This window comes from Actinomadura sp. 9N215 (assembly GCF_044326345.1).
Taxonomy (GTDB): domain Bacteria; phylum Actinomycetota; class Actinomycetes; order Streptosporangiales; family Streptosporangiaceae; genus Spirillospora.
In genome coordinates this window covers 1-44,144 of the sequence record NZ_JBIRBA010000046.1, presented here as the reverse complement: position 1 = coordinate 44,144, position 44,144 = coordinate 1, and the positions used below count along the sequence as shown (strand labels likewise).

Sequence of the window (44,144 nt, the reverse complement as noted above, 5' to 3'; positions counted from 1 at the left end):
CCCTTCCGGCTTGCGTCCCAGTACGTCCGGCGGCTCAGTACGTCCGGCGGATGTGGAAGCCCCAGCCGCCCTGCTGGAGGGTCTCCTCCCAGACGAAGTCCTGCGACTTCATGCGGCACCAGGCGGGGACGTCGGTGCGGGCGGCGGCGTCGTCGGCGAGGACGGCGACGATCTGCCCGACCGGCACCTCCCGGATCCGCTCGGCCAGCATGATGATCGGGATGGGGCACTTGCGGCCCAGCGCGTCGATGACCAGCACGGGCGGCGGCGCGGACGGCTCGGCGGCGGGGGGCGGCGCGGCGTCGGCGGGCGCCCCGCTCTTGGCGCGGCCTCGGAACCTCATGGGCGCGACCGCCTCCCTGTGTCGACATGGTTCAGCGTCGTCCGGCGGAGGCGGTCGACGGCGCCGGGCAGCACGGCCAGGAACCGGTCGACGTCCGCCGAACCAACGCCACGCGGCAGCGATACCCGCACGTTCCCGTGGGTAATCACGCCCATCGCCTCCAGCACATGACTGGGACGCAGCGTATCCGCCGTACACGAACTTCCGGACGAAACGGCGAAACCCAGCCGGTCGAGTTCGGTCAGCAGCGCCTCGCCCTCCACGTACAGGCAGGAGAACGTCACCAGGTGCGGCAGCCGCCGGACGGGGTCGCCGACGACCTCGACGTCCGGGACGGCCCGCGGCACCTCCGCGCGGATGCGGTCGACGAGAGCGGAGACGCGCGCCGCGTCCGCCGCCGTCTCCGCGCGGTACGCCTCCAGCGCCGCCGCGGCCGCCACGATGCTCGGGACGTTCTCGAACCCGGGGACCCGTCGCTGCTCGCGCTCGTCGTCCGGCAGCGGTGACCGCCACCGGGTGCCCTTCCGGACGGCGAACACCCCGACGCCCGCGGGCCCGCCCCACTTGTGGGCGCTGCCCGCGAGGAACGACCAGCCGCCGGGGACGTCCACCCGCCCGAGGGACTGCGCCGCGTCGACGAACAAGGGGACGCGGGCGGCACGGCACGCCTCCGCCGCCTCGGCGACGGGCTGGATAGTCCCGACCTCATGGTTGGCCGACTGCAGGCACGCGAGCGCGGTGTCCGGACGCAGCGCCGCGGCGAACTCGCCGGGATCGACGCGGCCCGTCCGGTCGACGCCGACGACGGTCACCTCGCCGCCGTCGCGTTCGTGCGCCTCGGCGGCGTGCAGGACGCTGGAGTGCTCGACCGCGCTCACCACCAGGTGGCGTCCGACCCGATGGCGCGCCCGGAGCCCGCCGAGGACGGCCAGATGCACCGCCTGCGTGCCCGACGACGTGAACGACACCTCGTCCGCGCGGGCCCCCAGGACGCCCGCCACCCCCGCGCGGGCCCGGTCGAGGAGCCTGCGGGCGCCGCGCGCCGGTCCGTACAGCCGCGCCGGATCGGCCCACCCGGCGTCGAGCGCCTCAAGCAGCGCCGACCGGGCCGCGGGATGCGGCGGCTCGGTGGACGCCGCGTCGAAGTAGGCGGTCCCGGCGCGGGCGGTGTCGCGGGCGGTGCCGGACGTGCCCGGCGCGCGCGGCCCGCCTGACGTGCCCGGCGCGCTCGGCGTGCTCGGTTCGGCCACGCGGAAACACTAACCCGGCACCCGATCGGGGGTTCGCGTGACCCTCGCGCTAGTGTGTCCATCGCACGTGTGACAACTGATCTCTCCGCCCGGCCGACCGGGCTTTCATCCGTGGGGAAGGCATTCCGTGAGTCCGACCCGCTCTAGGGAGCGGCGTACGCCTGTGCGCGGTCGCCGCGCATTGAGAAGCGCCGGCGCGCTGGGCCTGCTGGCGCTGTCAGCCACCGCGTGCAGCGGCAGCCGCCTGGGCATGCCCGAGCCGATCAGCGAGCAGGGCGAGCGCATGCTGCACCTGTGGCAGGGCTCCTGGATCGCGGCGTTCGCGGTCGGGGCCGCCGTCTGGGGCCTGATCATCTGGGCGATCCTGTTCCACCGCAAGCGCTCCGACGACCTGCCGCCCCAGGTCCGCTACAACCTGCCGATCGAGATCCTCTACACGGCGGTCCCGTTCGTCGTCATCGCGGTCCTGTTCTACTTCACCGCACGGGACGAGAACTACGTCGAGAAGACCACCGGCAACCCCGCCGTGGTCGTCGACGTGACCGCGTTCCAGTGGAGCTGGCAGTTCGACTACAAGGAGAAGGACGCCGCGGGCAAGGAGCGGCTCGTCGCGCACGTCGTCGGACAGCCCGTCGCGCCGAACGGGCCCGCGCCCAACAAGCCGGTGATGACGATCCCCACGGGCCAGAAAGTCCGCGTCCGCCTGCACTCCAACGACGTCATCCACTCGTTCTGGGTCCCGGCGCTGATCTACAAGAAGGACGTCATGCCCGGCTACGACAACGAGTTCGAGTTCACGGCGAACAAGACCGGCGTGTACGAGGGCCGCTGCGCCGAGCTCTGCGGTGTCGACCACAGCCGGATGCTGTTCCAGCTCAAGGTCGTGACGCCCGGCGAGTACACCAAGTACATCGCCGATTCCAAGGCCGCGCTGGCCGCGGGAGGTGCCAGGTGACCGCGACCACTCACGCGCCCACCGCGCCGCCCGCCGCCCCCCGGACGACCAAGGGGCGCATCCTCGCCTCCTGGATGTCGTCCACCGACCACAAGGTGATCGGCTACCTCTACCTGATCACGTCGTTCGTCATGTTCCTGTTCGGCGGCGTCCTCGCGCTGGTGATGCGCGCCGAGCTGTTCGAGCCGGGCATGCAGGTCGTCAGCAACGAGCAGTTCAACCAGCTGTTCACCATGCACGGCACGATCATGCTGCTGATGTTCGCGACGCCGCTGTTCGCGGGCTTCACCAACGTCATCATGCCGCTGCAGATCGGCGCGCCCGACGTGGCGTTCCCGCGGATGAACATGCTGGCGTACTGGCTGTTCCTGTTCGGCAGCCTCATCGTCATCGCGGGCTTCCTGACCCCGGGCGGCGCGGCCAGCTTCGGCTGGTTCGCCTACGCCCCGCTGTCGGACGCGGTCCGCTCGCCGGGCATCGGCGGCGACATGTGGGTGATGGGCCTGGCGATGTCCGGGTTCGGCACCATCATGGGCGCCGTCAACTTCATCACCACGATCCTGTGCATGCGCGCGCCCGGCATGACGATGTTCCGGATGCCGATCTTCACGTGGAACGTCCTGCTGACGTCCATCCTCGTGCTGGTCGCGTTCCCGGTCCTCGCCGCGGCGCTGCTGGCGCTGGAGGCCGACCGCAAGCTCGGCGCGCACATCTTCGACGCCGCGCACGGCGGCGCCCTGCTGTGGCAACACCTGTTCTGGTTCTTCGGGCATCCGGAGGTCTACATCATCGCGTTGCCCTTCTTCGGCATCGTGACGGAGATCCTCCCGGTGTTCAGCCGCAAGCCCGTCTTCGGCTACATCGGACTGGTGTTCGCGACCATCAGCATCACGGGCCTTTCCGTCACCGTGTGGGCGCACCACATGTTCGTCACCGGCCAGGTGCTGCTGCCGTTCTTCTCCTTCATGTCGTTCCTCATCGCCGTGCCCACGGGGGTGAAGTTCTTCAACTGGGTCGGGACGATCTGGCGAGGACAACTGACGTTCGAGTCGCCGATGCTGTGGTCGCTCGGCTTCCTCGTCACGTTCCTGTTCGGCGGGCTCACCGGCGTGATCCTGGCGTCGCCGCCGATGGACTTCCAGCTGTCCGACTCCTATTTCGTCGTGGCGCACTTCCACTACGTCGTGTTCGGCACCGTGGTGTTCGCGATGTTCGCGGGCTTCTACTTCTGGTGGCCGAAGTGGACAGGCAAGATGCTGAACGACACCCTCGGCAAGATCCACTTCTGGCTGCTGTTCATCGGCTTCCACGGCACATTCCTCGTCCAGCACTGGCTGGGCGCCGCGGGCATGCCGCGCCGGTACGCCGACTACGCGGACGAGTTCCAGGGCCTCAACGAGATCTCCAGCATCTTCTCGCTGGTCCTCGGGGCGTCCATGCTGCCGTTCTTCTACAACGTGTACATCACGTGGAAGCGGGGCAAGCGCGTCGAGGTCGACGACCCGTGGGGCTACGGCGCGTCGCTGGAGTGGGCGACGTCGTGCCCGCCGCCGCGGCACAACTTCAACTCGATTCCGAAGATCCGTTCCGAGCGGCCGGCGTTCGACCTGCACCATCCGCATGTGGGCGCCAAGGGCGAGCTCGCCGGGACGAAGGGAGAGTAGCCGATGCGCGTCCAGGCGTTCATGTTCTACGGGTCCGCGCTGTTCTTCCTGGCGACCGACATCGTGTACTGGCTCTGGTCCGGTGACTGGACGGGCACGACGGCGCTGGGCCTCGCGGTCGGGCTCGCCGGGCTCATCGGGTTCTACGTGCACTTCACCGTCCGGCGGCTGGAGGCCGCGAACGGCGGTCCGCTGTACGAGGACGACCCCGAGGGGAACATCGCAGACGCGGCCGGTGAGCTGGGCTTCTTCAGCCCGCACAGCTGGTGGCCGCTGTTCCTCGGGCTGTCGGCCGCGGCCGTGGCGCTCGGCGTCGTGTTCGGCTGGTGGCTGGTCATCCTCGGCGTGGCCGCCACGCTGCTGTCCACGATCGGTCTGGTCTTCGAGTACTACCGGGGTCATTTCGCCCACTGATCAGTAAAAGAACCCCATGAGGGGCCGGTGTCCGCTTTTTTGCGGGTACCGGCCCTTTCACATACTGGGCGCCGTTCCAGCGACGTGGCTGGGGAGGCGGACCGATCGCCCAGTAGGACGACCGGGGGGACCACATGGGGGTGGGTGGCTCAGGACCGGGAGACCGGGGCCGCCGGGCGGCGGCAGTGCTCATCGGCGCCGGCATGGTCGCGGGCGCCGCGGCCTGCTCGGGCGGCGAGGCGGACGGCAAGGACGCCACGAGGCTCACGGTGTCGCCGGCGGGCGGCGGGGGACAGCTCAGGCCGGACAGCCCCATCGCCGTCCAGGCGTACCGGGGCACCATCGAGAACGTGACCGTGTCGGCCGGCGGCGGGCTGGTCGAGGGCGACCTGAACGCCGACAGGACGCGGTGGAGGTCGCGCTGGACGCTCGAACCGGGCCGGACGTACACGGTCGGCGCGACGGCGATCGGCGAGGACGGCAGGACCAGGACGGTCAGCAGCCGCTTCGCCACCGCCAAGGTCACGAAGACGAACGACGTGACGGTCGAGGGGCCGTACGCCAAGGAGACGGTCGGCGTCGGCATGCCCATCGTCATGCAGTTCGAGCGCGGCGTGCAGGACAGGAAGGCGGTCGAGCAGGCGCTGGAGGTGCGGGCGGACAAGACCGTCGAGGGCGCCTGGCATTGGTTCAGCGATAAGGAGGTCGTGTTCCGGACCAGGCAGTACTGGCCCGCCCACACCAAGGTGTCGTTCCAGGCCCACCTCAGCGGTGTGCGCACCGGCGGCGACGTGTACGGCGGCAAAAACTACGCCGTCGACTTCAAGGTCGGCGACTCGCACATCTCCACGGCGGGCGAGGACAGCCACAAGATGGTGGTGAAGGTCAACGGCAAGAAGGTCCGCACCATCCCGACCAGCATGGGCAGGGGCGGGGCCCGCATGTTCACCACCACCAACGGCGTCCACCTGACGATGGAGAAGCAGGACCCCACGGTCATGACGTCGGCGTGGATGGGCGTCAGCCCCGGCGGCCCAGGCGGCTACAGCCTCACCGTGTACAAGTCCGTGCGCATCTCCGAGAGCGGCGAGTGGGTCCACAGCGCGCCGTGGTCGGTCGGCAGCCAGGGCAGCTCCAACGTCAGCCATGGCTGCATCAACATCAGTCCGTCCAACGCTAAGTGGTTCTACGGGCTGGCGCAGCGCGGCGACGTGGTGACGGTGACCGGGTCCGACCGGGAGCTGGAGCCGGACAACGGCTGGGGCTACTGGCAGCTCAAGTGGAACGACTGGGTGAAGGGCAGCGCGCTGAAGCGGTCGGTGACGACGGCGCCGCGCGTGGACGCCGCGACGCTCTCCGCGCAGCGGGGCGCGCAACGGCCGGACAAGCAGCGCGCAGGGGGTGACTGACCCGCCGCCCGGCCAGCGGCTAGCGGAGCGGCGGGGGCTCCGGGACGTGGTGCATGCGCGCCCAGGTGCGGGCCATGGCGATCCGGTCGGGGCCCGACGGGTGCGTGAGCCACAGCAGGTACTCCATGCCGTCGGGGTTCAGGTCGGAGATGTTGCGCACCGACAGCTCGTGCTGCATCGACACGAACGTCGCCGGGTCGCGGGTGAGGTTCAGCGCGTGCGCGTCCGCCCGGGCCTCGATGCGCCTGCTGACGAGGTTCTGGACCGGGGCGCCGACCTGCGTCCCGGCCGCGACCAGCGCGAGGACGAGCGCGATCGACCGGGGGTCGGCGGCTCCGCCGGAGCGGCCACGTCCGGGCGGGCCGGTGGAAGCGCGCGGGCCGGTGGGGGCGGGCGGGCCGGTGGGTGCGACGCCCGCGCGGCTCAGGAGGCGCGGAGAGGTCATCAGGAGGTAGAGGAGGCACATCGCCCCGGCGATGCCGAGCGCGCCCACGAGCGTTCCGTACAGGACGTCGTCGCGCTTGGCGTGCCCGAGCTCGTGCGCGACGATCGACTCGACCCGGGCGGGCGGCGACTTCAGCAGCGTGTCGTACAGGACGATCCGGCGCGTGGACCCGAAACCGGACACGTAGGCGTTCAGCGACGTCGTCCTGCGGGACGCGTCCGCGACGAGGACGTCCTCCACGGGCACGCCGTCCCGCTCGGCCATCGCGAGCAGGTCGGTGCGCAACCGCCCTTCAGGCAGTGAGTGGAACTTGTTGAACACGGGCTCGACGGCGATCGGGTAGATGAACGACACCAGTACGACCAGGAGGAAGCCTCCGGCGGCGGCGCCCGTCCACCAGTAGCGCGGGAAGCGGCGCACGACCGAGTACAGGAGCAGCAGGGCGATCGTGTAGATGACCCACGTGACGCCGAGGGACTTGAGCTGGTCGACGAGCCACGAGGGCCAGCTCTGCGTCGACAGCCCGTACCGGCGCAGAACCGACTCGCTCCAGACGTCGAACGGCAGCCCCGCGACGCGCAGCACCGTCGTCAGCGCCATGGTTGCGACGATGATTCGCCAAAGACGAAGCCGAAGGCGCTCCGGGGGGTGTGGGGGGTCGTCCCCCCTCGGTGGGTGCGGGCGGCGGTGGGTGCGGGTGGTGACCCAGCCGATGAAGCGGGCGCCGAGCGGAGTGAAGCCCAGCGCGAATATGACGACCAGGCCGACGACGAGGCCCGTGTAGGCGGGCGGGTTGACGGCCGAGTCGAACGCCTTGGACCGCGCGATCTCGGACGGGGAGAAGTCGAGCGCCGGATCGGGCTCCACGCGTCCGCCGGGGACGTGGCCGGGCAGCGGGTTCCACGGCGTGGTCATGGCGAGGACGACCGCGACGGCGCCGAAGAGCCCGGCGGCGGTGACGGACGCAGCGATCCGCGGCCGTCCCCCCGCCTTGCTTCGCTCGGTCACGTGAGTTCCTTCTTCAGGTAGTCGCGCCAAAGGGCGGTGAAGCGGTCCCGGGGGAGGCGCAGCACGTCGCGCAGCGCGGTCTCCTCCGGGACGCGCCCGGCGGTCCGGTAGAGCCGCACGAGCGTCGCCTCACCGTACCGGTCGGCGATCATCCGGCAGGCGAGCCAGGCCTCCTGGTAGGCCTGGGAGAGGCGCGGCGAGCCGCCCGCGAACGCGTTCGCGGCGGGCAGCGCGGACGGGATCCGGCCCGCCGCCACCTCGCGGCGCAGCTCGCCCGCCGCCGCCCGCACGCCGATCTTCGCCCCGCGGTAGCCGACGTAGTCGGCGAAGCCCTCGATGAGCCACAGCGGCGTGGTGCGGTCGCGGGCGCCGCCTGTGGCGACGTGCGTCAGCTCGTGGGCGAGGACGACGTCGCGGCCGAGCTCGTTGAGGCGGCCGAAGGTGCCGGGGGAGATGATGACGCGGTCCTCGCCCCGCCCTCCGCCGGCGGACGGGGCGGCGGTCGCGAGCGCGGCGATCTCGCCGAGGCTCTGCCCGGGCCCGGCGAGCGCGGACGCGAGGGCCGCGTCGGCGGGCACGAGCGCGACGGCCCGCCGCGCCCAGCCGCCGCCGACGACGCCGGTGACGACGGGGACGGCGGCGTCCAGGCGCCGTGCGATCTCTTCGAGTCCCGTGGTGTCGCCGATGACGAGGCTCGCGCGGCCCTTGAACACGGTCAGGGGGCCGCCGTCCCAGATCTCGGCGTCGTCCTTGAAGCCGTGCGGCGAGCCGTCGCCGACGATCGTCCAGGCGCCGGAGCGTGGGGCGAGGGCCAGGTACTGGGTGCGGGCCACGTCGCCCCGGTCGAAACCGCGCAGCTTGTAACGCGCTCTGACGCGGACGACCGCGACGCCCTTCTCGCCGTCCAGGGTCTGGGTGGTGACGACCTGTTCGCGCCAGCCGTCCATTGGGATCCTGCGGAGGTTGTCGTAGAGGCGGGACTGGGCGTCCTGGAACGCGGGGGGCGCGGCGCCGACCGTCGCGAGGAAGGCCGTACGGTCGCCGCTGCGCACGGCGCGCGCGCGGTTGCCGAGGACGGTGGCGGCGTCGCGGGGACCGAACCCGTCGATCCCTTCGGCCGCGCCTGCGCGGGGCGTCCCGTCGTCGCCGGACTGCGCGCCGAGGATGCCCGCGCCCGCGCCTCCCGCGAGCAGTGCCGCGGCCCCGCCCGCGCCGAGGGCGAGCGCCCTGCGCCGCGTGACGAGGCCGTCCTTCATGTGCGCGATCCTATGCAGCACGAGGTGGAGGCTGTGGCGCCTGTGGCAGAGGCCGTGCGGCCTGTGGCGGAGCCGATGCCGTCATCCCTTGTAGGCGGGGTAGCCGTAGCCGACGACGTCGTCGGTCGAACGCTCCTTGAGTTTGACCGCGTTGCCGGTGTTGCCCTCGACGGTCTCGATCGTGTCGTCGTCGACCTTCCTGACCACCATGCCGACGTGCCGGATGTCGCCGCTGGACTTGCCGCCTCCCCAGGCGTAGAAGACGATCGCGCCCGGCCTGGGCTCGGCGCCCCAGCGGCCGTTGGCCTGGAACCACCGGGCGTGGGCGACGGTCCAGGCGTCGCTGCCGATCTGGTCGCTGAAGCCGATCCGCTCGCCGATCCAGGAGATGAACATGTCGCACCAGTTCGCGTCGCTGTAGGCGATGAGGGAGCCGCCGTCGCGCTGGAGCGTCTGCTGGGCGCGGGAGGTGCTCATGTACCACTTCTGGAACTTGGTCCCGCCGCCGCCGTCCTCCGTGATGCCCACCTGCGACCGGGCGAGCTCGATGGCCTGCGCGGCGGTGGGCCGAGACTTCGCGGACGGCTTCTTGGGCGAGCCGCCGCTTTTGCCCTTGGAGCCTTGGCCGGAGCCTTTGCTGGAGGCTTTGCCGTCCTTGCGTTTGGCCTCGTCCTTCTGTCGGTCCTTGGACGTCGTCTTGCGCGCGTCCTTCCCGCCGGTCGTCGGCAGGTCTGCGGACGCGCTCGTGGCGGACGGGGACCCGAACGGCAGGACCGACGCCTGCGCGGTGGCCGCGGCGGTGCCGAGGACGGCGGCTCCGACGACGATGCCGCCGGTCGTCCGCCAGGTGATGGACCGGGTGCTCGGTTTGCGGTGCTTGCCGGGGGTCTTCTTGCGGTGGGTGCCTGGCACGGGGGGATCTCCAAGACTTCCAAGCCGCCTACCGGGGTCTCAGCTGAAGGGTTCGGGCGTGGAAGCGGCCCTACGGCGCGCCCGCGGGCATGCCGGATCACCCCGAGAGGCGGAGCGCAGGGGGAAGGGGGGCGTGGCCGCACGAGGGCGGCCACGCCCAGGTAACGCTGCGGGTCTCACTCCTTCGTTCTTCCAGACGCCTACCGGGTTAGCTGACGGGTTCGGGCGAGGAAGTGGCCCTACGGCGGGCTCTCACCGGGTCGTCCGGGAGAGGCGCACCGATTCACCCCGGGTGCCGGATGCCCGTCCAGGGACGGTCCCTGGACGCCGGCGGTTATGGGTCCCCGGTTCCGCTCGTCGGCGGACTCGGCGCTGCCGCTGCGATCCTGGGGGCGATATGGGGCCCGTGCGCGGGACCTGTCTCCCGCGTGCGAAAGAGCGGCGCCTGATGTTGTGCGGACGGCGGCCCGTCGCCGGGGACCGTCCTGCGGCCTGACCCTCGGGACCGCCGTGGCAGCGCTCTCAGCGCCATGCACGCTGCGGGCGTGCGCACGTTGGGCGGGGTCGGGCGCGGTCTGCGTACAGACCGTCGCGGCGCCGGACGGCGCCGCGGGCGACGCGTGGAGCGCGCCGCCGGGGGGAGGCGGCACGTGGATCGTGCCGCCGGCACGCGGCCGAAGAACGTGCCGCGTGGGTCGTGGCGCCTGGTGGGCGCCGCGGGGTCGTGGCGCCTGGGGGGCGCCGCGAGTCAGGACAAGGTACCAAAGCCCCAACAGAAGGCAAACCCCCACAAAATCAACAACGGACCAGGTCAAGGCCTGGTCCGTTGGTGAAGGCGGTCCGTCCGGCCGCCTGTGAGGCGGCGGACGGGCAGGGCGTCAGGGACGCCCGGCGCCGTAGTAGTTGCTCAGGTAGTAGCCCGAGGTGATGCTCACGATCTGCACGTTCTTGCCCGTGCTCGGGGCGTGGATCATCTTGCCGCCGCCCACGAACAGGCCGACGTGCCCGAGGCCGCTGAAGAACACCAGGTCGCCGGGCTGCAGGTCGCTCTTGGACACCCGCCTGGTGGCGGCGTACTGGGAGTTGGTGGTGCGGGTGATGCTGACGCCCGCCGCGCCCCACGCCTTCATGGTCAGGCCGGAGCAGTCGTAGGTGCTCGGGCCCTCGGCGCCGTACTGGTACGCCTTGCCGAGCTGCGCGTAGGCGAACTGGAGCGCCGTGCGGGCCGAGCCGCTGGCGGAGCCGTTGTAGGTGCCGCCGGTGCCGCCGCCGCCCGAGGACGTGCCGCCGCCGAGCCGCCGGACCAGCGCCTCCTGCTTCTCGACCCTCTTGTCGAGGTCCTGCTTCTGCTTCTTCAGGTCGTCCGTCTTGGACTTCACCTCGTCGTAGGCCGTCTTGGCCACGGCCTGCTCGCGGCGCAGCCGCTGCGCGGTGGCGAGGAACTGGGTGAGCTGGGAGCTGCGCTCCTGCGACAGGTGCGAGAAGACCGCCGCCTGGTCGAGGATCGCCTGCGGGTTCTTGCTGCCGACGAAGCCGGTCACGTCGGTCGACTCGCCGTTCTTGAACGCGGCGGCCGCCATCTCGGCGATCTTGGAGCGCTGCTGCTCGAAGGCCGTCTCTTCCCGCTTGCTCGCCTTGGTCGCCGCGTCGAGCTTCTTCTTGGCGACCTTGAGCTTCTCGTTGTTCTGGTTGTACTGCTCGACCTTCTGGTCCATCTCCTCGTTGAGCTTGTTCAGCTTCTTCTGCGCCTGCGCCCTGGTCGGCTTGGGTTCGGCGTGCGCCACCGCCAGGGGGGACGCCAAGGAGGCCGTCAGGGTGATGCAGGTGACGGCCGCCAGGCGACGGGAGACGACTCTGCTCGCCGAACCGCCTCTCCGGTCACGCCGCTGCGCTGGTGCCCCGATGAGTTCGTTGGCCACGGTCGGTCTCGCCCCTCTCGTCCACGACGTCAGCGGACGACATTAGCGAGGGTCAACAACCGTCACAACCGGTTCGTCACTCTTTGATCGACATCAGCGGACAATGTCCACTTTCCGTGATGTCAAGATGACCGAACGCGAGACTTCCCTTACGGGAGCCTTATGGCCACCTTATGGCCTGGCCGCACCGTCCGCCGGCGCCTTCGCGCCGGCGCTTACGGCTCGTGCCCTGGCGCTCACGCCCTGCCGAGCCGCCGCAGCAGCAGCGTCGACGGGCACGGCCGGGCGTTCGCGCGCCGCGCCGCGTCGGCCACCTCCCGGTCGGACGACACCACCACGATGGCGCGGCCCTGCGGCTCCGCCCGCACCAGCTCGCCGATCAGCTCGTCCGCGGTCTGCCCCGGGCGGCTGAACAGCACCCGGACGCCGCGCGGCGCCGCGATGGCGACCGGCGCGTCCAGCTCCGCGCCGTCGAACACGCACGTCACCTCGGCGCGGGTCTGCGCGGCGAGCCCGCCGAGCCCCGACAGCAGCCGGGTGCGCTGGTCGGACAGCGGCAGCTCCCCGTACCCGGTCTTGGTGACGTTGTAGCCGTCCACGACGAGATGGACGCGCGGCAGGGTCAGCAGCCGGTCGAGCAACTGCGGGTCGCTGTCGGACAGCGCCCGGCCCGGCAGCGCGCGGTGCGCCTCCCGGTCGGGCTCCAGCGCGCCGACCGCGTCCGCGGGCCGCCCGATCGTGGACGGCAGCGCCAGCTCCCGCCGGACGCCCTGCGCCGCGTCCACGAGCGTGTCGAGCAGCATCCGCAGCCGGACGTCCTCCACGTTGCGGCCCTCCCGCGCGGCGCGCTTGGCGGCCTCCGCGGCGGCCTCGGCCTGGGCGGCGCGGGCGCGCAGCTTGCGCAGCTCCTTCTCGGACGCGGCCGTCGACTCGCGCGCGACGGCGAGCGCCCGCTCCGCCTCGGCCGCGACCGCGTCGGCGCGCTCCTCCGCCGACCGGAACCGGGTGCGCGCGTCGTGCAGCTTGCGGCGCAGGTCCGCGACCTCGGCCTTGGTCTCGCGCAGCTCGGCGCGCAGCCGGTCGACCTCGGCGGCGCGGGCGGTGCGGGCGGCGGCCAGGTCCTCCTTCAGCGCGGCGACCCGGCGCTCGGCGGCCTCCTCCTCCGAGGCGGTCGCGGAGCGTTCCAGCTCCTCGCGGGCGGCCTCGACGAGGCCCGTCCAGCCGGCGGGGCGCAGCAGGTAGGCCAGCACCGCGACCTTGACGGGGTCGGCGGCGGGCGGCACGTCCCCGCCCTCGACGGCCTCCGCCAGCCCGGCCTGCTGGCTGCGGAGCGGCTCGGCGACGCGCCGCCGGAAGCCGGGGTCCTTCTCCAGCGCCGCCGCGATGTGCTGCCCGGCGAGCTTGGCGCGCTTGCGGCGCTCGAACCGCGCGAACCGGCGCAGCGGCGCGGGGACGTCGTCCAGCGGCAGCCCCCCGATCACCTCGGCGGCCGCCTCCACGACCGCCTGGCGCACGGCCTCGGGCAGCGGCCGCCCAAGACGCTCTTCCCCGGAGTTCTCGGACGTCGTCTCCCCAGCCTGACGCGGCTCTTCCCCTGGGGCCTGCGAGGTCGCCTCCCCGGGCTGACGCGGCTCCTCCCGAGGGGTCCGGGGGGTCGTCCCCGCGGCGTGGCACGGCTCTTTCCGGGGGGCCTCGGGGGGAGCCCCCTCGGCATCACGCGGCTTCGCCGCGGGTTCCTCGCCGCCGGGGGTCGCTTCGGGGCCGCTGTCGATGTTCCCGCTCCTTCCGGGCTGCGCCGCCGGTGGGCTGTGTCTTCCCGAGCCGCCCGCACCCTAACCAGGGCGGACGCGTGATCGGACGGATCGCGCCCGGCCTCCCCGAACCGTCCCCGCGGCCCCCGCCCGGCGGGACGTGCCGGCGCACCTCAACCCTAGCGGGCCCGGCTTCTGTCGGTGGGGTCCTCTACGGTCGCGCACATGACGGCTGCGCACGGTGTCCGGACGGCCGGCGTCCAGGGAACTCTGGACGACCTCGGCACGCCACTGTCAGGGGTCACCTTCGTGGTGGTCGACCTGGAGACCACCGGCGGCTCGGCCGCCGACTCGGCCATCACCGAGATCGGCGCGGTGAAGGTGCGCGGGGGAGAGGAGCTCGGCGAGCTCGGCACGCTCGTCGACCCCGGCGGGCCAGTCCCGCCGTTCATCACCGCGCTGACCGGCATCACCACGGCGATGGTGACGGCCGCGCCGAAGATCGAGGCGGTGCTGCCCGCGTTCCTGGAGTTCGCGCGCGGCTGCGTCCTCGTCGCGCACAACGCGTCGTTCGACATCGGCTTCCTGAAGGCCGCGTGCGCCCAGCACGGCTACGCCTGGCCCGCGTTCCCCGTCGTCGACACCGTGGACCTCGCGCGGCGCGTCCTGTCCAAGGACGAGGTGCCCAACTGCAAGCTCAGCACCCTGTCCCGGTTCTTCCGCACGGCCAACGAGCCGACGCACCGCGCGCTCGCCGACGCCCGCGCCACCGTCGAGGTCCTGCACGGCCTGATCGAGCGGCTCGGGTCGTTCAACGTCACCTCGCTGGAGGAGATGCGGAGCTTCGCCAAGGCCCCGACCCCGGAGCAGCGCCGCAAGCGGCACCTCGCCGACGACGTCCCGAGTGTGCCCGGCGTCTACCTGTTCGAGGACGGCTCGGGCGAGGTCCTGTACGTCGGCAAGAGCGGCGACCTGCGCTCGCGCGTGCGCAGCTACTTCACCGGGTCCGAGACGCGGTGGCGCGTCCGGGAGATGGTCGGCATCGCCGAGAGCGTCCGGACGATCGAGTGCGCCACCGGGCTGGAGGCCGAGGTCCGCGAGCTGCGGCTGATCGCCGAGCACAAGCCGCGCTACAACCGCCGCTCCAAGTTCCCCGAGCGGGCGATCTGGCTGAAGCTGACCGTGGAGCCGTTCCCGCGGTTGTCGATCGTCCGCGAGTGCCGCGCCGACGGCGCCCGCTACCTCGGGCCGATCTCGTCGCGCCGGCAGGCCGAAGAGGCACGCGCGGCGCTGCACGAGGCCGTCCCGCTGCGGCAGTGCACCCAGCGGCTGACGCTCCGGATCATCGAGCGCGGCCATGCCCGCGCGTGCGCGCTCGCGGAGATCGGGCGCTGCGGCGCGCCCTGCGACGGACGCGAGTCCGCCGACGCCTACGAGGTCCACGTCGGGACGGCCCGCACGGTCATGGAGGGCGACGTGCGTCCCGTGGTCGCGGCCGCGCAGGTCCGCATCGACCGGCTCGCGTCCGAGCTGCGCTACGAGGAGGCCGGTGCGCAGCGCGACCGGCTCGCCGCGTTCGTCCGCGCCGCCGCGCGCGGGCAGCGCCTCGCCGCGTTCGCCCGGCTGCCGGAGCTGGTCGCGGCCCGTCCCGCGTTCGACGGCGGCTGGGAGCTGTCGGTGGTCCGCTACGGACGGCTCGCCGCCGCGGGGAACGTTCCGCCGCGCGCCCACCCGCGCCCCTACGTCGACGCCCTCATCGCCACCGCCGAGACGGTGTTCCCGCCGTCCGGCGAGGCGCCCGGCGGCGTCGCGCTCGGTGCGCCGCCGTCCGCGGGCGCGACGGCGGAGGAGATGGAGTGCGTGCTGCGCTGGCTCGATCTGCCCGGCGTCCGGCTCGTCGAGGTCGCCGGTGCCTGGACGTGCCCCGCGCACGGCGCCGAAGGCCTGCGCGAGTGGATCGACCGCGCCTACGACGGGGGGTACGAGCCGTCCAAGCCCCGGAGCCACCGCCCACTAAGGTGACGGGGTGGCCCTGCCCCTCTACGACAGCCAGCCGGCTCGGCGCGTCCCCTGGGCGACCTACCTGCTGGTCGCCGCCAACGTGGTGGTGTTCCTGATCACGCCGATGTCGAACTTCGCCACCTGGTACGGCGAGGGCGAGGTCCGCACCTGCAAGGTCGAGCACTTCAGCTACCAGTACGGCGCCGTCCCGTCGGAGCTGACGACCGGCGACCAGCGCCCGCTGCCGCCGAAGGTCGTCGACGACTGCGGCCCGGCGACGTTCGGCAAGGCCCCGTGGACGTCGGCGTTCACCTCGATGTTCCTGCACTCCGATGCGCTGCACCTGCTGAGCAACCTGGTCGCGCTGTTCGTGGTCGGCATGGGCGTCGAAGACCGGCTCGGCCGATGGCGCTACCTGCTCAGCTACCTGTTCTTCGGGCTCGTGGCCGTCTACGGGTTCGCCTGGACGTCGCCCGACGGCACCGTCCCGCTCATCGGCGCGTCTGGCGCCATCGCCGGGGTGATGGGCGCCTACGCGATCCTCAACCCGCGGGGACGCATCGTCAGCTGGGTCCCGCCGGTCATCGTGGTGCGGCTGCCGGTGTGGGTGGTGCTCGGCTACTGGTTCGTCCTGCAGTGGCTTTCGCTGGGCGACGACAAGAGCAACGTGGCCTACGCCGCGCACATCTACGGCTTCGTCGCCGGGGTGGCGTTCGCGCTCCTGGCCCGCCGGGCCGGTCCCGCCCGCCGCCTCGCCGCCCTGAGCCGCGGCTGACCCCCCGGACGCGCCCCGGTAGGGTCGGACCGTCCGGATCTCAGGGGGAGGGTGAAGTGGTCACTGCGATCGTCTTCGTCAAGGCCGACGTCGCGCGCATCCACGAGGTCGCCGAGACGATCGCGGCCCTGGACGGCGTCAGCGAGGTCTACTCCATCACCGGCGACCACGACCTCATGGTGATGATCCGGGTGCGCCGCCACGAGGAGCTGAACGACATCATCCCGGGCCGCCTCAACAAGGTCACCGGCATCGTCGCGAGCGAGACCCACATCGCGTTCCGCACCTACTCCCAGCACGACCTGGAACAGGCCTTCGCCCTCGGCCTCCCCGACGCCGACTGACCTCAGGCGCCGATTGACCTCAGACGCGCAGCCGTTGGGTCGTCTCGATCCAGCGGTCCAGGAGCGTGGTCGCCTTGCCGGAGTCGACGGCCGCCGCGGCGCGCTCGTAGGCGCCGCGGAGCGTCGCGGTGAGGTCGGACGGGGCGGGCGCGCCCTCGTAGGCGGTCAGGAGCGCGGCGGCGTTCAGCAGGACCATGTCGCGGACGGGCCCCTGCCGCCCGGCGAACGTCTCGCGCGCGACGCGTCCGTTGAACGCGGCGTCGGCGCCGCGCAGATCCTCCGGCTTGGCGGGCGGGATTCCGAGGTCGGACGGGTCGAACGTCGTCTCCGTCGCCGTCCCGTCGCGGACGACCCACACCGTCGAGGTGCCGGTCGTCGTCAGCTCGTCCAGGCCGTCGTCGCCGCGGAACACCAGCGACGAGCAGCCGCGCGCGGCGAACACGCCCGCGACGACGCCCGCCATCCGCGGATGGAACACGCCGACGGCCTGCGCGCCGGGACGCGCCGGGTTCGTCAGCGGGCCGAGGAAGTTGAACACGGTCGGGGTGCCGAGCTCGCTGCGCGTCCGCGCCGCGTGCTTCAGCGCCGGGTGGTAGAGCGGCGCGAAGCAGAACGTGATGCCGATCTCCTCGGCGACCTGGGCGGTCGCCTCGGGCGGCAGGTCGATGGCGACGCCGAGGTGCTCCAGCAGGTCGGCCGCCCCGCAGGACGACGACGCGGCCCGGTTCCCGTGCTTGACGACCCGGACGCCCGACGCGGCCGCGACCACCGCCGCCATCGTCGACACGTTGACGGTGTGCGCCCGGTCGCCCCCCGTCCCGACGAGGTCGGCGATGGGGCCGGGCACGTGGATGGGCCTGGCGTTGTCCATCATGCCCTCGGCGAGGCCGGTGACCTCCTCGACCGTCTCGCCCTTGGCGCGCAGCGCGACCGCGAAGCCCGCGATCTGCACGTCCGTGGCCTCCCCGGACATGATGCCGTTCATGGCCCAGGCGGTCTCCTCGCTGGTCAGCGAGTCGCCCGAGAGCAGGGCGTTGAGCAGTGCGGGCCAGGTGGTGCGCGCGTCCATGTCCCCTACCGGGTGTCGGGTCTCGAACTTGGGTCTCAGAGGGCGGGGAGGCGGTTCTGCAGGCGCTTGCGCATCAGCCCGGCGAGCGCGTTCGCGACGGCCATCGGGTCGAGCGGCAGGCTCACCACGGCGTCGGCGCGGGACCAGGTCGCGAGCCAGCCGTCGTCGCGGCGGCCGATGATCGCGAGGACGGGCGGGCAGTCGTACACCTCGTCCTTGGCCTGCCGGCACACGCCGAGGCCGCCCGCGGGCTGCGCCTCGCCGTCCACCACCAGGACACCGATGTCGCCCTCGTCGAGCCGCGCCACGACCGCGGGCTGGGTCGCGATCTCGACGAACTCGACCTTCGGGAGATCGGCGGCGGGACGGCGTCCGATCGCCATCCGGATCTGGGCGCGGGTGTTCGCGTCGTCGCTGTAGACGAGGACCTTCATCGGGCCCTCGGGGGCGGTGCTCATGGACGTGAAGAGTACCCGGTCGGGCGCGGTGGGGACACGCTCGGGAAGCGTAGAAGGGGGGTCATGCGCCAACCACGGGATAGGGGCGCAATAATGCTGCCCGTGACAGCATCCGCGATAGAGACAACACCTCACGCACGGGCGAACCGTCCCAATCTGGTCAGCGTGGGGACGATCGTCTGGCTGTCGTCCGAGCTGATGTTCTTCGCGGCGCTGTTCGCGATGTTCTTCACGATCCGCTCCGTGACGATCGGCCAGTCCGGGGAGGACGCCTGGCCCGGCGCCCCGCTGGACCTGCCGCTGTCGTCGGTCAACACGACTGTCCTGGTGCTGTCCTCCGTGACCTGCCAGATGGGCGTGTTCAAGGCCGAGGCGGGCAAGGTCGGCCGCGACGGCGGCCTGCTGAACTTCCGGCGCTGGGGCCTGCGCGAGTGGTACGTCCTGTCGTTCCTCATGGGCGCGTACTTCGTCGCGGGGCAGGGATACGAGTACTACAACCTGGTCACCAAGGACGGGCTGACCTTCTCGTCCTCGGCCTACGGCTCGATCTTCTACCTGGCGACCGGCTTCCACGGCCTGCACGTCTGCGGCGGCCTCCTCGCCTTCCTGTTCATCCTCGGGCGCACCTACGCCGCCAAGCGGTGGACGCACGAGCAGGCGACGAGCGCGATCGTCGTGTCCTATTACTGGCACTTCGTCGACATCGTGTGGATCGGCCTGTTCTCGGCCGTCTACCTGCTCGACATGTGACCGCGTGACCGCCGCACCGACGAACCCTGACCCACCAGAAGACATGACCCGAACGGGGATTTCCGTGAAAAGGATCACCGCATGGCGACGGCGCCCGTGGGCGGGCTACGCCGTCGTGCTGGCGGCCCTGGCGGCGATCGGCGTCATCTACGCCGGATTCTCGCCGCAGACCGAGCGCGCGGAGGCGAAGAGCAGCGCCCAGGCCGCTCAGGACCTGAAGAACGGCCAGGAGCTGTTCAACAAGAACTGCGCGAGCTGTCACGGCCTGAACGCCGAGGGCACCAAGGACGCCAAGGGCAAGTCGATCGCGCCCAGCCTCATCGGCGTGGGCGCCGCGGCCGTCGACTTCCAGGTCAGCACGGGCCGGATGCCCGCGCAGAACCCCGGCGCGCAGGTGCCGCGCAAGGAGCCGATCCCCGCGTTCGACACCTCGATCAAGACCGACTACGAGGAGCCGGAGAAGCGGGAGGCGGCCGAGCGGCAGAAGGCGCAGGCCGAGAAGAACCTGCACGATCTGCGGGCCTACGTCCAGTCCCTGGGCCTCGGTCCCGAGGTCCCGCCGGCGTCGGCCGTCGACCCGAAGGACGGCGACGTCGCGCTCGGCGGCAAGCTGTTCCGCACCAACTGCGCCCAGTGCCACAACTTCACCGGCCAGGGCGGCGCGCTGACCGGCGGCAAGTACGCGCCGCCGCTGTCCGGCGACGACGTCACGCCCACGCAGATGTACGAGGCGATGCTGACCGGCCCGCAGGCGATGCCGGTGTTCAACGACACCACGCTCACGCCGAAGGACAAGCAGGCCATCATCGCCTACCTGGTGCAGACGCGCGAGGAGCCGAACCCGGGCGGTAACGGCCTCGGCCGCATCGGCCCGGTGAGCGAGGGCCTGGCCGGCTGGATCATCGGGATCGGCCTGCTGGTGCTGGCGGCCATGTGGATCACCGCGAAGAAGCCGAAGAAGCTGAAGAAGTCATGAGCGACGACAACAACGAGACCACGGGCCCAGAGGGCCCGGGCGAAGAGGGCCCGCACGGGGAGGGCTCCCGCGAGGAAGGCACGCCCGCCGAAGGCACGCGCCCGGAGGGGGCCGCCAAGCGTGAGCGCGTCGTCGGCACGCCGTCCCCGGCGAAGGAGAAGGCGCTGCTCGCCGAGGACGACATCTCGGCGCCCGCGGGCATAGGCGAGCAGCTCGACGAGGCGTCGATGAAGCGGGCGGAGCGGATCGTCGCGACGCTCTTCCTCGTCGCGTTCGCCGCCAGCGTCGTGTTCATCGCCTACTTCATCGGGTGGAGCGGCCGCGACGGCGGCATGCACGGCGTGGTGCGCGCCCGCGAGTCCAACTTCTGGCTCGGCGGGACGATGGCGCTGTCGTTCCTCGCCATCGCCGCGGGCGTCACCATCTGGGTGCGCCGGCTGATGACCAGCAAGCCGATCGTCCAGGAGCGGCACGAGCTGGCCGCCGACGAGGAGTCCAGGGCCGCGTTCGCCCAGGACTTCATGGAGGGCGCCGAGGACAGCGGCCTCACCAGGCGGCCGCTGCTGCGCCGCACGCTGCTGCTGGCCGCCGCGCCGCTCGGCCTGGCGCCGCTGGTGCTGCTCCGCGACCTCGGCCCGCTGCCCGAGACGCGGCTCCGCCACACCTACTGGGGCGAGGCCGTCAAGCGCGCGAAGGGCGAGGGCAAGAAGGGCGTCCGCCTGGTCGTGGACGGCACCCACCGCCCGCTGCGGGTCAGCGACTTCGCCAGCCCCGGCAGCATGATCACCGTGCTGCCGGAGGGCGTCGAGGAGCACGTCCCCGAGGACGAGGTGCTCACGGAGAACGCCAAGGCGGTCACGATCCTCATCAACGTCCCCGAGGACCAGTTCAAGCCCGCGAAGGGACGCGAGAACTGGCACGTCAACGGGATCGTGGCGTACTCCAAGGTGTGCACGCACGTCGGCTGCCCCGCGGCGCTGTACGAGCAGACCACGCACCACATCCTGTGCCCGTGCCACCAGTCCACCTTCGACGCCACCGACGCCGCGAAGGTCATCTTCGGGCCGGCGGCGCGGCCGCTGCCGCAGCTTCCGCTGGCCGTGGAGGACGGGTACATCATCGCGACCAGCGACTATCACGAGCCGGTCGGACCGAGCTTCTGGGAGCGCGGATGAGCGACACGACCGCACCTGCCGGACCGGCCGCCCCGGCCGCGCCGAAGCCCATCGAGGGCACGCTCGGCTTCATCGACGAGCGCTTCGGGTCCACGAGCTTCTTCCGGCGCAACGTCAAGAAGGTCTTCCCGGACCACTGGTCGTTCATGCTGGGCGAGATCGCCCTGTACTCCTTCGTCGTGCTGCTGCTGACCGGGACGTTCCTGACGCTCTGGTTCCAGCCGAGCATGAAGGAGGTCATCTACGAGGGCTCGTACACGAAGCTCCAGGGCGTCAAGATGTCGCAGGCCTACGCCTCGACGCTGGAGATCAGCTTCGACGTGCGCGGCGGCCTGCTGATGCGGCAGATCCACCACTGGTCGGCGATCCTGTTCATGGCGTCGATCCTGGCGCACATGCTGCGGGTGTTCTTCACCGGCGCGTACCGCAAGCCGCGCGAGGTGAACTGGCTCATCGGCATCAACATGTTCATCCTCGGCATGCTGGAGGGCCTGTTCGGATACTCGCTGCCGGACGACCTGCTGTCCGGCACCGGGCTGCGGATCACGCAGGGCGTGCTGGAGTCGATCCCGCTGGTCGGCACCTACGGCTACATGTTCCTGTTCGGCGGCGAGTTCCCCGGGCAGGACATCATCCCGCGCCTGTACGTGCTGCACATCCTGCTGATCCCGGCGCTGATCCTCGGGCTGGTCACCGCGCACCTGATGATCATGTGGCATCAGAAGCACACCGCGATGCCGGTCAAGAACCAGACCGAGAAGCAGGTCTACGGCTACCCGTTCTACCCGGTGTTCCTCGCGAAGACGAACGCGTACTTCCTGTTCGTGTTCGGCGTCGCGGCGCTGCTGGGGGCGTTCGCGCAGATCAACCCGATCTGGCTGTTCGGCCCGTACGATCCGGGCGCGATCTCGTCCGGGTCGCAGCCGGACTGGTACATGGGGGTCCTCGAAGGGGCCCTGCGGATCATGCCGAACTGGGAGATCAGCGCCTGGGGCCACACGGTCAGCCTGAACGTGCTGATCCCGGCGACGGTGCCGCTCGGCATCATCTTCGGCGGCGCGATGGCCTGGCCGTTCATCGAGGCGTGGATCACGGGCGACAAGCGGCAGCACCATGTCGTCACGCGTCCGCGCAACGCCCCGGTCCGCACCGCGACGGGCATGGCGGCGGTGACGTTCTACGGGCTGCTGTGGCTCGCCGGGGCGAACGACGTCCTCGCCGAGCGGTTCCACGTGTCGCTGTTCGCCACGACCTGGTTCTTCCGGGTGACGGTCATCATCGGGCCGATCCTGGCGTTCATCCTCACCAAGCGGATCTGCCTCGGGCTGCAGCGCAAGGACGCCGACACCGTCGGGCACGGCGTGGAGAGCGGCGTCATCGTGATGTCGCCGGACGGGAGGTTCTCCGAGCGGCACGAGGCGCCGCGCGAGGAGGAGAAGATCGTCCTACTGTCCAAGGAGAACGCCAGGCCCGAGGCGCCCGCGCGGGACGCCCAGGGCATCCCCGCGCCCGGCGCCAAGGGCCCGATGGGGCATCTGCGCTCGCGGCTGAACCGCGCGTGGACGTTCGACGACGTCCCCGTCGAGGAGCACGGGCACGGCGAGCACGAGGCGATCGAGAGCGGCTCGGACTCCGAGCAGGTCAAGCACTGACGCCTGGCCAGGACACATGAGGGGCCCGGCGCCGTCACGGCGGCGCCGGGCCCCTTCGTGTGCCGGTCACTTCGTGTGCCGGCCCTTTCGTGTGTCTGTCACTTCGTGTCGGTCACTTCGTGTGCCGGTCGCCTTCGTATGCTGGGCCGACGATGAAGACGCTCTTCGTCACCAATGACTTCCCGCCGCGTCCGGGCGGCATCCAGGCGTTCGTGCACGGCCTGGCGTTGCGGCGCCCGCCGGGCTCGGTGGTCGTGTACGCCCCGTCCTGGAAGGGCGCGGACGGGTTCGACGCCGAGCAGCCGTTCCCGGTCGTCCGGCATCCGGGTCCGCTGATGCTGCCGGAGCCGGGCGTGCTGCGCCGGGCGAGGGACGTGCTGCGCGCGGAGGGCTGCGACTCGGTGGTGTTCGGGGCGGCGGCTCCGCTCGGGCTGCTCGCCCCGGCACTGCGGCGGCACGGCGTGGCCCGCCTCGTCGGGCTCACGCACGGGCACGAGGCGGGCTGGGCGTCCCTGCCGGTGGCGCGGCTCCTGCTGCGCCGCATCGGGGACTCGGTGGACGCCCTGACCTACCTCGGCGAGTACACGCGGTCCCGCATGGCGCGGGCGCTGTCCCCGGGAGCGGCGGCGCGGATGGCGCGGCTCGCGCCCGGCGTCGACGAGAAGGTGTTCCGCCCGGGCGCGGGCGGCGACGAGATCCGGGCCCGCCACGGGCTGACGGGCCGGCCGGTGGCGGTGTGCGTGTCGCGGCTGGTGCCGCGCAAGGGGCAGGACGCCCTGATACACGCGTGGCCGCGGGTCCTGCGCTCGGTGCCGGACGCGGCACTGCTGCTCGTCGGCGGCGGCCCCTACCGCGCAGACCTGCAGCGTCTGGCCGTCTCCCGCGGTGTGGACGAGTCGGTCGTGTTCGCCGGCGGCGTTCCGTGGGACGAACTGCCCGCCCACTACGACGCGGGCGACGTGTTCGCGATGCCGTGCCGCACCCGCCGCAGCGGCCTGGACGTCGAGGGCCTCGGCATCGTCTACCTGGAGGCGTCCGCGACGGGACTGCCCGTCGTGGCGGGCGACTCCGGCGGCGCGCCCGACGCCGTCCTGGACGGCGAGACCGGCGCCGTCGTGCCGGGCCGTTCGGTCGCCCGCGTCGCCGACGCCGTCGCGGGCCTGCTGTCCGACCCGCGGGAGGCCCGCCGGATGGGGGACAACGGCCGCGCGTGGGTCGAGCGCGAGTGGCGCTGGGAGATCCAGGCGGCCCGCCTGGGCGGCCTGCTGACGTCCTGAGATGACAGTATGCGGTCATGGACATCGAGGACGCATGGGCCCGCGTTCCCGGGGAGGCCGCCCGGTGGCTGCACGAGCTGGATCCCGACCACTGCTACTCGGGGTTCGAGCCGCCGCGCCGGCCCGACTCCGCCTGGCTCCTGCACGCGATGTACGCGTGGGAGGAGGGGCTGGTCACGACGACCCATGACGATGTCCACCAGACGGTGACGGCGGCGGGCCTGACCGAGCCGGCCGACCCGGCGGCCGAGACGTCCGGTGACGTCGGCGACCTGCTCGAAGGCGCCATCGTGACCGGCACGGGCCTCGGCCGCAGCGGCGACCCTGGCGCGGGCTGGCGGCGGATGCGGTGGCGGGAGCTGGCGCGCGGGTTCGGCGAGCCGGCCGTCCCGGACGGGGAGCTGCCCGGCAGCCGCTGCCTGCGCCAGGGGCATCCCGCCGGGAGCTGGTCGGCGGCCATCCAGCCGCCCGCGGAGGGCTGCCTCGACCGGGAGAGCTGGTACCGGCTGATCGGGCTGCTGCTGCGGCACAGCCCGTCCGGCGCGGCGACCCGCTGCCTGGCGTACTACTGCCCGCTCGTCACCGCCGACTGGGACGACGAGACCGTCCTCGCGGGGAAGCTGGGCGACGCGGCCCGCCTGTACGACCATCCGGCCATGACGAGCTGCCCGTCCGACCTGTGGGCGGAGGACCGGTCCTGGGTCGTCTACTGCGACTGGGACCTGTGGGGCACGAAGGTCGTCGGCCCCACCGCGCTCATCGAGGCCGTCCTGGACGACCCCGAGCTGGAGGCTCTCCGCCTTCCCTGGAGCCGCTAGGGACCGTGTCCCGCCCCCGGAGACCAGTTCCACGCGGACGCCCCTGCCGAGATGGGGTGGGTGTGATCCGCCGCCGGCCGGCCCGGGCGCGCTCGTGGAGGAGATCCTGGAGACGAGCGCGCGGCGGGCCGGCCCGCGGGGCCGGATCGGGTCCGCGTGGACGGGAGCGCGGGGCACGGCCCCGGCGTCCGGCACCGTGGGGCCCGGCCCCGCGACGGTGCCCGGCCGCGGACGCGCAGGAGGGGGTGGGCCGCCCCGGGGATGATCCCTGCCGCGATGGTCGCGTCATCCGGGGGCACCTCCTGCCGCTGCTCGACGTCCGCGATCGTTGACGTTCCCGAAGCTAGGGCGGTCCGCGGTCCCCGGCACAGCCCGTTAAAGGCCGCTTAAGGGGTGGATCACTCATCGCTAAGCCGCCTGCCGGATTCGGCCACAAAAGGGGTGCACCGCTTCATGTCCGGAGCAATCGGACACACTTGCGTGATCATGTCCGGGCGGGTGGAGGAGGACGGGTGCGCTCTCGGGGTGTGGTGGTGCTCGCCGCGGTGCTGGCGGCCGTGCTGGTGACAGGCCTCGCGGCGGGCTGGGCCCTGCGGCGCGACAAGGACGGCGACACCCCCGAGCGGGTCGCGGCCGACTACTTCGCGGCGTGGCGCGAGGGCGACCTCGACGGGATGGGCGAGCTCGTCGCCGACCCGCCCGCGACCTTCGCCGGGCAGCACCGGGCGCTCTCGCGCCTTCGTCGGCCGCTACCCGCCCGGCTCGACGTTCAAGGTGGTGACGGCGGGCGCGCTCCTCGCGGCCGGGTCCGGCGCCGGGACCGGGGGCGGACTGCCCGGCGTCCGTGGTCACCGCGCAGCGCACGATCCGCAACGACGAGGACCACGCGCTCGGCCGGACGACGCTGCGGGGGGCGTTCGCCGCGTCCTGCAACACCACGTTCGCGCGGCTGGCGGTCGAGGGGCTCGGCGCGGAGAAGCTGGCGGCGAGCGCCCGCGGGTTCGGCTTCGGCGCGCGCCTCACGCCGGGCGTGGACGCCGCCGACGGGAGCTTCCCCGACCCGGAGAGCGGCGCGGAGCTGGCGGAGGCGGCGATCGGGCAGGGGCGCGTCCAGGCGAGCCCGCTGCTGATGGCGTCGGTCGCCGCGGCCGCCGCCGACGGCTCGTGGCGCTCGCCCCGGCTGCTGGCGCCGAAGCTGATCCGCGAGGGCGGGGGAGCGACGCCGGAGCCCCGGCCGGTGCCGGGGACGTCCGCGCTCCGCACGATGATGCGGGCGGTGGTCACCGGCGGCACCGCGGCCGGGGCCGGGCTTCCGGGCGGGACGGCCGGCAAGACGGGCACCGCCGAGTTCGGCGGCGGCCAGTCCCACGCCTGGTTCATCGGCCACCGGGACGGCGTCGCGTTCTCGGTCTTCGTCGAGGCCGGCGGCTCGGGCTCGAAGGTGGCGGCGCCGCTGGCCGCCCGCTTCCTGAAGGCCCTGCCGGCCTGAAAGACGTGCCGTCCTGAAGGGCCCGCGCTGATCATCGGCGCGAGACGGCGGCCAGCGCGGCGGCGCCCGCGAGCAGGACGGCGAGGACGAGCCCGAGGGCGCGCATGCCGTCCGCGGTGAGCGCGGCGGCGAGCTGCGGTCCCAGGCTGGCGCCCACGAACATCAGCGCGCTGTAGATGGAGATCGCGGCCGCGCGGGCGTCGCCCGCCCTGGCGGCGATCATGTCGATCAGGCCGGGCGCGGCGACGGAGATCCCGGCGGTGACCAGCATGAGCAGCAGCGCGAGCACGAGCGTGCCGGGTTCCAGCAGCCCGACGAGCGCGGTGCCGAGCGCGGCGAGCCCCAGCGCCAGGCCTGCGCGGGCCGGGCCCGGGACCCGGGACAGCCACGGAGTGAGCAGCGGGATCGCGAGGATCACCGGCAGCGCGCTGGCCCGCAGCCCGAGCAGCCCGGTCGTGCCGGTGAGCTGCAGCCCGGTGTAGATCGCGACGAACGGGCCGAGCACGGCCGGGACCGCGAGGAACAGCAGCCTCAGCCCGGGCGCGCGCAGCAGCGGCGGCATGGCGCGGTAGACCGCCAGCGGCGAGCGGCCGGTGGACGGGCCGTCCGGGAGCAGGGCCCAGCGCAGCACGACGGCCGCGGCGGCGAACGCGACCCCGCCCGCCACGAAGAACGACCGCCAGCCGAGCACCGCCGCCAGGCCCTGCGCGGCGAGCTGGCCGAACACGGCCGCGGCCAGGAACCCGGTGGTCATCGCGGTGACGGTGACCAGCCGCCGGTCCGGCGCGACGCGTTCGGCGACGTAGGCCATGGCGACGGGCGGGAACGCGCCGATCGTGAGGCCCTGCAGGACGCGCAGCGCGAGCGCGGCGTCCGGGGACGGGGAGACCGCGACGAGCGCGGTGGTCAGCGCGGTGGCCGCGACGCCGCCGACGATGACGCGGCGGCGGCCGAGGCGGTCCGACAGCGGGCCGAAGAGCAGGAAACCGGCGGCGTAGCCGAAGCCGAACGCGCTGACCAGCCAGGTGAGCGAGGCGGGCGCGACCTGCCAGCCGGACGCGGCCCGGCCGAGCAGCGGGATCATCCCGTAGAGCTGGCCGGTGGCGAGCAGCGCGGTCGCGGCGAGACGAGCTCGCCGAGGTCACGTCCCTGCCCGGGGACGACCCCGTCGAGTACGTCGGCGAGGTCTTCGACCACTACGTGCGGAACCCCGTCCTGCTGCGGCTGCTGCTGTGGGAGTCGCTGTACGACCGCCAGTCCACCCTCCCCGAGCAGCAGTGGCGGACCGAGCGCTGCCGGCGCAAGATCGAGTCGCTGGCCGCCAGGCTGGGGGAGGAGCCGTCCGCCGAGGTCGGCCGGACCGTCCTCACCCTCATCGGCCTCGCCATGATGCCGATGGCGATGCCGCAGCTCGCCGCGCTGCTCGGCACCTCCATGGACTCGCCGGAATCCGTTGCGCGAATGCGTGAACATGTCACGGCTTTCGCACGTACTGCCCTGGAGAACAGAACGACCGCGGAGTAAGGCTCAGCACGTTTTTGGCACCAACTCGCATCTGAGTGGCTCATGGGGCGTATGCTCCCGGAGTGATTGAGCGGATTCGTCGAGAATCCGTTCGGGAAACGCGGTTGGAGCGAGCGGGCTCCTGAACCGCGGTCCCCGATGTCTCAGCGGGACGGCCGCCGGGCGACGAGCCCGACGGTCCGGAGCCACCGGCGTTCGCCGAGCCCTCCGTCTCCTCCACAGGAGAGGGCATGGCGCGACGCGATAACGGGCATGCGTCCCGGAGCAATACGCATGCCGCTGCACCGTGGGCGGAGACGCCCGCGCGCCCCTCGTCGAGACCTGAGCCCCGGACGGGGCCGAGGTCCGAGGAGCCGCAGTGGCCCGAAGGGTCCTGGTGGTCGGAGCAGCCGGACTGGTCGGAGCGCGGACGGAGATCGTCCCACCGCGGCCCGAGCCGGCGCGAGATGAAGCGGTACGAGAAGGCCGCGGAGCGGCGGTCACGCGAGGGCGAGCAGCCGCAGCGGCAGGACCCGCGCACCGACCAGTTCGGTGCGCGGAACAGGCCGTCCGGCTCCCGCGACGACCGGCCCGCCCCCCGGCCGCAGCGCTACGACACGCGAGCCGACCGTCTCGACCCGCGTGCACCACAGACCGACGCCCGCACCGGACAGACCGACCCGCGCACCCAGCCACCGAGCCCGGGCCCGCGGCCCCCCGGTCCGCCGGCCCAGCACAACGACGCGCGTACCCGGCCGCCGGACCCGGGCCCGCGGCCCCCCGGTCCGCCGGCCCAGCACTACGATGCGCGGGCCGAGCGGCCGAACCCGGGTGCCGAGCCCCCCGGCCCGCGCCCCCAGCGGTCCGACGCGCGGGCTGAGCGCCCTGACCCGCGGACGCAGCAGTTCGACGCGCGGGCCAAGACGGCCGGCGGTGGGGCCGAGGGGTTCGGGGCCATGCCCGAGCAGTTCGACGCGCGGGTGGGCGGGCCCGGGCCGCGGCGCGACAGGTCGCGCGAGTTCCAGCCGCGCCGGACGCGGTCGCGGCGCGCCGAGCGGCCGGGTCCGGAGCGGCGTCCTGAGCGGCGTCCGGAGCGGCGGCGGCAGGCCGCCGGGGCGCAGGCGCGGCACGGGACGCCGCCGCGCCCCGGACCGAGGGCGAGGCCTCGCCGCGGCCGGGGCCCGAGCGACCGGCTCGGCATCGGCGCGATCGTGCTGTCCACAGCGGTCGGGCTGTCCCTGCTGGGCATCGCCGAGCGGGCACTGCTGGAAGGCGGCCCCATCGGCGGCTCGTCCGGCCCCATCGGCTCGCAGACCGCGCTCACGCCGCCGAAGCCCGGGAGCGTTCCCGGGCAGCCGTCCGGGCAGTCGCCGCGGCCCGGCCAGAGCGGCGGCCCTGCGTCGCCGGACGGCCCGAGCCTGCGGACCCTCGCCGCGCAGGTGCGGAAGCTGACCCAGGAGCAGCGCGGCCCCGCCGCCCGGCAGGCCTACGGCGCCGCGCCGGCGAAGGAGCCCGTCGTGGGCGCCACCCGGACGAGCGCCGACAAGACATGGGTGTTCGGCACCACCGCGATCCCCGTCCCCGAGTCGAGCAGCGCCAACCCCGAGATCGCGTTCTACGCGGCGCGCTGGACGGGCCGGGAATGGCAGGTCGGGCTGTCCGGCGGACGCCTGTTCAACGACCTGCTCGGGGCCGTCCCCACGAGCGTGATGCCGGCGGCGGAGGCGGCCGCGCTGCGCCGGTACGCGACCCTCTCGGCGGACCGGGCCGGCGGGCTCGTCAACGGCACCCGCGCCGGCGACCGGCTGATGCTGCCGTGGAAGGTCGGCGAGGCCTGGTCGATGACGACCGCGGACGGGTCCGCGCGGCCGCTGGCGACGCTGGCGTTCTCGGGTGGCGACAGCCGCGTCCTCGCGTCCGGCGACGGCCGCCTGTACCGCTTCTGCGCCGACTCGGCCGGACGCGCGATGATCATGGTGCTGCATCCGAGCGGCGTCGCCACCACGTACTACCGCGTGCGGGGCGTCCCGAAGAAGGTGCGCGACGGCGCCGCCGTCGAGCAGGGCGATCCGCTCGGCCGCACCGGCGCCGACCGTCCCTGCGGCGGGGCCGCGGGGGCCGGCGCCGAGGTCGCGTTCGGCGTGCGCCGGGGCGGCGGAACGGTCCCGCTCGAAGGCGCGCAGATCGGCGGCTGGACGTTCCGGGAGCGTGCCAAGCCCCTCGTCGGCTTCGCCGAGCGCGGCGTCCTCCAAGTGCTTCCCGGGGGCCTGCTGGCCAACCTCGGCCCGGTCCCCCCGGCGGACGACTCTCCGCCGTCATCGCCGCTCCCCGGCATCCCGCCGCTGGACGGCGCAGGACCGGCCGCCGCACCGGCGGCCGCCATCCAGAAGAGGAGTCCGATCGGTGCGAATCCGCAACAGTGATGATCCCGCGGTGCCCGGCTGGGTGCTGCGCGTGGTGCTCGTCGGCGCGGTGCTCGTGCTCGCCGGCGCGGCGACCCCGCAGGGCGCCGTCGCGGTCGCGAACGTGCAGTACTTCCTCAACTACTACGCCGGCACCTTCACCCTCATCGCCCTGACCACCGCGGTGATGAGCGGCCTGCTGGCGACCGAGCGGCTGATCCTGCAGATCCGGCACCGGGTGCTGGCGCAGGCCCTGCACCGGGCGTCCGCCGTCGTGGCGACGACGATGCTGGTCGCGCACGTGGCGGTGAAGGTGATGGCGGGGCTGGCGCTGCCCGTCCAGATCGTCGTGCCGTCCACCGGGGCGGTCGGGCTCGGCACGATCGCGGCCGACCTGCTGATCATCATCGTGATCACCGGGATGCTGCGGGCGCGGTTCGCGTTCCGCGGCAAGGCGTGGCTGTGGCGGTCGATGCACGTGCTCGCCTACGCGTCCTGGCCGCTGGCGATCGTGCACGGGCTGACCGCCGGACGCGCCGCGGCTTCCTGGGTGGTGCTCTCCTACGTGCTGAGCGTGGTGTTCGTCGTCCTCGCGCTGATCACCCGCATCGTCGTGCTGATCAAGCCGCGGGAGCTGTCCCGCGCGGGCGACGAGATCGACGCGTTCTCCCGGCCGGACGGCGCCGGGCGCCGCCGCCACCGGCGCGCCATGGCGGAGATGGAGCACGAGGAGGCCCGCGCCGCGGCGGCGGCCCGCGACGGCTACGGCGACTACGGCGAGTACGGCGACGAACGCGGCGCCTACGACGAGCGCGGCGCTTATGACGAGCGCGGCGCCTACGGCGATTCGCGCGCCACGACCGCCGACCCGCGCGGCATGCCCCTGACCGGGCAGGGCGGCCGTGACACCGAGGTCCTGCGATGACCTCGACCGTCACCGTCTCCGGCATCGGCGGGCCCAGGCTCACGCTCGGGTTCGACCGGTTCGACCGGCTGGACCTCGACCGGCACCTCGCCGTGCACGGCAAGCTCCGCGCGCCGTCGCTGGACGAGCTGGTCCAGGTGTCCGAGCAGGTCGACCTGCGGGGACGCGGCGGCGCCGGCTTCCCGTTCGCCCGCAAGCTGATGGCCGTGGCGGCGCGGGTGAAGTACCCGACCACCGACCCGCCCCCGCTGCTGCCCGGCGAGAAGCGCGACGCGCGCGGCTCCAGCGAGGACGTCGTCATCGTCGTGAACGGCGCCGAGGGCGAGCCGGGCAGCGCCAAGGACAAGGTCCTGCTCGGCCGGGCGCCGCACCTCGTCCTCGACGGGGCGCAGATCGCCGCGTCCGCGCTCGGCACGCAGCGGATCGTGGTGGCCGTCGAGGACGACGCGGCCGCCCGCTCCGTCCGCGCCGCGATCAGCGAGCGGCGGATGCCCGCGCGGATCGTCCGGCTGACGGAGCGGTTCATCTCCGGGGAGAGCGGTGCGGTGATCCGCGCGATCAACGGGGAGACGCCGATCCCGCCGGGCGTCAAGGTCCGCGCGTCCGAGTCCGGCGTGGACGGCTACCCGACGCTGCTGTCCAACACCGAGACGTTCGCGCAGCTCGCCGTGCTCGTCTCGCTCGGCCCCGACCTGTACGCGTCCACCGGGACGGAGGACGAGCCCGGCACCACGCTGCTGACCGTCGGCGGCACCCAGGTCGTGGAGGCGCCGCTCGGCACGCCGCTGCAGGCCGTCCTCGACCACTGCCAGGTGCCGCCGTCGCCGGGCGTGCTCGTCGGCGGCTACCACGGGATGTGGCTCGACCCGCGCGGCGTGTCCCGGGCCGTGCTGTCGCGCGCCGGGATGCGCCGCGTCGGCGGGACGGTCGGCGCCGGGATCATCCTGCCGCTCACGCAGGGCACCTGCCCGCTCGGCGAGGTCACGCGGATCGCCGCCTACCTGGCGGCGCAGTCCGCCGGGCAGTGCGGGCCGTGCCGGCTCGGGCTGCCGGACGTCGTCCGCTCCCTGAACTCCCTCACCGAGGGCGGCGGGACGGTGGAGAACGTCCGCCGCGCCGCCGGCGTCGGCCGGGGCCGCGGCGCCTGCACCCACCCGGACGGGACGGCGAAGTTCGTCCTGTCGGCGATGGAGGCGTTCGGCCCCGACATCGAGGCGCACCGGTGGGGCGGCGGCTGCGGCCTGTCGACCTACGGGGTGCTGCCGCTGCCGATACCGGACGGCACGGAGGGCCGCGTCGCGATCGACTGGAGCCGCTGCGACGGGCACGGCCTGTGCGCGTACCTCGTCCCCGAACTGATCCAGCTCGACCGGTACGGCTTCCCGGTCGTGCTCGGCACCGACATCCCGTCCTGGATGGAGAAGGACGTGCAGAAGGCGGTCGCGATGTGCCCGGCGCTGGCGCTGCGCGTCGTCGCGGGCGTGCCCGGCGTCCCGTCGCGGCGCGGCTGACCGGCCGCGCCGCGCCACCATTCCGGGCGCGCTGAGAACAAAGAAAAAGATGGACACCGTTGAACCTCGGACCCGGGCCGGTGCGTATCTCCCTCCAAACCCGTGCCGGGTCCGTCGAGAGATCCTCGAAAGGAGGAAGAAGTTCCTTGAGGAAATCCTACGGAATCGCCGAAACGCGCAGGCGGCGGCGTTTCGGCCTCGGCCGCGTCCTGCTGGTCCTGACGGCCGTGGCCGCGGTGGTCGCGGCGTTCGCGGTCGTGATCAGACCGACCGGCGTCCCGGCCAGCGGCGCGGCGAACCTCGGCGGCACGGTCAACACCCGCTGGGGACGGCTGAGCACGGCCGACAGGCAACTGCTCGTCGCGGTCAGGCAGGCCGGTCTGTGGGAGATACCCGCAGGCCAGCAGGCACAGCAGCGGGCTTCCAAGCCTCGGGTGCGGGAGGTCGGCCAGATCATCATGCAGCAGCACATGCAACTCGACGCCGACGCCCGCGCCACCGCGGAGCGGCTCGGCGTGCTCCTTCCCAGCGAGCCCAACGGGAGCCAGAAGAGCTGGCTGAGAGAGATGTCGGGCAAATACGGGATCGAATATGACAAGACATTCGTGCTGCGGCTTCGCGCCGCGCACGGATCCGTCTTCTCCGTCATCGCCAAGGTGCGCGCGCAGAGCGAGAACACCGAGATCCGCGCGTTCGCCGAACGGTCGATGAAATTCGTCAACACGCACATGTCGCTGCTGGAGAGCACCGGCCTGGTGGCCAGAGGCGCCCTCCGCTGACGTACATCCCACCCCGCAAAAGGGAGCACCTTTCCATGGGACGAAAGAAGAAAGCATTCGCCGTGATCATTCCGGCGCTGGCCCTTGCCTCGTCGGCCTGCTCGGCGGCGCCCGGCGGCGGAGCCGCGGCCGCGCTGCCGGGCAACGGAACGGCCGCCGCCGCGGACGCCGACCTCCCGGCCGACGGCGTGGGCCTCGCGGCCGCGAACCTCGGCGAGGTCGGCTACGGCGCCCCGACCGGTGAGCCGTCCGGCGAGCCGACCGGCGACGGCGGCGGCCAGCAGGACGGCGGCAACCCGCCCGATGACGGCGGCCAGCCGGGCGACGGCGGTCAGACCGGCGCGCCGCCCGGTGACGGCGGCCAGCCCGGTGACGGCGGCGCGCCGGGCGACGGCGGGGCGCCGGGCGACGGCGGCCAGAACGGCGACGGCGGCGCGCCCGGCGAGGATCCGCAGAACATGCTGCCCGGCGGTCAAGGCGGCGGCGGCCAGAACGGCGGTCAAGGCGGCGGCCAGAACCAGAGCCAGGTGAAGCCCGGACCGCGCCGCGACCAGTTCGTCAGCATCCGCAACGCCCCGCGCGTCCAGCAGCCGCGCCAGTCCCGCGGCGCCTCGCGCGGCGTGTTCTCCGTCAACTGCGGCACGAACAAGGGCCAGGCGCACAGCAACCCCGACAACGTCGTCGCGGCGCCCGGCGTCCAGAACGGCGCCCATCACATCCACGACTACGTCGGCAACCTCGACACCGACGCGTTCTCCACCGACGAGACCCTCGCCGCGGCCGGGACGACCTGCACCAACGGCGACAAGTCCACCTACTTCTGGCCGGTGCTGCGGCTCCGCTCAGGACAGGACAACTCGGACCGGGCCGGCCAGAGCCGGATCGACGGGAACGTCGGCAGCGTCGTCGAGCCCTCGTCGGTGAAGCTGCAGTTCTTCGGCAACGCGCGCAGCAGGGTGACGGCGATGCCGCGGTTCCTGCGGATGGCCACCGGCGACGCCAAGTCCGCGACGAACGGCCTGGCCAACGCCAACGCGCTGTGGTCGTGCTCCGGCTTCCAGGACCGCGGCTTCACCGACAAGTACCCGCTCTGCCCGGGAGGCAGCCAGGTGCTGCGCATCCTGAACTTCGCGGGCTGCTGGGACGGTCAGAACACCGACAGCGCCAACCACCGGTCGCACGTCTCCTTCGCCGACAAGCGGACGGGGCAGTGCCCGCAGGGCACGACGGCCATCCCGCAACTCCGGATGACGCTGTCCTACAAGGTGCCCGCCCGGGCGCTGGCGTTCGCGCTCGACTCGTTCCCCGAGCAGGGGCACGACCCGGTGACCGACCATGGCGACTTCATCAACGTGATGAACGACCGCCTGATGCGCCAGGCGGTCACCTCCATCAACTCCGGCCGGCGCCGCTGACCGGAGCCGCGTCCGGGCGATCCGACCGCCCTGGGGTGACCCCGGACGCGCGGCCGGTGAGGACCACGCGCCGCCCACGACCATCGGCGGCGCGCCTCACCGGCCGTTTCCGCGCCCCGCCGCCCGCTTCCGCGCCCCGCCGGCCGTTTCCGCGCCCCGCCGGCCGCTTCCGCGCCCCGCGGGACCCGCGAACGTACGATCGCGATATGAACATCGTGATCGCGGGCGGGCACGGGAAGATCGCGCTGCGGCTCTCGCGGCTGCTGGCCGCGCGGGGGGACACCGTGCTCGGCATCGTCCGCAACCCCGACCACGCGGGCGACGTCCGGGCCGCGGGCGCCGGGCCGGTCGTGTGCGACCTGGAGTCCGCGGCGCCCGCCGAGGTCGCCGGGCACCTCACCGGCGCCGACGCGGTCGTGTTCGCCGCCGGCGCGGGGCCGGGCAGCGGCACGGCGCGCAAGGACACCGTCGACCGCGCCGCCTCGGTGCTGATGGCGGACGCGGCGGAGCGCGCGGGCGTCCGCGGCTTCGTCCAGATCTCCGCGATGGGCGCGGGCGAGCCGCCTACCCCGGGCACATCGGGCGCTGCCGCGCCGGGACGCGGCGACGTCTGGGACGCCTACATCCGCGCCAAGGGCGAGGCGGAGGACGACCTCCGCCGCCGCGACGCCCTCGACTGGCTGATCCTGCGCCCCGGACGCCTCACCGACGACCCGCCCACCGGCCTCGTCACCCTCGCCGAGCCGCCGATCGGGCACGACGTGGTGACCCGCGACGACGTCGCCGCGGTCATCGTGGCGCTGCTCGACGCGTCCGACGTCCGGCGCCGCACGCTCGACCTGCTCAACGGCCCCACCCGGATCGCGGACGCCGTCGCGTCCCTCCGCCCCGCCCTCGGCGGCGGCTAGGAAGCGGCGGCCAGGCAGCGACCAGGCCGGGACGGCTAGGCGGTGTAGAGGGCCTCGATCTCGTCCGCGAAGTCCTTCATCACGACGTTGCGCTTGACCTTGAGGCTGGGCGTCAGATGGCCGGCGTCCTCGGTGAAGTCGACGCCGAGGATCACCTGCTTCTTGATCGCCTCCGCGTGGCTGACCGACGCGTTGGCCGCCGCGACCGCGGCGTCGATCTCGGCGACGAGGTCCGGGTCGCGGCGCAGCTCGTCCGCCGTCATCGCCGCGGGCTTGCCGTGCCGCTCCTTCCACGGCCCGAGCGCCTCCTCGTCCAGCGTGACGAGCGCGGCGACGAACTTGCGGCCGTCGCCGACCACGAGGCACTGGCTGACCAGCGGGTGCGCGCGGATCCTGTCCTCCAGCGGGGCGGGCGCGACGTTCTTGCCCGCCGCCGTCACGAGGATCTCCTTCTTCCGGCCGGTGATCTTCAGGAAGCCGTCGCCGTCGAGGGAGCCGAGGTCGCCGGTGTGGAACCAGCCGTCGTCGTCCAGGACCTCCTTGGTGGCGGCCTCGTTGTTCCAGTAGCCACGCATGATGTTCACACCGCGGACGAGGACCTCGCCGTCCTCGGCGATGCGGACGTCCACGCCCGGGATCGGCTGCCCCACCGTCCCGATCCTGATCGCGGTCGGACGGTTCACGCTGGCCGGCGCCGTCGTCTCGGTGAGCCCGTAGCCCTCCAGGATCGTGATGCCGACGCCGCGGAAGAAGTGGCCGAGCCGCTCGCCCAGCGCCGCGCCGCCCGACACCGCGTACTTCACCTCGCCGCCGACCGCCGCGCGCAGCTTCTTGTACACCAGCAGGTCGAAGACCTTGTGCTTCGCCTTCAGCGCGAGCCCCGGGCCGCCCGTGTCGAGCGCGCGGCTGTAGGCGACCGCGGTCTCCGCGGCCGCCTTGAAGATCTTGGCCTTGCCGTCGGCGGCGGCCTTCTGCTCGGCGCCGTTGTAGACCTTCTCGAAGACGCGCGGGACGGCGAGCAGGAACGTCGGCCGGAACGTCGCGAGGTCCGGCAGCAGGTTCGGGACGTCGCTGTGCCCGAGGATGATGCCGCCCTCGATGACGGCGACCTGGATCAGCCGGGCGAACACGTGCGCCAGCGGCAGGAACAGCAGCGTCGAGCTGCCGTCGACGGCGACCTCGGCGATCGCGCCCTGCACGGCGTTGCGGGCGGTCGACACCAGGTTCGCGTGCGTGATCTCGCAGCCCTTGGGACGTCCGGTCGTGCCGGAGGTATAGATGAGCGTGGCGATGTCCGCGCCGGTCCGGGACCGGCGGCGCTCCTCGACCACGTCGTCGTCGACGTCGCCGCCGAGCACGACGACCTCGTCGACGCCGCCGGCGTCGATGCCCCACACGTGCGCGAGGCCGGGCAGCCGGCCCCGGATCCCCTCGATCGCCGCGACGTGCTCGGCGGTCTCGGCGAAGACCGCCTTCGCGCCGGAGTCGCCGGCGATCCATTCGATCTGCTCGGCGGACGACGTCTCGTAGATCGGGACGGAGACCGCCCCCGCCGTCCAGATCGCGTAGTCGAGGACGGTCCACTCGTAGCGGGTCCGCGACATCAGCCCGACGCGGTCGCCGGGCTCGATCCCGGCGGCCACCAGGCCCTTCGCGACCGCGGCGGCCTCGGCCGCGAACTCGGACGCGGTGACGGCGCTCCACGCGGGCGCGTCGGCGGGGCCGCTCTTGCGCCGCGCCACGATCGTCCCCGGTTCCTCGGCGGCCCGGGTGAAGGGCGCGTCGGTCAGTACGGCGGAGTCGGGGACCTCCACCATCGCGGGGACGCTGAACTCGCGCACGGCCTGCTCCTGTTGTCGATCTGCCGGGTGGGCGGGAGGAATCCGCGGAGGCCCCTCCGAAACCGCATGATACCTACGAGTAGGCGATCTGCCCTGGTGGGTTGAGGTTCGGAGCGGTGGGGTAACGGCAGTGCAAAGGCCGCACGCCGTCCCTGGCGGACGCCGGCCGGTCGCTTACGCTTGTGCCCGTCGCACACGATCGCGGTCCGGGGGAACGCCATGTCGCTGCTGGAAATCATCGCGCTGACCGCCGACGACGCGAGGACGGCGCAGGACGGCGGCGCCGACCGGCTGGAGGTCGTCGCCGACATGGCCGCGGACGGCCTCACCCCCGACCCCGAGCTCGTCGCCGCCGTGCGGGCGGCCACGTCCCTGCCGATCCGGGTGATGCTGCGGGCCAACGCGGGGTTCCGCACGTCGGGACGCGAGCTCGACCGGCTCCGGCAGGCCGCCGCGGGCCTCGCCGAGGCGGGCGCGGACGGGTTCGTCCTCGGGTTCCTCGACTCGTCCGGCCATGTCGACACCGGCGCCACCGGCAAGCTCGCCGCCGACGCCGCCCCGCTGCCCTGGACGTTCCACCGCGCGCTCGACCACGCCGCCGACCCGGCCCAGGCCTGGAACGTCGTGCGCGGGCTCGGCGGCGGGCTCGACACCGTCCTCACGGCCGGATCGGCGCGGGGCGTGGACGCCGGGGTGGACGTCCTCGTCCGGCGCGCCACCGGGGACCCGGCCGCAGCCAAGATGATCATGGCGGGGGGCGGGCTGCGCCGCAGGCACGTCGCGGTCCTCGCGGCCGCCGGGGTCACCGCGTTCCACGTCGGCACCGCCGTCCGCCCGGACGGCGCCTGGGACGCGCCCGTCGACCCGGCGCTGGTGCGCGAATGGCGCTCCCTGGTGTCCGCCGCCGCCGGCTGACGCCGTTTCGCGGGCCGCGGGCGGACGCCGTCCGCGCAGGTCGCCGGCCGGACGTTCGCGCGGGCGGTCTGCCCTATTACAGTCGGTTCATGAGGATCCACGTGGTGAGCGACGTCCACGGCCGCGCGGACGCGCTGCCGGCCGCGGCGGACGGCGCCGACGCGCTCGTCTGCCTGGGCGACCTGATCCTGTTCGTCGACTACCACGACCACGCGCAGGGGATCTTCGCCGACCTGTTCGGGCGGCGCAACGCCGCCCGCCTCATCGAGCTGCGGACGGAGAAGCGCTTCGACGAGGCCCGCGAGTTCTCCCGTGGCCTGTGGTCGTCCCTCGACGGCGACGCGTGGCCGCACATCGAGCGCGCCGTCGACCGGCAGTACGCCGAGCTGTTCGCGGCCATGCCGTCCCCCGCGTACCTCACGTACGGGAACGTCGACGTCCCGCGCATGTGGGGGCGTCACCTGCGCGACGGGCACCGCGTCCTGGACGGCGAGACCACCGAGATCGGCGGCCTGCGGTTCGGGTTCGTCGGCGGCGGCCTGCGCACCGAGTACCGCACCCCCTACGAGCTCGACGACGACGCGTACGCCGCGAAGGTCGACGCCGTCGGCGCCGTGGACGTGCTGTGCTGCCACATCCCGCCCGCCGTCCCTGAGCTGCTGTACGACACTGTGGCGCGCAGGTTCGAGCGGGGCAGCGAGGCGATCCTGGACGCGATCCACCGGACGCAGCCGAGATACATGCTGTTCGGGCACGTCCACCAGCCGCTCGCGAGCCGGATGCGCATCGGCCGCACCGAATGCGTCAACGTGGGTCATTTCCGTGCCCGTGGCGTGCCCTACGTCCTGACGGTGTGAAAGATACTTTCTCTACGACAAGGGGCCCGCGGGCCCGACCAGAACCAAGGGAGACGCAGATGGCGGACCGCACCAGCTCCTCCATCACGGTGAAGGCGGGCAAGGCCGAGATCATGGCGGTGATCGCCGATCTGGAGGCGTACCCGGAGTGGACGAGCGGCATCCGCGGCTTCACCGTGCAGGAGACCGGCGAGGACGGCCGCGCCACCCGCGCGAAGCTGTCGTTCGACGGCGGGGTCTTCATCGACACCATAGGCCTCGCCTACACCTGGTCGGGCGATGACAAGGTGTCGTGGGAGCTGGTGGAGCGCGGCTCGGTCGTCACCGACCTGTACGGCTCGTACACCCTGGACGAGCGGGACGGCTCCACCGAGGTGACCTACGAGCTCGCCGTGGACGTCCGGCTCCCGCTGATCGGCATGGTGAAGCGCAAGGGCGAGAAGCGGATCATCGACTCCGCGCTCAAGGGCCTCAAACGCCGAGTGGAGGGCTGACCCCCGCGGAGGCGATACCGTTCACGCCGACGACGGATGGAAGATGGACTCATGAGCGACCAGCCGGGCGACGTCCTCGACGAGGCGGCCAAGCTCTTCGACGCCCTGATCAGGCGTGTCGGCGGCGGAGCCGGAAGCGGCGCCGCCGCGCACCGGGACCGGGACGCGGACGGCGACGTCTGGAGCCGCGCGACGGCCCCCGCGGCGCCCGCGCCCGGGCCGGCCATCGCCACCGGCGCCCCCGAGTGCCGCGACTGCCCGATCTGCCGGGCGATCGCGATCAAGCGGCGGTCGGGCGGCGACGTGGGCCGGCACCTGCGCGACGCGGGACGGTCGCTGTTCGCCGCCGCGCTGGACGTCGCCGACGCCTTCGACCGGACCGCGTCCGGCCGACCGGCTTCCGGCGAGACCGGGTCCGGCCAGGCCGCGTCCGGCCGGGCGCGGCGGGACCGTCCGCCGGAGGCGTCGGAGAGCCCGCGGGCGGGTAGGTCCGAGCGGTCGGACCGCCCCGGCACGGGCGAGCCGTGGTCCGCCGCCACCGGCGGCGACCCCATCGACATCGGGTAGTGCGGTAGAGGCTCCAGCCGTGCCGCGCGAGGAGGAGGAAGCGTACATGGCCCTGACCATCGGCGTGGACGTGGGCGGCACGAAGGTCGCCGCCGGGGTCGTCGACGACCGGGGAACCATCCTGGAGAAGGTTCGCCGGCCCACCCCGTCGACCAACCCCAAGGAGACCGCCGAGACCATCGCCGAGGTCGTCGACCTGCTGAAGGGCAAGTTCGAAGAGGTGTCGGCGGTCGGCCTCGGCACCGCCGGGTTCGTCGACGAGGACCGCTCCAACGTGCTGTTCGCGCCGAACCTGGCCTGGCGCGAGGAGCCGATCAAGGAGAAGGTCGAGAGCCTGGTCGGGCTGCCCGTCGTCGTGGAGAACGACGGCAACGCCACCGCGTGGGGCGAGGCCAGGTTCGGCGCCGGGCGCGGCGAGAACTTCCTCGTCCTGGTCGCCCTCGGCACCGGCATCGGCGGCGGCATCATCATCAACGGCGAGCTGTACCGGGGCCGGTTCGGCATCGGCGCCGAGATGGGTCACTTCCGGGTCGTCCCGGACGGCCGCCGCTGCGGCTGCGGCAACCGCGGCTGCTGGGAGCAGTACGCCAGCGGCAACGCCCTCGTCCACGAGGCCCGCGACCTGGCCCGGGTGGCGCCCGCGATGGCCGGACGGCTCCTCGAACTCGGCGACGGACGCCCGGAGGGCATCAGCGGACCCGAGGTGTCGCAGGCCGCCCGCGAGGGCGACAAGGCGGCCCTGGAGTGCTTCCGCACCATCGCGCACTGGGCGGGCCAGGGCCTCGCCGACCTCAGCGCCATCCTCGACCCGGGCGCGTTCATCATCGGCGGCGGCCTGTCCGACGCCGGCGACCTGCTGCTCGACCCGATCCGCGCCGCGTTCGAGGACGCGCTGACGGGCCGCGGCCACCGCCCGCTGCCCGACATCCGCATCGCCGAGCTGGGCTCCGCGGCGGGCATCGTCGGCGCCGCCGACCTGGCCCGCGTCCGGCCCCTGCAGGACGTCGTCGTCTAGCCGTGCCGTCCGTCCGGCTGCTGAGCTACAACGTCCGGTCGCTGCGCGACGACCCCGCCGCCGTGGCCCGGATCGTCCGCGCGCTCGCCCCGGACGTCGTCTGCCTGCAGGAGGTCCCGCGCTTCTGGACGTGGCGGATCCAGCGCCGCCGCCTCGCCCGCGCCTGCGGCCTGGACATCGCGGCGGGACGGCGGGCCTGCGGGCTCGCCGTCCTCGCCGCGCCGCACGTCCGCCGCGCGGCCCGCGAGTTCCACCTGCTCACCCCCGACCCGGAGCTGCACCGCCGCGCGCTGGCGATCGCCGTCCTGGAGATCGGCGGCGCCCGCCTCATCGCCGCGTCCACGCACCTCGACCTGCGGGACGGGCCGCGGCTCCGGCACGTCCACGAGATCCTCGCCCACCTCGACCGGTCCCGCGCCCGCCACCGGTCCCCGGTCGTCCTCGCGGGGGACGTCAACGAGGAGCCCGGCGGCCCGTCCTGGACCCTCCTCACCGACCACTTCCAGGACGCCTACGCCGCCGCCCCCTGGGGCGACGAGCTGACCTTCTCCGCCCGCGACCCCCGCCGCCGCATAGACGCCGTCTTCACCGACAAGAACGTCCAAATAACCGCCTGCGGCGTCCCCACCGACGACGAGACGATCACGGCCGACTACCCGGCCGCCACGGACCACCGGCCGGTCCTCGCCGAGCTGGAGATTTCCTAGACAACCGCGCCGTCGTCGGGGTCTCTGGGCTCGTCGCCCATGCGCAGGACGAGGGTGACGAAGCCGCCGATGAAGGCGGCGACGGCGAGGAACGCGGCCCAGCCGGGGACGTCCCAGTCGAGGATGACGGTGATCAGGAGGTAGAGGGGGCCGCCGATGAGCGCGATCCAGGCGCCCTTCGTGAGCGGGTCGGCGCTGGGCAGCGGCGGGGGAGGGGGCGGGACGTAGTGGCCCTCCTCGTCGGCGTCCGGCGGGAACTCGGGCGTGTCCGCGGCCTTGATCACGCGGGCGCGGGGGAGGCGGCCGGTGCGGTCGTCGCCCTCCTGCGGCGGATCGGCGGGCTCGCGGACGTTCTCCTCGTCGGGCCAGGGGTCCTCGCCGTCGGGCGTGGAGTCGAAGCCGGCGACGATCTCGGCCCAGATGGCGTCCTCGTCGCGCTCGCCGTCCGCGTCCTTGGCGGGCGCGCCGCCGTCCGCGCCGCGCGAGTCGGACGTCTTTCGCGTGTCGACCGGGTCGGTGGTCGCGGGAGGGTCGGCGACGCCGGTCTCCGGACGGTCGCCCGCGTCGGGACGGTCGCCGTCCGAGCCGCGCGCGGACGCGTCGCGCAGCCGGGCGAGATGGGCGCGCAGGATGCCCTCGGCGGCGGGCTTCATGTCGACGTCGACGTACAGCCGGTCGAGCACGTCGCCGGCGACGGTCTCACCGGCGGGCTCGACGACGTCGGCCAGGTCGGCGAGGTCGGACGGCGAGGCCGCGTACGCCGCGACCCCGGCCTCTCCCAGCGCCGCCAGCATCGCGTCGGCGAGATGCGGTGCGAGGTCGACCAGTGGGGCGTAGGTGTCCGCTGACAGTCCATTGCCACGGCGATTCACGGGGCCGGCTCCTTCGACGACTCCGGCGTGACCGACGGCACCGGCATGACGGCCTCCGCCCCCCATCGACATGTGGGTCCGGTCGCGCCCCCGGCTCGCGGCGGCACTCCCGGACACCCTGAAACGTGTGTCCCACGGTATTCGCTGCGCCGCCCGGGACAAGCCCCAGGGCGCACTCGATTGAGATTGACGCCTCAGAGCCTACGTTCATTCCCGCGCCTCGCGGGCATCGTGCGGCGGCCATCCGGCGGCCGGGACGGGCTGTCCGGTTCGTTCCTCCATGTCCCGCGCCATACCGGCCGGTAGATCGGTGGGACACGGAGTGGGAAGATGTCCCATCGTCCCCGTCGGCCAGGGACCGGCCGTGCCCGTCGCCCCGGGCGCGCGGTCCGAGGAAGGTCCCCGCATGCTCTGGTTCTGGATCCTGCTCAGGGTCGTTCTCTCGCCCATCCTGTACCTCGGGTGGTGGCCGCGGAACCGGGGGCGGCGGAACGTCCCGAAGCGGGGTCCCGCGCTGCTGGTGAGCAACCACCTGTCGTTCGCCGACCACTTCTTCGGCCCGCTGCCGCTGCTGCGTCCGATCTTCTTCATCGGCAAGGGCGAGTACTTCACCGGCAAGGGGGTCAAGGGGCTGATCAGCAAGGGGTTCTTCACCGGGGTCGGGGTCGTGCCGGTGGACCGGACGGGCGGCTCGTCGGCGGAGGCGGCGCTGCAGACGGGGCTGCGGATCCTCGCGGAGGGCAAGCTGCTCGGCATCTACCCGGAGGGCACCCGGGCGCCCGACAACCGGCTGTACCGGGGCAAGACGGGGGTGGCGCGGCTGGCGCTGAAGTCGCGGGTGCCGGTGATCCCGATGGCGATGATCAACACGTTCGAGCTGATGCCGCCGGGCAAGCCGTACCCGCGGCTCGGGGTGCGGCCCGGCGTCCGGTTCGGCGAGCCGATGGACTTCTCCCGGTACTACGGGCGCGAGGACGACAGGGACGTCCTGCGCCAGATCACCGACGAGATCATGCAGGCGATCAGGGAGCTGTCGGGCCAGGAGTACGTCGACCGGTACGCCGCCGAGGTCAAGGCGGAGCTGGCCGGCAAGCCGGTACGGCCCGTCGAGGACGACGGAGGACTGAGCGACTCTGGCTGAGCGACGGCGGATGAGCGGAGCCGATCGGCGGACGCGGGGAGCCGACCCGGGGGCGGGGGGAGCCGATCGGGGGATGGGGCTGGAGGCCGCGTTGTGGCGGGCCCTGGCGGTCTACCGCGGCCTGGCGCTGCTCTACGCCGCCTCCGTGATCGCCATGAACTTCGACGGCTACGCCCGTCCGG

General features: G+C 73.0%; 41 protein-coding genes and 1 riboswitch. Of the genes, 29 read left to right on the top strand and 12 right to left on the bottom strand.

Features of this window, described 5'->3' with window-relative positions; genetic code table 11:
* Positions 1-34: 34 nt before the first annotated feature.
* Together ACH34T_RS42700 and ACH34T_RS42695 are read right to left on the bottom strand one after the other, a co-directional pair.
* The gene (locus tag ACH34T_RS42700; protein WP_396026732.1) at positions 35-343 is read right to left on the bottom strand and encodes a sulfurtransferase TusA family protein; all 309 of its coding nucleotides are present in this window, start codon (positions 341-343) and stop codon (positions 35-37) included.
* Positions 340-1,593 (bottom strand): cysteine desulfurase family protein, encoded by a 1,254-nt coding sequence (locus ACH34T_RS42695; RefSeq protein ID WP_396026731.1) that lies wholly within the window; start codon positions 1,591-1,593, stop codon positions 340-342. Before ACH34T_RS42695 ends, ACH34T_RS42700 begins: the two co-directional genes overlap by 4 nt.
* A gap of 181 nt (positions 1,594-1,774) precedes the next feature.
* On the opposite strand from ACH34T_RS42695, the gene coxB reads away from it, so the two are divergent.
* The 4 genes from coxB to ACH34T_RS42675 all read left to right on the top strand — a co-directional run bounded on the left by coxB (position 1,775) and on the right by ACH34T_RS42675 (position 6,035).
* A complete protein-coding gene (gene coxB, locus ACH34T_RS42690; RefSeq protein ID WP_396026730.1) occupies positions 1,775-2,548 on the top strand; it encodes a cytochrome c oxidase subunit II in 774 nt (257 codons plus the stop codon).
* 74 nt (positions 2,549-2,622) lie between these two features.
* Positions 2,623-4,212: a cytochrome c oxidase subunit I gene (gene ctaD / locus ACH34T_RS42685; RefSeq protein ID WP_396026736.1), complete on the top strand. Its 1,590-nt coding sequence runs from the start codon at positions 2,623-2,625 to the stop codon at positions 4,210-4,212.
* Positions 4,213-4,215: 3 nt separating this feature from the next.
* Entirely contained in the window at positions 4,216-4,626 is a 411-nt protein-coding gene (locus tag ACH34T_RS42680) for a cytochrome c oxidase subunit 4 (RefSeq protein ID WP_396026729.1), read from the top strand.
* 185 nt (positions 4,627-4,811) lie between these two features.
* Positions 4,812-6,035, top strand: a complete 1,224-nt coding sequence (locus ACH34T_RS42675; RefSeq protein WP_396026728.1) for an Ig-like domain-containing protein — start codon at positions 4,812-4,814, stop codon at positions 6,033-6,035.
* 19 nt (positions 6,036-6,054) lie between these two features.
* On the opposite strand, the gene ACH34T_RS42670 is transcribed toward ACH34T_RS42675, so the two are convergent.
* The 5 genes from ACH34T_RS42670 to ACH34T_RS42650 all read right to left on the bottom strand — a co-directional run bounded on the left by ACH34T_RS42670 (position 6,055) and on the right by ACH34T_RS42650 (position 13,089).
* Positions 6,055-7,488: a M48 family metallopeptidase gene (locus tag ACH34T_RS42670; protein ID WP_396026727.1), complete on the bottom strand. Its 1,434-nt coding sequence runs from the start codon at positions 7,486-7,488 to the stop codon at positions 6,055-6,057.
* Complete coding sequence (locus ACH34T_RS42665) at positions 7,485-8,765, bottom strand: hypothetical protein (protein WP_396026726.1); 1,281 nt, start codon at positions 8,763-8,765, stop codon at positions 7,485-7,487. The genes ACH34T_RS42670 and ACH34T_RS42665 overlap by 4 nt, the downstream gene beginning before the upstream one ends.
* A 60-nt stretch (positions 8,766-8,825) precedes the next feature.
* On the bottom strand, positions 8,826-9,656 hold the full coding sequence (locus ACH34T_RS42660) for a CHAP domain-containing protein (protein WP_396026725.1): 831 nt from the start codon (positions 9,654-9,656) through the stop codon (positions 8,826-8,828).
* Positions 9,657-9,838: 182 nt separating this feature from the next.
* Positions 9,839-10,038, bottom strand: a riboswitch (cyclic di-AMP (ydaO/yuaA leader).
* Positions 10,039-10,534: 496 nt separating this feature from the next.
* Positions 10,535-11,458, bottom strand: coding sequence for an NlpC/P60 family protein (locus ACH34T_RS42655; RefSeq protein WP_396026724.1), 924 nt, complete (start codon positions 11,456-11,458; stop codon positions 10,535-10,537).
* A 353-nt stretch (positions 11,459-11,811) separates the two neighbouring features.
* The gene (locus ACH34T_RS42650) at positions 11,812-13,089 is read right to left on the bottom strand and encodes an NYN domain-containing protein (RefSeq protein WP_396026723.1); all 1,278 of its coding nucleotides are present in this window, start codon (positions 13,087-13,089) and stop codon (positions 11,812-11,814) included.
* Between the two features lie 462 nt (positions 13,090-13,551).
* Between ACH34T_RS42650 and ACH34T_RS42645 the strand changes: the two genes are divergently transcribed.
* Genes ACH34T_RS42645 through ACH34T_RS42635 form a run of 3 tightly spaced genes read left to right on the top strand, consistent with a single transcriptional unit; the run spans position 13,552 to position 16,446 of the window.
* The gene (locus tag ACH34T_RS42645; RefSeq protein ID WP_396026722.1) at positions 13,552-15,348 is read left to right on the top strand and encodes a DEDD exonuclease domain-containing protein; all 1,797 of its coding nucleotides are present in this window, start codon (positions 13,552-13,554) and stop codon (positions 15,346-15,348) included.
* A gap of 4 nt (positions 15,349-15,352) precedes the next feature.
* The gene (locus ACH34T_RS42640) at positions 15,353-16,102 is read left to right on the top strand and encodes a rhomboid family intramembrane serine protease (protein WP_396026721.1); all 750 of its coding nucleotides are present in this window, start codon (positions 15,353-15,355) and stop codon (positions 16,100-16,102) included.
* Between the two features lie 56 nt (positions 16,103-16,158).
* The gene (locus tag ACH34T_RS42635; RefSeq protein ID WP_396026720.1) at positions 16,159-16,446 is read left to right on the top strand and encodes an Lrp/AsnC family transcriptional regulator; all 288 of its coding nucleotides are present in this window, start codon (positions 16,159-16,161) and stop codon (positions 16,444-16,446) included.
* Between the two features lie 19 nt (positions 16,447-16,465).
* Here the strand turns inward: ACH34T_RS42635 and trpD are convergent, their stop codons facing one another.
* Positions 16,466-17,515, bottom strand: coding sequence for an anthranilate phosphoribosyltransferase (gene trpD, locus ACH34T_RS42630; RefSeq protein ID WP_396026719.1), 1,050 nt, complete (start codon positions 17,513-17,515; stop codon positions 16,466-16,468).
* 35 nt (positions 17,516-17,550) lie between these two features.
* Complete coding sequence (locus tag ACH34T_RS42625) at positions 17,551-17,973, bottom strand: hypothetical protein (RefSeq protein ID WP_396026718.1); 423 nt, start codon at positions 17,971-17,973, stop codon at positions 17,551-17,553.
* A 93-nt stretch (positions 17,974-18,066) separates the two neighbouring features.
* Between ACH34T_RS42625 and ACH34T_RS42620 the strand changes: the two genes are divergently transcribed.
* The 7 genes from ACH34T_RS42620 (at position 18,067) to ACH34T_RS42590 (ending at position 26,110) form a co-directional block, all read left to right on the top strand.
* Positions 18,067-18,723: a heme-copper oxidase subunit III gene (locus tag ACH34T_RS42620; protein ID WP_396026717.1), complete on the top strand. Its 657-nt coding sequence runs from the start codon at positions 18,067-18,069 to the stop codon at positions 18,721-18,723.
* Between the two features lie 64 nt (positions 18,724-18,787).
* Positions 18,788-19,699, top strand: coding sequence for a c-type cytochrome (locus tag ACH34T_RS42615; protein ID WP_396026716.1), 912 nt, complete (start codon positions 18,788-18,790; stop codon positions 19,697-19,699).
* Positions 19,696-20,874: a Rieske 2Fe-2S domain-containing protein gene (locus ACH34T_RS42610; protein ID WP_396026715.1), complete on the top strand. Its 1,179-nt coding sequence runs from the start codon at positions 19,696-19,698 to the stop codon at positions 20,872-20,874. The genes ACH34T_RS42615 and ACH34T_RS42610 overlap by 4 nt, the downstream gene beginning before the upstream one ends.
* Positions 20,871-22,526, top strand: coding sequence for a cytochrome bc complex cytochrome b subunit (locus ACH34T_RS42605; protein ID WP_396026714.1), 1,656 nt, complete (start codon positions 20,871-20,873; stop codon positions 22,524-22,526). Before ACH34T_RS42610 ends, ACH34T_RS42605 begins: the two co-directional genes overlap by 4 nt.
* A 152-nt stretch (positions 22,527-22,678) precedes the next feature.
* Positions 22,679-23,803 carry a glycosyltransferase family 4 protein gene (locus ACH34T_RS42600; protein WP_396026713.1) on the top strand — a complete coding sequence of 375 codons (1,125 nt, stop codon included), beginning with the start codon at positions 22,679-22,681 and terminating at the stop codon, positions 23,801-23,803.
* A 17-nt stretch (positions 23,804-23,820) separates the two neighbouring features.
* Positions 23,821-24,621: a hypothetical protein gene (locus ACH34T_RS42595; RefSeq protein ID WP_396026712.1), complete on the top strand. Its 801-nt coding sequence runs from the start codon at positions 23,821-23,823 to the stop codon at positions 24,619-24,621.
* Between the two features lie 844 nt (positions 24,622-25,465).
* Complete coding sequence (locus tag ACH34T_RS42590; RefSeq protein ID WP_396026711.1) at positions 25,466-26,110, top strand: penicillin-binding transpeptidase domain-containing protein; 645 nt, start codon at positions 25,466-25,468, stop codon at positions 26,108-26,110.
* A gap of 31 nt (positions 26,111-26,141) precedes the next feature.
* On the opposite strand, the gene ACH34T_RS42585 is transcribed toward ACH34T_RS42590, so the two are convergent.
* Positions 26,142-27,221: an MFS transporter gene (locus ACH34T_RS42585; protein ID WP_396026735.1), complete on the bottom strand. Its 1,080-nt coding sequence runs from the start codon at positions 27,219-27,221 to the stop codon at positions 26,142-26,144.
* Positions 27,222-27,259: 38 nt separating this feature from the next.
* Here ACH34T_RS42585 and ACH34T_RS42580 point away from each other — a divergent pair, with 38 nt between their 5' ends.
* The 7 genes from ACH34T_RS42580 to ACH34T_RS42550 all read left to right on the top strand — a co-directional run bounded on the left by ACH34T_RS42580 (position 27,260) and on the right by ACH34T_RS42550 (position 35,553).
* Entirely contained in the window at positions 27,260-27,634 is a 375-nt protein-coding gene (locus tag ACH34T_RS42580; RefSeq protein ID WP_396026734.1) for a hypothetical protein, read from the top strand.
* A gap of 446 nt (positions 27,635-28,080) precedes the next feature.
* The gene (locus ACH34T_RS42575; RefSeq protein WP_396026710.1) at positions 28,081-30,036 is read left to right on the top strand and encodes a hypothetical protein; all 1,956 of its coding nucleotides are present in this window, start codon (positions 28,081-28,083) and stop codon (positions 30,034-30,036) included.
* Positions 30,017-30,940 carry a hypothetical protein gene (locus tag ACH34T_RS42570; RefSeq protein ID WP_396026709.1) on the top strand — a complete coding sequence of 308 codons (924 nt, stop codon included), beginning with the start codon at positions 30,017-30,019 and terminating at the stop codon, positions 30,938-30,940. Before ACH34T_RS42575 ends, ACH34T_RS42570 begins: the two co-directional genes overlap by 20 nt.
* Positions 30,937-32,451, top strand: a complete 1,515-nt coding sequence (locus ACH34T_RS42565; RefSeq protein WP_396026708.1) for a ferredoxin — start codon at positions 30,937-30,939, stop codon at positions 32,449-32,451. The genes ACH34T_RS42570 and ACH34T_RS42565 overlap by 4 nt, the downstream gene beginning before the upstream one ends.
* 146 nt (positions 32,452-32,597) lie before the next feature.
* Positions 32,598-33,230 carry a DUF4142 domain-containing protein gene (locus ACH34T_RS42560; RefSeq protein ID WP_396026707.1) on the top strand — a complete coding sequence of 211 codons (633 nt, stop codon included), beginning with the start codon at positions 32,598-32,600 and terminating at the stop codon, positions 33,228-33,230.
* Positions 33,231-33,265: 35 nt separating this feature from the next.
* Positions 33,266-34,645, top strand: coding sequence for a DUF1996 domain-containing protein (locus ACH34T_RS42555; RefSeq protein ID WP_396026706.1), 1,380 nt, complete (start codon positions 33,266-33,268; stop codon positions 34,643-34,645).
* A 206-nt stretch (positions 34,646-34,851) separates the two neighbouring features.
* Positions 34,852-35,553: an SDR family oxidoreductase gene (locus tag ACH34T_RS42550; RefSeq protein WP_396026705.1), complete on the top strand. Its 702-nt coding sequence runs from the start codon at positions 34,852-34,854 to the stop codon at positions 35,551-35,553.
* Between the two features lie 35 nt (positions 35,554-35,588).
* Here the strand turns inward: ACH34T_RS42550 and ACH34T_RS42545 are convergent, their stop codons facing one another.
* Positions 35,589-37,394: an AMP-dependent synthetase/ligase gene (locus ACH34T_RS42545; protein ID WP_396026704.1), complete on the bottom strand. Its 1,806-nt coding sequence runs from the start codon at positions 37,392-37,394 to the stop codon at positions 35,589-35,591.
* 219 nt (positions 37,395-37,613) lie between these two features.
* On the opposite strand from ACH34T_RS42545, the gene ACH34T_RS42540 reads away from it, so the two are divergent.
* The 6 genes from ACH34T_RS42540 (at position 37,614) to ACH34T_RS42515 (ending at position 41,949) form a co-directional block, all read left to right on the top strand.
* The gene (locus ACH34T_RS42540; RefSeq protein WP_396026703.1) at positions 37,614-38,309 is read left to right on the top strand and encodes a copper homeostasis protein CutC; all 696 of its coding nucleotides are present in this window, start codon (positions 37,614-37,616) and stop codon (positions 38,307-38,309) included.
* A gap of 89 nt (positions 38,310-38,398) precedes the next feature.
* Positions 38,399-39,166 (top strand): metallophosphoesterase, encoded by a 768-nt coding sequence (locus ACH34T_RS42535; RefSeq protein WP_396026702.1) that lies wholly within the window; start codon positions 38,399-38,401, stop codon positions 39,164-39,166.
* A 59-nt stretch (positions 39,167-39,225) separates the two neighbouring features.
* Positions 39,226-39,660, top strand: a complete 435-nt coding sequence (locus ACH34T_RS42530; protein ID WP_396026701.1) for an SRPBCC family protein — start codon at positions 39,226-39,228, stop codon at positions 39,658-39,660.
* Between the two features lie 51 nt (positions 39,661-39,711).
* The gene (locus ACH34T_RS42525; RefSeq protein WP_396026700.1) at positions 39,712-40,227 is read left to right on the top strand and encodes a hypothetical protein; all 516 of its coding nucleotides are present in this window, start codon (positions 39,712-39,714) and stop codon (positions 40,225-40,227) included.
* Positions 40,228-40,273: 46 nt separating this feature from the next.
* Positions 40,274-41,242: an ROK family glucokinase gene (locus ACH34T_RS42520; protein WP_121435044.1), complete on the top strand. Its 969-nt coding sequence runs from the start codon at positions 40,274-40,276 to the stop codon at positions 41,240-41,242.
* A gap of 2 nt (positions 41,243-41,244) precedes the next feature.
* Entirely contained in the window at positions 41,245-41,949 is a 705-nt protein-coding gene (locus ACH34T_RS42515; protein WP_396026699.1) for an endonuclease/exonuclease/phosphatase family protein, read from the top strand.
* On the opposite strand, the gene ACH34T_RS42510 is transcribed toward ACH34T_RS42515, so the two are convergent.
* Positions 41,946-42,821 (bottom strand): hypothetical protein, encoded by an 876-nt coding sequence (locus tag ACH34T_RS42510; RefSeq protein WP_396026698.1) that lies wholly within the window; start codon positions 42,819-42,821, stop codon positions 41,946-41,948. The genes ACH34T_RS42515 and ACH34T_RS42510 overlap by 4 nt on opposite strands.
* Before the next feature lie 406 nt (positions 42,822-43,227).
* On the opposite strand from ACH34T_RS42510, the gene ACH34T_RS42505 reads away from it, so the two are divergent.
* Together ACH34T_RS42505 and ACH34T_RS42500 are read left to right on the top strand one after the other, a co-directional pair.
* Positions 43,228-43,962 (top strand): lysophospholipid acyltransferase family protein, encoded by a 735-nt coding sequence (locus ACH34T_RS42505; RefSeq protein ID WP_396026697.1) that lies wholly within the window; start codon positions 43,228-43,230, stop codon positions 43,960-43,962.
* A gap of 10 nt (positions 43,963-43,972) precedes the next feature.
* On the top strand, positions 43,973-44,144 hold a 172-nt coding region (locus ACH34T_RS42500), incomplete at its 3' end, for a DUF5931 domain-containing protein (protein WP_396026733.1).

What these genes read in the sequence shown, in the direction of transcription:
- ACH34T_RS42700 (WP_396026732.1), bottom strand. Translation starts at nt 343, where the DNA reads ATGAGGTTCCGAGGCCGCGCCAAGAGCGGGGCGCCCGCCGACGCCGCG.
- ctaD (WP_396026736.1), top strand. Translation starts at nt 2,623, where the DNA reads ATGTCGTCCACCGACCACAAGGTGATCGGCTACCTCTACCTGATCACG.
- ACH34T_RS42680 (WP_396026729.1), top strand. Translation starts at nt 4,216, where the DNA reads ATGCGCGTCCAGGCGTTCATGTTCTACGGGTCCGCGCTGTTCTTCCTG.
- ACH34T_RS42645 (WP_396026722.1), top strand. Translation starts at nt 13,552, where the DNA reads ATGACGGCTGCGCACGGTGTCCGGACGGCCGGCGTCCAGGGAACTCTG.
- trpD (WP_396026719.1), bottom strand. Translation starts at nt 17,515, where the DNA reads ATGGACGCGCGCACCACCTGGCCCGCACTGCTCAACGCCCTGCTCTCG.
- ACH34T_RS42625 (WP_396026718.1), bottom strand. Translation starts at nt 17,973, where the DNA reads ATGAGCACCGCCCCCGAGGGCCCGATGAAGGTCCTCGTCTACAGCGAC.
- ACH34T_RS42620 (WP_396026717.1), top strand. Translation starts at nt 18,067, where the DNA reads ATGCTGCCCGTGACAGCATCCGCGATAGAGACAACACCTCACGCACGG.
- ACH34T_RS42610 (WP_396026715.1), top strand. Translation starts at nt 19,696, where the DNA reads ATGAGCGACGACAACAACGAGACCACGGGCCCAGAGGGCCCGGGCGAA.
- ACH34T_RS42605 (WP_396026714.1), top strand. Translation starts at nt 20,871, where the DNA reads ATGAGCGACACGACCGCACCTGCCGGACCGGCCGCCCCGGCCGCGCCG.
- ACH34T_RS42600 (WP_396026713.1), top strand. Translation starts at nt 22,679, where the DNA reads ATGAAGACGCTCTTCGTCACCAATGACTTCCCGCCGCGTCCGGGCGGC.
- ACH34T_RS42595 (WP_396026712.1), top strand. Translation starts at nt 23,821, where the DNA reads ATGGACATCGAGGACGCATGGGCCCGCGTTCCCGGGGAGGCCGCCCGG.
- ACH34T_RS42575 (WP_396026710.1), top strand. Translation starts at nt 28,081, where the DNA reads ATGAAGCGGTACGAGAAGGCCGCGGAGCGGCGGTCACGCGAGGGCGAG.
- ACH34T_RS42565 (WP_396026708.1), top strand. Translation starts at nt 30,937, where the DNA reads ATGACCTCGACCGTCACCGTCTCCGGCATCGGCGGGCCCAGGCTCACG.
- ACH34T_RS42555 (WP_396026706.1), top strand. Translation starts at nt 33,266, where the DNA reads ATGGGACGAAAGAAGAAAGCATTCGCCGTGATCATTCCGGCGCTGGCC.
- ACH34T_RS42550 (WP_396026705.1), top strand. Translation starts at nt 34,852, where the DNA reads ATGAACATCGTGATCGCGGGCGGGCACGGGAAGATCGCGCTGCGGCTC.
- ACH34T_RS42540 (WP_396026703.1), top strand. Translation starts at nt 37,614, where the DNA reads ATGTCGCTGCTGGAAATCATCGCGCTGACCGCCGACGACGCGAGGACG.
- ACH34T_RS42535 (WP_396026702.1), top strand. Translation starts at nt 38,399, where the DNA reads ATGAGGATCCACGTGGTGAGCGACGTCCACGGCCGCGCGGACGCGCTG.
- ACH34T_RS42530 (WP_396026701.1), top strand. Translation starts at nt 39,226, where the DNA reads ATGGCGGACCGCACCAGCTCCTCCATCACGGTGAAGGCGGGCAAGGCC.
- ACH34T_RS42525 (WP_396026700.1), top strand. Translation starts at nt 39,712, where the DNA reads ATGAGCGACCAGCCGGGCGACGTCCTCGACGAGGCGGCCAAGCTCTTC.
- ACH34T_RS42520 (WP_121435044.1), top strand. Translation starts at nt 40,274, where the DNA reads ATGGCCCTGACCATCGGCGTGGACGTGGGCGGCACGAAGGTCGCCGCC.
- ACH34T_RS42505 (WP_396026697.1), top strand. Translation starts at nt 43,228, where the DNA reads ATGCTCTGGTTCTGGATCCTGCTCAGGGTCGTTCTCTCGCCCATCCTG.